This window comes from Ruegeria sp. F12, assembly GCF_056533885.1.
This window is the reverse complement of the sequence record NZ_JBQFOV010000020.1, coordinates 1-53,866: the sequence shown is the minus strand read 5'-3', so window position 1 is coordinate 53,866 and position 53,866 is coordinate 1. Positions and strand designations below refer to the sequence as shown.

The 53,866-nt window shown below is 58.9% G+C and carries 47 protein-coding genes, 1 other RNA gene, 1 pseudogene and 1 riboswitch; of the genes and pseudogenes, 34 read left to right on the top strand and 15 right to left on the bottom strand.

The window, feature by feature from the left end; all coding sequences use genetic code 11:
• Positions 1-86: 86 nt before the first annotated feature.
• Positions 87-1,838 carry a DNA polymerase III subunit gamma/tau gene (locus tag ACR0CA_RS19625; RefSeq protein WP_480900841.1) on the bottom strand — a complete coding sequence of 584 codons (1,752 nt, stop codon included), beginning with the start codon at positions 1,836-1,838 and terminating at the stop codon, positions 87-89.
• 138 nt (positions 1,839-1,976) lie between these two features.
• Here ACR0CA_RS19625 and ACR0CA_RS19620 point away from each other — a divergent pair, with 138 nt between their 5' ends.
• Positions 1,977-2,474 carry a protein-tyrosine phosphatase family protein gene (locus ACR0CA_RS19620; protein WP_480900839.1) on the top strand — a complete coding sequence of 166 codons (498 nt, stop codon included), beginning with the start codon at positions 1,977-1,979 and terminating at the stop codon, positions 2,472-2,474.
• Positions 2,475-2,476: 2 nt separating this feature from the next.
• On the opposite strand, the gene ACR0CA_RS19615 is transcribed toward ACR0CA_RS19620, so the two are convergent.
• On the bottom strand, positions 2,477-2,884 hold the full coding sequence (locus tag ACR0CA_RS19615) for a hypothetical protein (protein ID WP_170774699.1): 408 nt from the start codon (positions 2,882-2,884) through the stop codon (positions 2,477-2,479).
• 84 nt (positions 2,885-2,968) lie between these two features.
• Positions 2,969-3,187, bottom strand: a riboswitch (cobalamin riboswitch).
• A 136-nt stretch (positions 3,188-3,323) separates the two neighbouring features.
• Between ACR0CA_RS19615 and ACR0CA_RS19610 the strand changes: the two genes are divergently transcribed.
• Positions 3,324-4,202, top strand: coding sequence for an alpha/beta hydrolase family protein (locus tag ACR0CA_RS19610; protein ID WP_480900837.1), 879 nt, complete (start codon positions 3,324-3,326; stop codon positions 4,200-4,202).
• Here ACR0CA_RS19610 and ffs read toward each other — a convergent pair.
• Both ffs and ACR0CA_RS19600 read right to left on the bottom strand, forming a co-directional pair.
• Positions 4,197-4,295: signal recognition particle sRNA small type (gene ffs / locus ACR0CA_RS19605), an RNA gene on the bottom strand. The two genes, ACR0CA_RS19610 and ffs, sit on opposite strands and share 6 nt — an antisense overlap.
• A 39-nt stretch (positions 4,296-4,334) precedes the next feature.
• A complete protein-coding gene (locus ACR0CA_RS19600) occupies positions 4,335-6,176 on the bottom strand; it encodes a bifunctional 2',3'-cyclic-nucleotide 2'-phosphodiesterase/3'-nucleotidase (protein WP_480900835.1) in 1,842 nt (613 codons plus the stop codon).
• A gap of 180 nt (positions 6,177-6,356) precedes the next feature.
• Between ACR0CA_RS19600 and nudC the strand changes: the two genes are divergently transcribed.
• Genes nudC through ACR0CA_RS19585 form a run of 3 tightly spaced genes read left to right on the top strand, consistent with a single transcriptional unit; the run spans position 6,357 to position 8,317 of the window.
• The gene (nudC, locus tag ACR0CA_RS19595; protein ID WP_480505937.1) at positions 6,357-7,337 is read left to right on the top strand and encodes an NAD(+) diphosphatase; all 981 of its coding nucleotides are present in this window, start codon (positions 6,357-6,359) and stop codon (positions 7,335-7,337) included.
• Between the two features lie 40 nt (positions 7,338-7,377).
• Positions 7,378-7,845 carry an SRPBCC family protein gene (locus ACR0CA_RS19590; RefSeq protein ID WP_170791135.1) on the top strand — a complete coding sequence of 156 codons (468 nt, stop codon included), beginning with the start codon at positions 7,378-7,380 and terminating at the stop codon, positions 7,843-7,845.
• A gap of 7 nt (positions 7,846-7,852) precedes the next feature.
• The gene (locus ACR0CA_RS19585) at positions 7,853-8,317 is read left to right on the top strand and encodes an N-acetyltransferase family protein (RefSeq protein WP_480900832.1); all 465 of its coding nucleotides are present in this window, start codon (positions 7,853-7,855) and stop codon (positions 8,315-8,317) included.
• Here the strand turns inward: ACR0CA_RS19585 and ACR0CA_RS19580 are convergent.
• The gene (locus ACR0CA_RS19580) at positions 8,307-9,137 is read right to left on the bottom strand and encodes a prephenate dehydratase (protein WP_170774687.1); all 831 of its coding nucleotides are present in this window, start codon (positions 9,135-9,137) and stop codon (positions 8,307-8,309) included. The two genes, ACR0CA_RS19585 and ACR0CA_RS19580, sit on opposite strands and share 11 nt — an antisense overlap.
• Positions 9,138-9,256: 119 nt before the next feature.
• Between ACR0CA_RS19580 and ACR0CA_RS19575 the strand changes: the two genes are divergently transcribed.
• From ACR0CA_RS19575 to ACR0CA_RS19555, 5 genes are all read left to right on the top strand, one after another.
• Positions 9,257-9,766: a c-type cytochrome gene (locus tag ACR0CA_RS19575; protein ID WP_480900830.1), complete on the top strand. Its 510-nt coding sequence runs from the start codon at positions 9,257-9,259 to the stop codon at positions 9,764-9,766.
• A gap of 170 nt (positions 9,767-9,936) precedes the next feature.
• A complete protein-coding gene (locus ACR0CA_RS19570) occupies positions 9,937-11,841 on the top strand; it encodes an extracellular solute-binding protein (protein ID WP_480505933.1) in 1,905 nt (634 codons plus the stop codon).
• Between the two features lie 9 nt (positions 11,842-11,850).
• Positions 11,851-12,936 (top strand): microcin C ABC transporter permease YejB, encoded by a 1,086-nt coding sequence (locus tag ACR0CA_RS19565; protein ID WP_170774684.1) that lies wholly within the window; start codon positions 11,851-11,853, stop codon positions 12,934-12,936.
• The gene (locus ACR0CA_RS19560; protein WP_480900827.1) at positions 12,937-14,043 is read left to right on the top strand and encodes an ABC transporter permease; all 1,107 of its coding nucleotides are present in this window, start codon (positions 12,937-12,939) and stop codon (positions 14,041-14,043) included.
• Positions 14,040-15,617 carry an ABC transporter ATP-binding protein gene (locus ACR0CA_RS19555; protein WP_480900825.1) on the top strand — a complete coding sequence of 526 codons (1,578 nt, stop codon included), beginning with the start codon at positions 14,040-14,042 and terminating at the stop codon, positions 15,615-15,617. Before ACR0CA_RS19560 ends, ACR0CA_RS19555 begins: the two co-directional genes overlap by 4 nt.
• A gap of 19 nt (positions 15,618-15,636) precedes the next feature.
• On the opposite strand, the gene ACR0CA_RS19550 is transcribed toward ACR0CA_RS19555, so the two are convergent.
• Together ACR0CA_RS19550 and hemN are read right to left on the bottom strand one after the other, a co-directional pair.
• The gene (locus ACR0CA_RS19550) at positions 15,637-17,565 is read right to left on the bottom strand and encodes an elongation factor G (protein WP_480900822.1); all 1,929 of its coding nucleotides are present in this window, start codon (positions 17,563-17,565) and stop codon (positions 15,637-15,639) included.
• A 205-nt stretch (positions 17,566-17,770) separates the two neighbouring features.
• A complete protein-coding gene (gene hemN / locus ACR0CA_RS19545) occupies positions 17,771-19,126 on the bottom strand; it encodes an oxygen-independent coproporphyrinogen III oxidase (protein ID WP_480900820.1) in 1,356 nt (451 codons plus the stop codon).
• Between the two features lie 61 nt (positions 19,127-19,187).
• Here hemN and fnrL point away from each other — a divergent pair, with 61 nt between their 5' ends.
• Positions 19,188-19,931, top strand: coding sequence for a transcriptional regulator FnrL (fnrL, locus tag ACR0CA_RS19540; RefSeq protein WP_170774674.1), 744 nt, complete (start codon positions 19,188-19,190; stop codon positions 19,929-19,931).
• 6 nt (positions 19,932-19,937) lie between these two features.
• Here the strand turns inward: fnrL and ACR0CA_RS19535 are convergent, their stop codons facing one another.
• Positions 19,938-20,777, bottom strand: coding sequence for a universal stress protein (locus ACR0CA_RS19535; protein ID WP_480552801.1), 840 nt, complete (start codon positions 20,775-20,777; stop codon positions 19,938-19,940).
• A gap of 195 nt (positions 20,778-20,972) precedes the next feature.
• Here ACR0CA_RS19535 and ccoN point away from each other — a divergent pair, with 195 nt between their 5' ends.
• From ccoN to ccoP, 4 genes are read left to right on the top strand one after another with little or no spacing between them, the layout of a single operon-like run.
• Entirely contained in the window at positions 20,973-22,580 is a 1,608-nt protein-coding gene (gene ccoN, locus ACR0CA_RS19530) for a cytochrome-c oxidase, cbb3-type subunit I (protein WP_170774670.1), read from the top strand.
• 14 nt (positions 22,581-22,594) lie between these two features.
• On the top strand, positions 22,595-23,323 hold the full coding sequence (gene ccoO, locus ACR0CA_RS19525; protein ID WP_480900818.1) for a cytochrome-c oxidase, cbb3-type subunit II: 729 nt from the start codon (positions 22,595-22,597) through the stop codon (positions 23,321-23,323).
• Between the two features lie 10 nt (positions 23,324-23,333).
• Positions 23,334-23,519, top strand: a complete 186-nt coding sequence (locus tag ACR0CA_RS19520) for a cbb3-type cytochrome c oxidase subunit 3 (RefSeq protein WP_170774667.1) — start codon at positions 23,334-23,336, stop codon at positions 23,517-23,519.
• The gene (gene ccoP, locus ACR0CA_RS19515; protein ID WP_170774665.1) at positions 23,516-24,379 is read left to right on the top strand and encodes a cytochrome-c oxidase, cbb3-type subunit III; all 864 of its coding nucleotides are present in this window, start codon (positions 23,516-23,518) and stop codon (positions 24,377-24,379) included. Before ACR0CA_RS19520 ends, ccoP begins: the two co-directional genes overlap by 4 nt.
• A 145-nt stretch (positions 24,380-24,524) precedes the next feature.
• Here the strand turns inward: ccoP and ACR0CA_RS19510 are convergent, their stop codons facing one another.
• Positions 24,525-24,683 (bottom strand): hypothetical protein, encoded by a 159-nt coding sequence (locus ACR0CA_RS19510; protein WP_170791117.1) that lies wholly within the window; start codon positions 24,681-24,683, stop codon positions 24,525-24,527.
• Positions 24,684-24,782: 99 nt separating this feature from the next.
• On the opposite strand from ACR0CA_RS19510, the gene ACR0CA_RS19505 reads away from it, so the two are divergent.
• From ACR0CA_RS19505 to nusG, 7 genes are all read left to right on the top strand, one after another.
• Positions 24,783-25,658, top strand: a complete 876-nt coding sequence (locus tag ACR0CA_RS19505; RefSeq protein ID WP_170774662.1) for a LysR family transcriptional regulator — start codon at positions 24,783-24,785, stop codon at positions 25,656-25,658.
• Positions 25,659-25,757: 99 nt separating this feature from the next.
• A complete protein-coding gene (gene ccoG, locus ACR0CA_RS19500; RefSeq protein ID WP_480900816.1) occupies positions 25,758-27,185 on the top strand; it encodes a cytochrome c oxidase accessory protein CcoG in 1,428 nt (475 codons plus the stop codon).
• A gap of 2 nt (positions 27,186-27,187) precedes the next feature.
• The gene (locus tag ACR0CA_RS19495; RefSeq protein ID WP_170774659.1) at positions 27,188-27,646 is read left to right on the top strand and encodes a FixH family protein; all 459 of its coding nucleotides are present in this window, start codon (positions 27,188-27,190) and stop codon (positions 27,644-27,646) included.
• A gap of 3 nt (positions 27,647-27,649) precedes the next feature.
• Positions 27,650-29,827 (top strand): heavy metal translocating P-type ATPase, encoded by a 2,178-nt coding sequence (locus ACR0CA_RS19490; protein ID WP_480900842.1) that lies wholly within the window; start codon positions 27,650-27,652, stop codon positions 29,825-29,827.
• Between the two features lie 4 nt (positions 29,828-29,831).
• Positions 29,832-29,990, top strand: coding sequence for a cbb3-type cytochrome oxidase assembly protein CcoS (gene ccoS, locus ACR0CA_RS19485; protein WP_170355309.1), 159 nt, complete (start codon positions 29,832-29,834; stop codon positions 29,988-29,990).
• A gap of 68 nt (positions 29,991-30,058) precedes the next feature.
• Positions 30,059-30,256, top strand: coding sequence for a preprotein translocase subunit SecE (secE, locus tag ACR0CA_RS19480; protein ID WP_058272489.1), 198 nt, complete (start codon positions 30,059-30,061; stop codon positions 30,254-30,256).
• 192 nt (positions 30,257-30,448) lie between these two features.
• The gene (gene nusG, locus ACR0CA_RS19475; RefSeq protein WP_170774657.1) at positions 30,449-30,982 is read left to right on the top strand and encodes a transcription termination/antitermination protein NusG; all 534 of its coding nucleotides are present in this window, start codon (positions 30,449-30,451) and stop codon (positions 30,980-30,982) included.
• Positions 30,983-31,077: 95 nt separating this feature from the next.
• Here the strand turns inward: nusG and ACR0CA_RS19470 are convergent, their stop codons facing one another.
• On the bottom strand, positions 31,078-32,313 hold the full coding sequence (locus ACR0CA_RS19470; RefSeq protein ID WP_480900813.1) for a peptidoglycan-binding domain-containing protein: 1,236 nt from the start codon (positions 32,311-32,313) through the stop codon (positions 31,078-31,080).
• A 132-nt stretch (positions 32,314-32,445) separates the two neighbouring features.
• Here ACR0CA_RS19470 and ACR0CA_RS19465 point away from each other — a divergent pair.
• Positions 32,446-32,694, top strand: a pseudogene (locus ACR0CA_RS19465) (transcription termination/antitermination protein NusG); the annotation flags it as partial.
• An 86-nt stretch (positions 32,695-32,780) separates the two neighbouring features.
• Here the strand turns inward: ACR0CA_RS19465 and ACR0CA_RS19460 are convergent.
• Complete coding sequence (locus ACR0CA_RS19460; protein WP_480900811.1) at positions 32,781-33,515, bottom strand: hypothetical protein; 735 nt, start codon at positions 33,513-33,515, stop codon at positions 32,781-32,783.
• A 26-nt stretch (positions 33,516-33,541) separates the two neighbouring features.
• Complete coding sequence (locus ACR0CA_RS19455) at positions 33,542-34,351, bottom strand: hypothetical protein (protein ID WP_480505920.1); 810 nt, start codon at positions 34,349-34,351, stop codon at positions 33,542-33,544.
• Between the two features lie 361 nt (positions 34,352-34,712).
• On the opposite strand from ACR0CA_RS19455, the gene rplK reads away from it, so the two are divergent.
• Complete coding sequence (gene rplK, locus ACR0CA_RS19450; RefSeq protein ID WP_170774649.1) at positions 34,713-35,162, top strand: 50S ribosomal protein L11; 450 nt, start codon at positions 34,713-34,715, stop codon at positions 35,160-35,162.
• Between the two features lies 1 nt (position 35,163).
• A complete protein-coding gene (rplA, locus tag ACR0CA_RS19445) occupies positions 35,164-35,862 on the top strand; it encodes a 50S ribosomal protein L1 (protein ID WP_170774647.1) in 699 nt (232 codons plus the stop codon).
• A 61-nt stretch (positions 35,863-35,923) separates the two neighbouring features.
• On the opposite strand, the gene ACR0CA_RS19440 is transcribed toward rplA, so the two are convergent.
• Together ACR0CA_RS19440 and ACR0CA_RS19435 are read right to left on the bottom strand one after the other, a co-directional pair.
• Entirely contained in the window at positions 35,924-36,949 is a 1,026-nt protein-coding gene (locus tag ACR0CA_RS19440) for a Hint domain-containing protein (protein WP_480877076.1), read from the bottom strand.
• Between the two features lie 139 nt (positions 36,950-37,088).
• Entirely contained in the window at positions 37,089-38,054 is a 966-nt protein-coding gene (locus ACR0CA_RS19435) for a phosphotransferase (RefSeq protein ID WP_480900808.1), read from the bottom strand.
• 376 nt (positions 38,055-38,430) lie between these two features.
• Between ACR0CA_RS19435 and rplJ the strand changes: the two genes are divergently transcribed.
• The 5 genes from rplJ (at position 38,431) to ACR0CA_RS19410 (ending at position 49,532) form a co-directional block, all read left to right on the top strand.
• Entirely contained in the window at positions 38,431-38,949 is a 519-nt protein-coding gene (gene rplJ, locus ACR0CA_RS19430) for a 50S ribosomal protein L10 (RefSeq protein WP_170774641.1), read from the top strand.
• Between the two features lie 79 nt (positions 38,950-39,028).
• The gene (gene rplL / locus ACR0CA_RS19425; protein ID WP_010441182.1) at positions 39,029-39,403 is read left to right on the top strand and encodes a 50S ribosomal protein L7/L12; all 375 of its coding nucleotides are present in this window, start codon (positions 39,029-39,031) and stop codon (positions 39,401-39,403) included.
• 250 nt (positions 39,404-39,653) lie between these two features.
• Complete coding sequence (gene rpoB / locus ACR0CA_RS19420) at positions 39,654-43,790, top strand: DNA-directed RNA polymerase subunit beta (protein WP_480900805.1); 4,137 nt, start codon at positions 39,654-39,656, stop codon at positions 43,788-43,790.
• A 50-nt stretch (positions 43,791-43,840) separates the two neighbouring features.
• Entirely contained in the window at positions 43,841-48,082 is a 4,242-nt protein-coding gene (gene rpoC, locus ACR0CA_RS19415; RefSeq protein WP_480900803.1) for a DNA-directed RNA polymerase subunit beta', read from the top strand.
• 580 nt (positions 48,083-48,662) lie between these two features.
• Positions 48,663-49,532 carry a DMT family transporter gene (locus ACR0CA_RS19410; RefSeq protein WP_480900801.1) on the top strand — a complete coding sequence of 290 codons (870 nt, stop codon included), beginning with the start codon at positions 48,663-48,665 and terminating at the stop codon, positions 49,530-49,532.
• On the opposite strand, the gene ACR0CA_RS19405 is transcribed toward ACR0CA_RS19410, so the two are convergent.
• Positions 49,517-50,323: a putative rhamnosyl transferase gene (locus ACR0CA_RS19405; protein WP_480900800.1), complete on the bottom strand. Its 807-nt coding sequence runs from the start codon at positions 50,321-50,323 to the stop codon at positions 49,517-49,519. The genes ACR0CA_RS19410 and ACR0CA_RS19405 overlap by 16 nt on opposite strands.
• 398 nt (positions 50,324-50,721) lie before the next feature.
• On the opposite strand from ACR0CA_RS19405, the gene rpsL reads away from it, so the two are divergent.
• From rpsL to ACR0CA_RS19385, 4 genes are all read left to right on the top strand, one after another.
• Positions 50,722-51,093 carry a 30S ribosomal protein S12 gene (gene rpsL, locus ACR0CA_RS19400; protein ID WP_005621086.1) on the top strand — a complete coding sequence of 124 codons (372 nt, stop codon included), beginning with the start codon at positions 50,722-50,724 and terminating at the stop codon, positions 51,091-51,093.
• Positions 51,094-51,108: 15 nt separating this feature from the next.
• Positions 51,109-51,579 carry a 30S ribosomal protein S7 gene (gene rpsG / locus ACR0CA_RS19395; protein ID WP_039529242.1) on the top strand — a complete coding sequence of 157 codons (471 nt, stop codon included), beginning with the start codon at positions 51,109-51,111 and terminating at the stop codon, positions 51,577-51,579.
• Between the two features lie 18 nt (positions 51,580-51,597).
• Positions 51,598-53,715, top strand: a complete 2,118-nt coding sequence (gene fusA, locus ACR0CA_RS19390; RefSeq protein WP_170774631.1) for an elongation factor G — start codon at positions 51,598-51,600, stop codon at positions 53,713-53,715.
• Positions 53,716-53,775: 60 nt separating this feature from the next.
• Positions 53,776-53,866: GTP-binding protein (locus ACR0CA_RS19385; protein ID WP_215675807.1), on the top strand; the 91-nt coding region annotated here is incomplete at its 3' end.

The window sequence follows — 53,866 nt, the reverse complement described above, 5'->3', positions numbered from 1 at the left end:
GCGCGGGCAACGCCCGCGCTTTGCCGGGCCCAAGGTCGCTCAGGGGTATCGGCGTCAGCCGATGGCCCGTGGCGGGCGCGGGAGGGTTAGTCCTCCTCGAACGGGTCCCATTCGTCTTCGACCTCGGGCAGGGCCTCGGTTTCGACCTTGGCGGCGCGTTCTTCGGGGGTTTCGATGCGTTTGATCTTGGCTTTGGGGAATTGAGCCAGCACCGCCTGCACCAGCGGGTGCTGTTCCGCCTCGGCTTTCAACGCCAGATCGGCGGCGTCGCGGATTTCGGCGATGGTTGCTGCCTTACCGTTGGCGACAATCGTCACCGCCCACCGATTGCCGGTCCAGCGTTGCAGTGCGGTACCCATGCGAGCGGCCAGGTCGGTTGGGGCCGAGCCCGTCGGTGTGAATTCGATCCGTCCGGGTTGGTACGAAACCAGCCGGACACCGTTTTCGACCTCGACCAGCAGTTTCACATCCCGGTTGGTGCGGATCAGTTCGACCACATGTTCGAAGGTCGGGTAGCGGGCCAGAGCCGTCTGCACATCCTGCGCCAGTGCCGCCGTCGGTGCACCTGCTCCGCCGCGGACGTGTGGCGCATAGGCAGAGGCCACGGGGGCCTGCACGGCGTGCGGTGGGGCGCTCATTCCGCCGCCGGGTCCGCCATTGGGTGACGGAGGCGGGGTGTCTTGCAAACGTTTGATCAACTCTTCCGGGCTGGGCAGGTCGGCAACATGGGTCAGGCGGATCACGGCCATCTCGGCGGCCATCATGGCGTTGGGGGCGGCTGAGACCTCTTCCAGAGCCTTCAATAACATCTGCCACATACGGGTCAGGACGCGCATCGGCAGGGCCTCTGCCATTTGCTGACCGCGCGCGCGTTCGTCGGGGGACACGGTCGGGTCTTCGGCGGCATCCGGCGTGATTTTCACGACCGAGACCCAATGGGTGATCTCGGCCAGATCGCGTAGCACGGCCAGCGGGTCGGCGCCTTCGGCATATTGCGCGCCAAGCTCAGTAAGCGCCCCGGCGGCGTCGCCGCGCAGGATCATGTCCATCAGGTCCAGCACTCGGCCACGGTCGGCTAAACCCAGCATCGCACGCACCTGATCGGCGCTGGTTTCCCCGGCACCGTGTGAAATCGCCTGATCCAGCAGAGAGGTCGCATCCCGCGCCGAGCCTTCAGCCGCGCGGGTGATCAACGCCATCGCGTCCTCGGCGATTTGCGCACCTTCGGCCTCGGCAATGCGGCGCAGCAAGCCGATCATGTCTTCGGGTTCGATCCGGCGCAGGTCGAACCGCTGGCAACGCGACAGAACCGTCACGGGTACTTTGCGAATCTCGGTGGTAGCAAAGATGAATTTCACATGCTCGGGTGGTTCCTCAAGCGTCTTGAGCAGCGCGTTGAAGGCGCTGGTCGACAGCATGTGGACCTCGTCGATGATGTAGATCTTGTAGCGGGCCGAGGCCGCGCGGTAGCGGACGCTGTCGATGATCTCGCGAATATCATTGACGCCGGTGCGGCTGGCGGCGTCCATCTCCATCACGTCCACATGGCGGCCCTCCATAATGGCCACACAATGTTCGCACTGGCCGCAGGGTTCGGTGGTCGGCTTGCCCTCGCCATCGGGGCCGATGCAGTTCATACCCTTGGCGATGATACGGGCCGTGGTGGTTTTGCCGGTGCCGCGAATGCCGGTCATGATAAAGGCTTGCGCAATTCGATCCGCCTCGAACGCGTTTTTCAGCGTGCGTACCATGGCGTCCTGACCGACTAGATCGGCGAAGGTTTCCGGGCGGTATTTGCGGGCAAGAACCTGATAGGCGGGGCTGGGCGTGTCGGTCATATCTGCTCTGTCGGATTCGGAGTCCGATGCAGCGTAGTGACCCCTGCCGCCCACGTCCACAGCAGCAGCGCAGGAAATTCGATTTGCAAGCAAGGACGCAGGCGATACATCATCGGTGCAGATTGATCGGAACGTGCCATGAATAATTTCGCCATCTATTCCCTGCGACTGGGGCCGGGTCGTCTGGGGATATCTCCGCTGCCCGGCGCGGGAGGTGCTTATGCGGCCGATCTGAAGACGGTGCAGGACTGGCGACCGGATCTGGTGATTTCAATGACCACAAGCTCTGAGATGAAAAACCTGGGAGCGGCGGCGTTCGGTGGCGATCTGGAGCGGCACGGGGTCGAATGGGCTCACCTGCCGGTCCAGGATTTTGGTGCGCCGGATGCGCGGATACAGGCCATTTGGTCCAATGTCAGCCAGCGGGCCCGTGCGCTGCTGTCCGGCGGCGGAGGCGTTTTGGTCCATTGTCGGGGCGGCTGCGGGCGATCGGGTATGGTTGCTTTGCGGTTGATGACGGATAGCGGACTGCCCGCAGATACCGCTATGCAGATGCTACGGACAGTACGTCCCTGCGCCGTCGAGACCGAGGCGCAGATGGTCTGGGCCACTTCGGCGGCCCGGACGGGCAGCTGAATTCAGGCTGAAAGCTGGTGTTCGGTCGGCGCGGCTGGCTGGGGCGCCGTGGTAACCACTTCCATCATCGCGCAGGGCGGTGTCGGCAAAAGGCTGGCTGCGTGGGCGGTGAAATCTGCTCCGAACAACATATCCGCATAGCGATCCAGCCGCTCGGCCGGAGTGTCGGCGGCCACACCGCAGAACACCCGGATCTGATCGGGTTGGGCGCGAAACCGGGCCGAGCACCCTTCGGCGCAATGGGTCAAGTCGCTGCTGCCTTCGATCTCGAACGCATCGGTTGTTGCCGGACGGGCCGTGGCCATTGCATCCGTCAGGGCGCGTGCCATTCGGGCCAGTGCCGGGCAGGGGGCGCCGGTTTTTTGGCATACCGTCGCGGTGAATTCGTGGGTCTTGGTCTTCCAGATCATGATGCGCCCTCCGCGCGCTGGACGAGGGGCATGGATCAGGTTTGACAGCGTGCTGACGACCTGTCCCGGACACCCCGCCCGAGTTTCGGTTTTCGTTCGATGGCAGGTCTCCTGACTTGCGGGTCGTGGCTTTGCCGACCTTCCCAGCCTTTCGGCCAGTGGTATCTCGGCATTGCTCACCGCTTACAGTTGCGGGGGCAGTCTCGGCCTTGGTTCGTTCCGGCAATGCCGGGCAGAACCGCACCGTGTTCCCTTTTCATCCTATCCCGAAAAGGGACAAGAACCATCACGCCATCGCTAGCGGTTGAGCGGGCTTCGAGTCAAGCGCCATTGAATACCGGCGCGACGTTGGGTCAATTTCCCCACGGCTTGACTCTGATGACGGAACAGGGCCGACTGCGCGGGTGAACTAAACAGTTTAGAATATGAGGCGCGGGCGATGTTGGACAATACGCATCCTGTTTTGACCGAAGATGTCCAGTTTCCGTCTGGTTCGGCGATGCTGTCGGGGCGCCTCTATCTGCCTGCCTTGCCCCCCAAGACAGTTGTGGTAATCCATGCAGCGACCGGCGTGCCCCGCGACTATTATCAGCATTTTGCCCATTGGCTGGCGGCCGAGCAGGGCATGGCTTGCCTGACCTATGATTATCGGGATTTCGGCCATTCCCTGACCGGCCGATTGCAGGACTCGCAGGTAACCATGGCGGACTGGGCGCTGATCGACATGCCCGCTGCCCGCGCAGAAATGCGCAAACGTTTCCCGGACGCGGAACAATGGAGCATCGGCCATTCCGTTGGTGGAATGCTGGGCCCGGTTCAGCCGGATATCGCGCAGATTGACCGCATGATCTGTGTTTGCTCCGGGCTGGTCACCCTGTCTGATCACCCGTGGCCGTACAAGGCACTGGCGGGGTTGTTCTGGTATGGCCATGCGCCGTTGGTTGTCAAAGCGGCGGGGTATTTGCCGGGCAGGGCTTTGGGCTTTGGGGCTGACCTGCCCGCGCGGGTCTACTGGCAGTGGCGTAAATGGTGCACGGCACCGACGAACTATCTGCCCGATTTGGGCAAGACCCTGCCCGAGGCGCACTGGGCCGAGCAGGGAGTGCCGGTCGATCTGATCGCATTCGACGACGATCAGGTGGTGCCGCCCAAAGCGGTGTGGCGCCTGGCCGAGCTTTATGGCCCGAATGCGCGGCGTAGGTTGTTGTCACTGTCAGATTTTGGGGTGAAAGAGATCGGGCATATCGGCGTGTTCGCCCGTCGCAACGCAGCGGTTTGGCCGCAGCTTATTGCCCAGGATCATGTGGGAGAAAAGTGAGAGGTTGGACATCGACCCAAGCGGGGCTCGTTGTGGCTGCTTCCTTCCGGACCTGACCAGGTTGGCGAGGCGCTCGCCCGCGCCAACCTCTCAGCACGCGATATAGGCAAGTGCGCGGCAAATGACAACCCGTCAGAGCGTCAAATGGATCATCAGAAAACCGGCCTCGTCCTCTCCAGCGATGTTGGGTGCAAATTCGGCGATGTCGTCCAGATGATGCCAGGCCTTGTGGCCTGTACGCAGAACCGCCAACGCCCCGGCCACAGGGGACAGACGGAACGGACGCTCGAACACGGTGCCGGAATGAGGCCCGGCAGTCACGTAGTTTTTGACCAGATCTTGTAGGGGCAGAATCGGCAGCGGAACGCGCGTCGCCCGCCCGGCAAAGGGGAAGTGCCCACCGCCATTTGCGCGGTAATTATTCAACGCCACCACAAAGGTCTGCTCTGCATCCAAGGGTTGGCCTTCGAAACGAATCTCGCGGACGCGGCGGGCCGATGGGTGCAAAAGTGCCCCATCTGCGCCAAACCGAGCGGGCTGGCTAAGGTCGATCCGGTATGTCAGCCCATGCAGGACGTCAAAATTATGCCCTGCGCGGTCCGAGGCCAGCAGATCGCATCGTTGGCCGGGGATCATCCTGCTAAAGACGCCTGCGGACATTTCCAGCCAGTCTTCGATTTGCGAACCGGTGACGGCGACGGCCATCATCTCATCGGGAAAGACGTTCAAGTCCGTCACATGGCGCAGGCAGATTTCCCCGGCCGGGACGTCGGTAAAGAACCGAGGCCCGGCACGCCCGCCGAATTTCGACGGGGACACGGCAGACAGGATTGGGCAGTCCCGATAGTCCGTATCCTTTAGAAAAGGTCGCAACGCGAGGATTTGAGCGGCGGCCACGAAAGCCAAGCCCCGGTCATAGCCGCAAAAGCTGAAATAGCTGTGCATGTGCTGCTGTACCTGTCCCACAGGTTCGGCCACCCGCCGCCGCGTCTCGGCGTGGCCGGTGGCAAGTAGCTGCGTCAGTGCGGCGTCTTCATCTGACGCCTCTGTCGAAACCGAACGCACCTGCGCGTGTCCATGAAATACCTGCCATCGGTCGTCCAGTGATGTGCCGAGGGTCAGGTCGATGACGCCCAGATATGACCCCGCCGCACCGGGCATCACGACGGGGGTGCTGTGCACCAGCCCGCAATCAACGTCGATATAGCCGCTGTATTCTTGTTCAGGGCTGGGAAAAACCATATGGGAATGCCCGCCCGCAATGGCGTCGATCCCGTCGATGGCGGCCAACGGTACCAACGCGTTTTCCATGCCGGGCGTGTCTTGCGCCGGACCGAACCCCGTATGCGCCAGCGCCACAACGATATCGCAGCCCAGTTCGTGCAGTTCAGCGACTTTGCGGCGCGCACAGTCAAGGATGTCGCCGATCTGAACTGCACCTGCCAGCTTGTGCGCCTCCCATTTTGCGGTCTGGGGTGGCAGGACCGAGAATATGCCGATTGCAAGCTCGTACGCGTGCCCTTGGATTTCGACCTGACGCCTGACAATGGTGTGCTCCTGCCAGACCTGCGGGCTGGAGGATTTGTGGGCATTGCTGCACAGAACAGGGCAGGGGGCCTGCCGCATGATCCGGTCCAACACGTCCAGACCAAAGCCATAATCGTGATTGCCCAGCCCTATAGCATCGTAGCCCAGAAGGTCGAAGGCCTGCATCAGAACATGGCGCTCGGGGTGTTGAGCCACGGCCCAGTCGCCCAGCGGCGTGCCTTGGACCGAGTCGCCATTGTCTACCAGCAGAACCAACCCGTCCTGTACCTCGCTTCGGGCCTTGCGGATCAGGTCTGCGGTCCGGGTCAGGCCAATCGTCGGTTCGTGCCTGTCAGTGTAATAGTCATATGCCGTCAGATTCATATGCAGATCGGACGTGGCCAGAATTCGCAGTTGGACGGTTTGAGAGGAAGGAAAAGTCGACACTACTCTACTTTAGGCAGTTTTTTATCAATCATTTTCAACAAAAAGAGTGTTGCGTGCAATTTTCAAGGCGGACCTGCGGTCTTTCAGCGGCAGCGGGTGTTTTTTCGGAGTTCCATGAATACCCATTGCAACCCCAGAACCATCGTGGCAGCCCTATGCGCACAATCTGGGGGGCATGCAATGAAGAATGCAGAGTTTGTGACGTTCGGCGGATCAGGGCTGGACCGTGCGGCGCATATTCGGGGCGATGCCGACGCGCTGGCTGGCCTGGTGGCGGACCCGAATGCCAAATGCCTGCTGATATGGCGCGGCAAACCCCTTGTAGAGGGTGAGGCTTCGGATCGGTTGGGTCTGATCCCGGTGTCTCATGCGCTGGTCGAAAAAGGGCCGGGCGGAGTTGCGGATGGGCTGATTTTTCTGGGCCTGTCGGATGGTGTCCCGGTCTTTGCTGCCGATATCTCGAATTGGGAACCTGACGGGCAGGATTTGTCTGAAGTAGGTGGTTTCGTGGATGGCTCGGAACAGCAGCATCCTGACCTGCCAGACAGGTTCGTATTTGCCGAGCTGCGCCGGATCATGACGTGGCTGTCCCCGCGTGATGCCGAGCTTGCGGCGACCGCCAAGGCGGTGATCGGCTGGCACGAAACCCATAAATTCTGCGCCCGCTGTGGCGCGGCCAGCGCGATGACGCAGGCCGGATGGCAACGAAGCTGCCCCACGTGTAGCGGCCAGCACTTTCCGCGCACGGACCCGGTGGTGATCATGCTGATCACCCATGGGGACTCGGTACTGATGGGGCGGTCTCCGGGTTGGCCCGAGGGGATGTATTCGCTGCTGGCGGGTTTTGTCGAACCCGGCGAAACGCTCGAAGCTGCTGTGCGCCGCGAAGTGTTCGAAGAGGCGGGCGTGCCCGTCGGCGCTGTCACCTATCTGTCCAGCCAGCCCTGGCCCTTCCCGGCCTCTTTGATGTTTGGTTGCGCGGGCCAGGCGCTGTCGCGTGACATCTCGATTGATCCCGTTGAAATTGAAGATGCCATGTGGGTCAGCAAGTCCGAGATGATGCAGGCCTTTGCCGGTGAGCACCCGGTTCTGAAACCTGCCCGCAAAGGGGCCATTGCACATTTCCTGTTGCAGAACTGGCTTGCAGATACGCTGGACTGACGAAATAGAAACGCAATAGGTCAACGAACTAAAGGTCGGAATGCAGTTCACAGTACAGGAAGATATTCAGGCACCGATCAACGCCGTTTTCGAAATGGTCGCCGATTTCGAACGGTTCGAACGTATGGCCATGCGCCGCGGGATCGAGGTGCGGCGGCTGTCCGGCCACATGGGGGTGGTGCCGGGCACCAAATGGCAGGCCGACTTCACCCTGCGGGGCAAGCCACGCCATGTTGAGATAACAATGGCACACAGCGACCCGCCCGCGCAAATGCGGTTCGAGGCAATCGGCAAAGGGGTCGGCGGTGTCACTGAGGTTGATCTTCTGGCTCTGTCCCAACGCCGTACCCGGTTAAGCGTGGATGTAACGCTGACGGCCAAATCCCTGCCCGCGCGGCTGTTTCTGCAATCGCTGCGGCTGGGCAAATCGCGGTTCCGGGCCCGGTTCCAATCCCGACTGACCGAATTCGCCCGCGAGATGGAGGAACGACACCTGCACGGGTCGTAAAACCGATATGAGCGATCTGATCCTGAGACAGGCAACCTCATACGACGCGCCGGGTATTGCTGGAGTGTTGCAAGCCCTTGTTTTGGCAGACAAGCGCAGCAAACCGGCAGATGCCGGGTTCGCCGAAACGCACTATGTCTCTCATCCCGGTCAGATTCAGTGCCTTCTGGCGTTGGACGGGGACGAGGTGCTGGGGTTTCAATCGCTGAAGCAAGCGGTAGAGGGCAACCCCTATGGCGCGCCTGTCGGCTGGGGATTGATCGGCACGCATATTCGCCCTTCGGCGGCTCGGCGCGGGGTCGGTCGGGCGTTGTTTCAGGAAACCCTGAAAGCTGCCCGTGCGGCAGGCCTTGTGGCGATCGACGCGACGATCGGCGTCAACAATGCGGAAGGGCTGGCCTATTATCAGGCAAGGGGGTTTGTGGACTGCCGCCGAATTGACGGCGCGCGCCGCAAATCCTTCACCTTGTGACCGCCGCCGGGTAAACGCCTAGCACTTCGACATTTGTGGTGAAATGCTCCAGCTCTTCCATCGCCAGTTGCACATTGCGGTCGTCGGGGTGCCCCACGATATCGGCATAGAACTGCGTGGCGGTGAATGAGCCGTCGACCATATAGCTTTCCAGCTTGGTCATGTTGATCCCATTCGTGGCAAACCCGCCCATCGCTTTGTACAGCGCGGCAGGGATGTTGCGGACCTGAAAGACGAAGCTGGTGATCATTCCGTGTTCACCGCGCCGCGTGCGGTCTTCCTCGCGTGACATTACAAGGAAGCGGGTGGTGTTGTCGTCATTGTCCTCGATATGTCGGGCCAGAACGTTGAGGCCATAAATCTCTCCGGCCAGTTCGCTGGCCAGCGCGGCCGAGTGAAGTTCGCCCTGTTCGGACACTTCGCGCGCGGCGCGGGCATTATCGGGGCTGACGCGCCCGTGGATGTTGTGCTGTTTCAGAAAGCCCGCGCATTGGGGCAGCAGAACCAGATGGGAATGGGCCTCGGTAATGTCGTCCAGCGTGGCACCCGGAACGGCCAGCAGGTTGATATGGACGCGGACAAAGGCCTCATCAATGATGTGCAGCCCGCTATGAGGCAGCAGGCGGTGGATATCGGCCACGCGCCCATAGGTCGTGTTCTCAACCGGCAGCATCGCCAGATCCGCCGCGCCCGAGCGCACCGATTCGATCACATCCTCGAAAGTGCGGCAGGGCAGGGCCTCCATATCGGGGCGTGCGTTACGGCAGGCCTCGTGACTATAGGCGCCGGGCTCCCCCTGAAATGCGATACGTTTGGTCATTTGGTCGATTCCGTGCAACAAGTTCCAGAATTGGGCGTTTAGTCGCGGTGTCTATACCTTGCCTCTTGTCAGGGGAAGCCTTAGACACCCCGCAGACAGCTGAAATGGACTCGCGATCAATGTTCGACACGATGACAGTTACCAAGGCCGCCGCAGGCCTGTTTGGCACCTTCCTGGTGCTGCTTCTGGCCAAATGGGCCGCCGAAGGCCTGTACCATGCCGATGGTCATGGCGAGAAGGCCTCGTACATCATTGAAACCGAAAGCGCAGGCGAAAGCGCCGACGGTGAGGAAGTGGTGTTCGAAGACCTGCTGGCCGCAGCCGACCCGGAAAAAGGCGCACGCGTTTTCCGTAAATGCACCGCTTGCCACAAGCTGGAAGACGGCGCGAACGGCACAGGCCCTTATCTGTATGGCATCGTTGACCGTCCGGTCGCGTCGGCCAATGGCTTCACCGGCTACTCGGCCTCGATGCAGGCCCATGGCGGCAACTGGACACCCGAAGCGCTGGATGCCTTCCTTGAGCGCCCGAGCGCCTATATTTCCGGCACATCCATGAGCTTCGCGGGCCTGAAAAAGCCGCAAGAGCGTGCCGACCTGATTGCCTATTTGCAGACCATCGGCAACTGATCCTGCGAATAACCCGAAAAAACAAAGGCCGCTGCTCCGTGCAGCGGCTTTTTTTGTCTAAACAGAACTTCACAAAGCGCTCACGCATTCTAAACTTGAATTTGTAAGTGCTGGTATTTTAGCTGGCGAACGCAAGATTAAAACACGTGATGCAACAGGGGATGAGCAACATGAGGTCCAACCGGGAAATCGTTCAGGCGCGTGTATTGGATTTCAGAGGCGGGCTTTGGGCTCTGATGGCCGGTATGGTCATGGTGATGTTGATGGCACTGCCGGGGCGGGCCGAGGAAACGATCATCAAAAGTCACGGTTTCTCGGAATTTGGTGATCTAAAATATCCCGAAGGCTTTGCGCATTTCGCCTACGTCAACCCGAACGCCCCGCGCGGAGGAGAGCTTTCCTATGCCGCGCAGGGCACGTTTGACAGTTTCAATCCCTTCACCCGGCAGGGGCGAGCGGGCGCACGATCCGCAGACCAATACGAATCCCTGTTGATCGAATCTTATGACGAGCCTGCCTCTTATTACGGCTTGCTGGCGGAGAGCCTCGAATACCCGGAAAGTCAGGAATGGGTCATTTTCAATATGCGGCCCGAGGCACGGTTTTCTGATGGAACGCCAGTCACGGCAGAGGACGTCGTGTTTTCTCACAATCTGCTTTTAGATCAGGGTTTGAAATCTTACGCCGAGGCCGTTCGCAAGCGTATCCCCCGCGCCGAGGCATTGGATGAACATCGCGTCAAATTCTACTTTGCCCCTGATATCCCGCGCCGGGCGCTGATCTCTCAGGTTGGTGGCACGCCGGTGTTTTCCAAGGCTTGGTTCGAGGCGGACCCGGAAAACCGCCGATTGGACAAATCTCGCCTTGAACCGGGCATCGGGTCGGCCCCCTATCTTCTGGACAGCTACGACATCAACCGACGCATCGTTTACAAGCGCAATCCCGACTATTGGGGCGATGAGATCAATGTGAATGTGGGTCGGAATAACTATGACACCATCCGCATCGAGTATTTCAGCGACTCGATTGCCGCGATGGAGGGGTTCAAGGCGGGAACATTCACTCTTCGGCAGGAAAACAACTCGAAAAGCTGGGCGACGGCTTATGATTTTCCGGCGATTGCAAATGGCAATGTCCTGCGGGTCGAGCTTGAGGACGGCAACGTCCCGTCGGCCTCTGGTTTTATCATGAACCTTGACCGGCCTCAGTTTCAGGACCCCCGCGTGCGTGAGGCGGTTCAACTGGGCTATAACTTCGAATGGACCAATGAAAGCCTGCAATATGGCCTGTTCCAGCAGCGCGATTCGTTCTGGCAAGGCACGCATCTTGAGGCAACCGGCCTGCCCGAAGGGCGTGAGCTTGAGGTGCTGCAAAGTCTAGGCGATGCGGTGGACCCTGCTGTGCTGACCGAAGAACCGGTCTCGGCCCATGACTCGCGCCCGGCCCGTCAGAATGACCGCCGCAACCTGCGTGCTGCGATGCAACTGTTGGATGAGGCGGGCTGGAAAGTCGGAGACAACGGCATCCGCAGCAATGACAATGGCGAAGTTCTGAAGATCGAGTTTCTGTCGGACCAGCCCACTTTGGATCGGATTATCCAACCATTTGTGGACAACCTGCGCGCCATGGGGATTGATGCGACCTATAACCGGGTCGACAACGCTCAGTTCACACTGCGCCGTCGGGATCGGGATTTCGACATGATCTTTGGCGGCTATCCGACCTCGTTGCAGCCATCCACAGGGCTCTATCAGCAGTTCGGGACCGAGGCAGCCGCGTATTCGGTGTTTAACCCGTCGGGCGCGCATGGCCCCGATATCGAACCGCTGATCGACAATATCGTCGCCGCGACTGACAGCGAAGAACTGCACGCCAATGTGCGGGCGCTGGATCGTGTGCTGCGGGCCAAGCGGATCATGGTTCCCACCTGGTTTCTGGGTAAATACTGGGTCGCCTACTGGGACATGTACGAGCACCCTGCGAATCTGCCGCCCTATGCGCTGGGCGTCGAGGACCTGTGGTGGATCAACGCCGAGAAAGAAGCCGAGTTGAAATCCTCGGGCGCCTTGAGGTAATCCGCCCTCATGGGAGCATATATTCTAAGACGTCTGTTGCTGGTCATCCCCACTTTGCTTGGGATTATGATCGTCAACTTTACGCTGGTTCAGTTCGTTCCGGGCGGCCCGATTGAACAGATTATCGCCCAGATGGAAGGTGGGGGTGATGTGTTCGAAGGCATTGCCGGCGGCGGCAGCGATATCGAGCAGCAAACCGGCGGCGCGAATGACCGCTATATCGGTGCGCGTGGGTTGCCGCCCGAGTTCATTGAAGAGTTGGAAAAAGAATTCGGATTCGACAAACCTCCGGTCGAGCGGTTTCTGGACATGATGGGCAACTATCTGACGCTGGATTTCGGCGAGAGCTATTTCCGGTCGATCAGCGTGATTGATCTGGTGCTGGAGAAAATGCCGGTGTCGATCTCGTTGGGGCTGTGGTCAACGTTGATTGCTTATCTGGTGTCGATCCCGTTGGGAATTCGCAAGGCGATGAAGGATGGCTCGACCTTTGATACCTGGACCAGCGGGGCAATCATCGTGGCCTATGCCATCCCCGGTTTCCTGTTTGCGATCTTGTTGCTGGTGCTGTTTGCCGGTGGCTCCTACTGGCAGATTTTCCCGCTGCGGGGGCTGACCTCGGACAATTGGGATGACCTCAGCGCGGTGGGCAAGGTGCTGGATTATTTCTGGCATATCGCTTTGCCGATCATTGCTCTGACAATCTCTGCCTTTGCGACGCTGACTTTGCTGACCAAGAACTCGTTCCTGGACGAGATCAAAAAGCAATATGTGATGACCGCCCGCGCCAAGGGCCTGAACGAGCGCAGGGTGCTCTATGGTCACGTGTTCCGTAACGCGATGCTGATCGTGATCGCGGGTTTCCCGGCAGTGTTCATTGGCGTGTTCTTTGGTGGGTCAATCATTATCGAGACGATCTTCTCGCTGGACGGTCTGGGCCGTCTGGGATTCGAGGCCGCAGTGGCGCGCGACTATCCGGTGATCTTTGGGACACTGTTCATCTTTGGTCTGATGGGGCTGGTTGTCGGCATCATCAGCGACCTGATGTATGTGCTGGTCGACCCGCGCATCGATTTCGAAAAGCGGGAGGGGTAAATGGCACTGTCCCCACTCAACCAGCGCCGCTGGCGCAATTTCCGCCGAAACGGACGGGCCTTCTGGTCGCTGATCATCTTCTCGGTGCTGTTCGGCCTGTCGTTGTTTGCCGAATTCATTGCCAATGACAAACCCATTCTGGTGAACTACCGGGGTGAGTATTTCACGCCGATCTTCAACTTCTATCCCGAAACGGCCTTTGGCGGCGACTTCCAGACCGAGGCGATCTATCGCGACCCCGAGGTTCAGTGTCTGATCGACAGCGGCGGGATCGAAGATTGCTTTGACGATCCCGAAGGCATCATTGAACAAATTCAGGCCGGAACATACGAGGCCGAAGGGTTCGAGCGTGGCTGGGCTATCTGGCCGCTGATCCCCTATTCCTTCAACACCAGCGTGGATCGCTCCGGCGCGGCTCCGCTGCCGCCCAACGGGCAGAACCTGCTGGGCACGGATGACACCAAGCGCGATGTGCTGGCACGGGTGATTTACGGGTTCCGCCTGTCGATCCTGTTCACACTGATGGTCACCGGCGCGGCCAGCATCATAGGCATTTTTGCAGGGGCCATTCAGGGCTTCTTTGGTGGCTGGCTCGACCTGATTTTCCAACGCGTGATCGAGATCTGGTCGGCCACGCCCTCACTTTACGTGATCATCATCATGTTCGCCATTCTGGGCCGAAGTTTCTGGCTACTGGTGGCGCTGATGATTCTGTTCAGTTGGACCGGCCTTGTTGGCGTCGTTCGTGCTGAATTCCTGCGGGCGCGCAACCTTGAATATGTGCGGGCGGCGCGGGCGCTGGGTGTGGGCAACATGACCATCATGTTCCGCCATATGCTGCCCAACGCGATGGTAGCCACGCTGACCTTCATGCCCTTCATCGTCACAGGTACGATTGCCGGGTTGGCCTCGCTGGACTTTCTGGGGTTTGGCCTGCCGTCCTCGGCTCCGTCGCTGGGTGAGCTGACTTTGCAAGCGAAACAGAACCTGCAAGCGCCGTGGTTGGCTTTCACCGCGTTTTTCACCTTTGCCATCATGCTGTCGCTGCTGGTCTTCATCTTTGAAGGCGTGCGGGATGCGTTTGATCCCAGAAAGACCTTCTCATGAGCCTTTTGGATGTGAAAAACCTCAAGGTCTCGTTCAAGCAGGACGGGCAGGTCTCTGATGCGGTCAAAGGCGTGTCGTTCACCGTGGATCGCGGGGAAACGGTTGCACTGGTGGGCGAATCCGGCTCGGGGAAGTCGGTGACCGCGCTCAGCACCGTGTCGCTGTTGGGCGACAGCGCGATTGTCGAAGGCTCGGTCACCTATGACGGGGATGAGATGATCGGCGCCGCGCCAGCCAAGCTGATGGATGTGCGCGGCAACGATATCAGCTTTATCTTCCAGGAGCCGATGACCTCGCTGAACCCGTTGCACACGATCCAGAAACAGATGGCGGAATCGCTTGCGCTGCATCAGGGCGTCACAGGGGACGCCGCGCGCGAACGGATTGTCGAGCTGCTGACCAAGGTTGGCATCCGCGACCCGCGCGAGCGTTTGGACAGCTACCCGCACCAACTGTCCGGCGGACAACGTCAGCGGGTCATGATCGCCATGGCGCTGGCCAACAAACCCGACATCCTGATCGCGGATGAGCCCACAACAGCGCTAGATGTGACCATTCAGGCGCAAATCCTGGAACTGCTGGCCGAATTGCAGAAATCCGAGAATATGGGGATGCTGTTCATCACCCATGACCTTGGTATCGTGCGCCGCATCGCTGACCGGGTTTGCGTGATGAAGGATGGCGAGATCGTGGAATCCGGCCTGACATCCGAGATCTTCGATAACCCGCAGCATCCCTATACGCGCAAATTGCTGGCCGCCGAACCTTCGGGTCATCCCGATCCTGTGGCGACTGACGCCGAAGAGGTCGCGCGCACTGATCACCTGAAGGTTTGGTTCCCGATTCAGCGCGGCTTGCTGAAACGAACCGTGGGTCACGTGAAGGCCGTGAACGACGCCACGCTCAGCGTGCGGGCGGGTGAGACGCTGGGCATCGTGGGCGAAAGCGGCTCGGGCAAGACGACATTGGCACTGGCGATCATGCGGCTGATCGCGTCCGAGGGTGGGATCACCTTCCGCGATCAGGACGTGCGCCGCTGGTCCACGCGCGAGTTGCGACGGCTGCGCAAAGATATGCAGATCGTGTTTCAGGATCCGTTCGGCAGCCTAAGCCCGCGTATGACCTGCATGCAGATCATTGCCGAGGGGTTGGCGATCCACAACGTCGACCCGCACCGCGCGCCCCGTGATCTGGTGGCCGAAGTGATGACCGAGGTGGGTCTCGACCCTGCCGCGATGGACCGTTATCCGCATGAGTTTTCGGGCGGGCAACGTCAGCGCATTGCCATTGCCCGCGCGATGATCCTGCGGCCCAAGCTGCTGGTTCTGGATGAACCGACCAGCGCGCTGGACATGACAGTGCAGGTGCAGATCGTCGATCTGCTGCGCGATCTACAGCGCAAATACGGGCTGGCCTATCTGTTCATCAGCCACGACCTAAAGGTTGTGCGCGCCATGTCGCATAACGTGATCGTCATGCGCAACGGCGACGTGGTCGAGATGGGCGCGGCTGAAGACCTGTTTGAGAATGCTCAGACAGAGTATACCCGCGAACTGATTGCGGCAGCGGGCTGAAAACAGCCCGCGCCATGTGTCAGGCGTTGGCTGTTTCCCTGACCGCTGCTTTTGGAACCGGGCCGCGTAATTCTTCATAGTGATCAAAGCTCAGCTTGACCCATCCTGTGCCACGCGTGGCGCTGGCAAGGCTCCGGTGCAACTCGTCCTGCGCCACTGCGGGAAGCTGGGCGTTGAAAATCTCCCAACCCGAAGCGTTGGGATTGCCCTCGAACCCAAGAACCTGCCCCTGTAGCGAGCTGATTGTGGGCACCAGGTCGCCGACGAAATCCGATGGCAGGTGTATCTCGGCGTTCAGGATGGGTTGCAGCACTACGGGTTTAGCCTGTGGCAGCGCCTCACGCACTGCGTTCTTGCCCGCTGTACGAAACGCATAGTCAGAACTGTCCACATTATGATGTTTACCGTCGTTGAGCGTGACTTTGACATCGACAACAGGGAAGCCCTCGGGCCCCTGCACCAGCGCGTCTTTCGCACCATGCTCGACCGAGGGGATGTAGTTGCGCGGAACCGCGCCGCCTTTGACCACCTCTTCAAACTGGAACCCCGCGCCACGCGGCATCGGCGCGATTGAGATCACTACATCGGCAAACTGCCCCGCCCCGCCGGATTGCTTACGGTGGCGGTGGCGATGTTCGACGGGCGCACGGATAGTCTCGCGATAGGCGGTCTCGACTGGGTCGGCCTCAATCTCGATACCGAAATCCTCGGCCAGCTTCGCCGTCACGCGGCGCATGTGTTGTGGACCTTGCGAGCCCAGCACCGAATGTCCGCTCAGCTCGTCCTGATCCAGATGCAGGCCGGGGTCGATCTCGACCAGCCGCGCCAATGCGTTGGACAGGCGTACATCGTCCCGCTCATGCGATGGTGAGACGACCTGACGATGCGCGGCCGGATGGGACCAGGCCCATTCCGGCAGGGCGGTTGCGCCCTTGCTGTCATAGATATTACCGGGATTCAGATGGTCGGATTTCACCGCCAATCCGATTTGTCCAGCCTCCAGCGTGGCGATCTGGGTTTTGGCATCCAGCGTCGTCAGGTTGCCGACGGTTTCGCCGCCCAACGCTTCGTGGGCCTTGACGCCGTCACCAAGCCCGCGCAGCACGATGATCTTGCCGATATGCTTTTTCACATCAGCAAACCCGGCAATGGCGCGCGCGTTTTCGGCAGCCTCGTCCCGGTCGGCGGCGATGTTGAACTCGGGCGCTTCGTGCCGCAGGGCCTTCATCAGCCGGGTCAGGCCGTTGCCGTGGCTGGCGGCCCCCAAACAGGCGGGGATCAGTTGGTGGTTTTGCAAAACCTGTGCCGCCAGATCGTAAACCTCGCCACTGGGGGGCTGTTTGTCCTCGATCAGTTGCTCCAGCAAATGATCGTCAAAGTCCGACAGCGTTTCCAACAGTTCGGTCCGCGCCTCTTGTTCACGATCTTCAACGGATTGCGGCAGCTCGATCAGGGCCGAGGGTTGGCCTTCCTGATACTTCCACGCCCGCTCCGAGATCAGATCGACCGCACCGACAATCGTGTCGCCTTCGCGGATGGGTACCTGTCGCAAGGCGATGTGGTGTGTGCAATAGGTCTGCAGTGCCGAGATGATATCGCGGATGCGGCCATTGGGGCTGTCCATGCGGTTGATGAACAGAAAACAAGGAATGCCTGCCTCTTCCACCAGGCGCAGATAGGGCGCACACAGGACGGCTGCATCCGGGTCGGGTGGGACGACCACCAATGCTGCGTCCGAAATGGCCATGGCGGGGCCGACATAGCCCAGATTGTCGCCGCCTCCGTCGACGTCGATGGCGCACCATGGCTCGTCCAAGTAAGAAAAACCGTGCACATGCACGGTTCCGGATACGTCGAATGTGGTGGGCCGCCCGTCGAGGCGGCTGATGGCCTCGACCAGAGTGGTTTTGCCCGATTGGCTGGGGCCGAGGACGGTGAAAACGCGCATGAGTGCTGTCCCTCTTTAAGGTTGCAGAAATACCTGCACGAAAAGGGCTGTCCGGCGCGAATGCGTCGGCAAGAACTGTCTGCAAATTCACCTGCCTCAGGGTGCGATACGCACAGCCCAAGTGTGGAGAAAACCAGAGGCCTGCGTCAAGCCCCTGTGCGGGTATGCATGGGTAGGCCCGCGTGGGGACCCACCGGGAAAGGGGTTAGATTGCCGAACTGTGCCCGGCCTTGCTGAGGTCATAGGCATCAAAGCTGCGGGCAATCATTCGGGTCAGAGGGCGCGCTTCGGGCGGGATGAACAGCCCGTCTTCGGTAATACTGAGCAAATTGTCGAAGGCGGCATTGGCCGACTGATACATCTGGTTCAGCTCACTAACCGAGATGTCGTGGTCGCGCAGAATCTCCGCCGAATTGATCTTGAAATCGCACATCAGCGCTTCGATCAGGCGTGATCTCAGAATGTCCTGCCCCTTGAACAGGTGCCCGCGCGAGGTCGAGAACCGCCCTTCGCGGATCGCCTTGGTATGCGCCGACGTTGCCGGAGCGTTCTGGGCATAGCCCTGTGGAAAACGCGAGATCGAGCTGGCGCCGACACCGATCAGAACCTCGGCCTGATCATCGGTATAGCCCTGGAAGTTCCGCTTCAGCTTCCCGGTCTTCAGGGCGCGGGTCAGACCGTCTTCCTGAGTGGCAAAGTGATCGATGCCGATTTCGGCGTAATTGTCCCAAATGAACAGGCGGCGGGCGGTGTCGAACAGGTCCAGACGCTGTTCAGGTGTAGGCAGCGCGTCGGACGGGATCATCTGCTGCCGCTTGGCCATCCACGGCACATGGGCGTAGCCATACAGCGCAACCCGGTCGGGGTTGAGCGACAGCAGCTTCTGTACGCTTTCCGTCATCCGCGTTTTGGTCTGATGCGGCAGACCATAGAGGATATCGGCGTTCAGACTATGGATGCCCCGTTCGCGGATCATTTCGGCCGCCTTGCGTGTTGTGTCATAGCTTTGGATGCGACCGATGGTCTTTTGGATTTCATCATCGAAGTCCTGAACCCCAATCGACGCACGGTTCATGCCCGCCTCTGCCAGGGCATCCAGTCGGGCCTCGTCAATCTCGTTCGGGTCGATCTCGACCGAGAACTCGGCATTAGGGCCAAGTGGGACCACGTCGAGAATGTGGGCGGCCAGATCGCGCATCAGGTCGGGGTTCAGCAAGGTGGGCGTGCCGCCACCCCAATGCAGGCGAGACAGGGTCACGCCCTCGGGCAGGCGCGCGGCCAGCAGGTCTAGCTCGGCCTTGAGGACATCCACGTAGGCGATGACCGGATTGTCGGTCTGGGTGCCTTGCGTCCGGCAGGCGCAGAACCAGCACAGCCTGCGGCAGAATGGAACATGGATATACAGCGAGATCGAACTTCCGGGTTTGATGTCGGAAATCCAGTCGCCATAAAGGCTTGACCCTACGTCATTGCTGAAGTGCGGGGCGGTGGGATAGCTTGTATAACGCGGGACTTTCGCGTCAAATAGTCCAAGCCGTGCCAGTTGTGGTTTAACTATCATGACGGTACCGTTAGAGGACGCCACGAACAGATGCTTTGATAGAGATCAAGTGGAAGCGCGCATGACACCCACATTCAAGATCGACCATACGAACTGTGCAGACTGCCCGATCCGCCACCGGGCCGTGTGTGCGCATTGTGACGCGGATGAGCTGGAAGAGCTTGAAGGCATTAAATATTATCGCAGTTTCGAAGCCGGGCAGACGATCATATGGTCGGGTGATCAGATGAACTTTGTAGGCTCGGTCGTGTCTGGAATTGCGTCTCTGACGCAAACAATGGAAGACGGTCGTACCCAGATGGTCGGTCTTTTGTTGCCTAGCGACTTCGTCGGCCGTCCGGGGCGCGATTCGGCCCCGTATGACGTTCAGGCGACCACAGATCTGGTTATGTGCTGCTTTCGAAAGAAGCCCTTCGAAGAGTTGATGAACACGACTCCGCATATCGCGCACAGGTTGTTGCAGATGACTCTGGACGAGTTGGACGCCGCCCGTGAATGGATGCTGGTTCTCGGTCGTAAGACCGCCCGCGAAAAGATTGCGAGCCTATTGTCCATCATCGCCCGCAGGGATGCCTCGGTCGGTCAAAGAGGTAGCGATGGCCCCATCGTATTCGATCTGCCCCTCACGCGTGAGGCGATGTCGGACTATCTCGGCCTGACTCTGGAAACGGTCAGCCGCCAGATTTCGGCGCTTAAGAAGGATGAGGTTATCCTGCTGGAAGGCAAGCGCCACGTGACGATTCCCGATATGGGACGCCTGATGGAAGAGGCCGGGGACGATTCGGATGGCGGCTTCCTAGTGTAACCGGCGCTAATGCGCCAGAAACACCGGTACTGAAGATTGTTCCAACATGTTCCGCGTCGCACCGCCCAGAATGGCTTCGCGGAACCGCGAATGGCCATAGGCGCCCATTACGATCATGTTGGCTTCGGTGTCCGAAGCGTGACGGTTCAGGATATCCGAAACCCGCGTCATGGTTTTGCTGAGAACGTCAATCTCGCATCGCACTCCGTGACGGGCCAGCATCTGTGATAGCATCCCGCCGGGGTCAGAACGATCCGGCCCATGGCGGGGCGGGTCGATCACCACGATCCTCACCAGATCGGCCTGCTTCAGAAATGGCAGGGCTCGACGGATAGCGCGCATGGCCTCGACGCTTTCGTTCCAGCCGATCAGAATCGTTCCAGGGCGGCTGAAAGGCTGCGCTTTGTCGGGGACGATCAGAACCGGGGCGTGACCTTCGAACATCGCAGCCTCGACAATTGGTTCTGCTTCGGCGCCGCGGTCCTCGCCATAGGGCTGTGGCAGAATCACCAGATCGGAAAACCGGGCGCGATGCGCCACGTGGCGCCCAAGATCGGCGATCTGGGCCACACCGTTTTCGGCAGACCAGCGCGTGCCGGATTTGGATAGGAAGGCCTTTGCATAATCCAGCACTTCCTCGGCCTCGGCATTGGCCCGGCTCAGCGTTTCTTGCAGGATCAGCGCATTGGCTCCTGCATAGTAGTAACCCGTCTGGCTGCGATCCACGCCAAGGCACAATGCCTCGACATGTGCGTCCTGCGCTTCGGCCAGCGCTACCATCTGCCCCAGTGCCGCATCTGAGGGTTTGGTTTCTGTCATCACGGTGAGAAGTGATTTGTAAGCCATCTTGACCTCTTGCCTACGGGGCGGGGCAAACTGAGACGTTCCAGCCCATTCGTTTCTGAAGCATAGTCACAATATCTGCCGACTCGTCTTGACACAGATCAAAGCAGTTAGAACCGCTGTGGTAGAAAACAGCAGCCAGTCAAAAGGGTCTCGCGACACAAAAGAATCGCGCGGGGCATGGCAAAGGGACGCAATATGTCAAATTATATCAAGCTGATCGTGCTTGGTGTGATTGCGGTATTCGCCGCGATCGCAACCAATTACGCACGCGATTTGGCGTATCAGGTGCACGCAATTCTGGTGATGTTGATCGCCGGTGGTTTGTTCATCTGGACGCTTAGAAACACGGATGAGCCAGAAACGTTCGTTGATCGCTCGGGTGAATACATGGATGGCGTGATCCGCTATGGCGTGATCGCAACCGCCTTTTGGGGGGTAATCGGGTTCCTGGCGGGGACCTTTATTGCGTTCCAGCTGGCCTTTCCTGCGCTCAACTTCGAATGGGCACAGGGCTATCTGAACTTTGGCCGTTTGCGTCCGCTGCACACCTCGGCGGTGATTTTTGCTTTTGGCGGCAACGCGCTGCTGGCGACCTCGTTCTATGTGGTGCAGCGTACTAGCGCCGCGCGCTTGTGGGGCGGAAACTTGGCGTGGTTCGTGTTCTGGGGCTATCAGCTGTTCATCGTTCTGGCCGCGACCGGCTATGTTCTGGGTGGCACACAGTCCAAGGAATACGCCGAGCCCGAATGGTATGTTGACCTGTGGCTGACCATCGTTTGGGTCGCCTATCTGGCCGTTTACCTGGGCACGATCATCAAGCGGAAAGAGCCTCATATCTACGTCGCCAACTGGTTCTACCTGGCCTTCATCGTCACCGTTGCGATGCTGCATGTGGTCAATAACCTGACCATCCCTGTCAGCATCTGGGGCTCGAAATCGGTCATCGTCTGGTCGGGCGTACAAGATGCCATGATCCAGTGGTGGTACGGCCACAACGCCGTGGGCTTTTTCCTGACTGCAGGTTTCCTGGGCATGATGTATTACTTCATCCCGAAACAGGCCGAGCGTCCGGTCTTTTCATACAAGCTGTCGATCATCCACTTCTGGGCGCTGATCTTCCTGTATATCTGGGCTGGTCCGCACCACCTGCACTATACCGCGTTGCCTGACTGGGCCTCGACGCTGGGCATGGTGTTCTCGGTCGTGCTGTGGATGCCTTCGTGGGGTGGTATGATCAACGGTCTGATGACCCTTTCGGGCGCATGGGACAAGCTGCGTACGGACCCTGTGATCCGCATGATGGTCATCTCGGTCGGTTTCTACGGCATGTCCACCTTTGAAGGCCCGATGATGTCGATCCGTGCCGTGAATTCGCTGTCTCACTACACCGACTGGACCATCGGCCACGTGCACTCTGGCGCGTTGGGCTGGAACGGTATGATCACCTTTGGTGCGCTCTACTATCTGGTGCCTGTCCTGTGGAAGCGTGAGCGTCTGTACTCGCTGCAGATGGTCAGCTGGCATTTCTGGCTCGCCACGATCGGCATCGTGCTCTACGCCGCGTCGATGTGGGTCACCGGTATTATGGAAGGCCTGATGTGGCGCGAAGTGGATGCCAACGGCTTCCTGGTGAACTCGTTCGCTGACACCGTGGCAGCCAAGTTCCCGATGTATGTGGTGCGTGCGCTGGGTGGCGTGATGTTCGTCGCTGGTGCCGTAATCATGTGCTACAACCTGTGGATGACTGTGCGGAAGGCACCGGCCAAAGAGGCCAGCCTGACCGTCGCGGTCCCGGCTGAATAAGGAGGGCCGGAGCAATGGCAATTCTCGACAAACATAAGATCCTCGAGACCAACGCGACCCTCCTGCTGGTGTTCAGCTTTCTGGTCGTGACCATTGGTGGCATCGTTCAAATCGCCCCGCTGTTCTACCTTGAGAACACCATCGAAAAGGTGGAGGGCATGCGCCCTTACACCCCTCTCGAGATGGCGGGCCGTGAGGTTTATCTGCGCGAAGGCTGCTATGTCTGCCACAGCCAGATGATCCGCCCCATGCGGGATGAGGTCGAACGGTACGGTCACTACTCGCTGGCGGCTGAGTCGATGTACGACCACCCGTTCCAGTGGGGCTCCAAGCGGACCGGTCCTGATCTGGCCCGCGTGGGCGGTCGCTATTCGGACCAGTGGCATGTGGACCACCTGCGTGATCCGCAGTCGGTTGTGCCGGAATCGGTTATGCCGAAATACGGCTTCCTCGAGCATCGCAAGCTGGACGGCAAGTATATCGGTGACATCATGAAGGCGAACGCCGTTGTCGGCACGCCTTACACCGAAGAGATGCTGGCCAATGCCGAGGCCGACTTCCGTGCGCAGGCCGATCCGGACAGCGACTATGATGGGCTGCTGGAACGCTATGGCGACAAGGTCAGCGTGCGCAACTTCGACGGTCAACCGGAACTGACCGAAGCGGACGCGCTGGTGGCCTATCTTCAGATGCTGGGCACGCTGGTTAATTTCTCGACCTTCACCCCGGACGCAAGTCGTTAAGGAGGGCGTTATGGAAGAATACACACTCCTCAGACAGTTCGCGGATAGCTGGATGCTTTTGCTGCTGTTCTCGGTCTTTGTCGGCATCATCATCTGGGTTTTCCGCCCCGGTGCCAGCAAGGAATACAAGGACACCGCCAACATCCCCTTCCGGCATCAAGATAAACCCGCCGAATCCAAGGAGGCGCGGCCATGAGCAAGACACCTGATAAACAGCCAGGCGATCCGAATACCACGGGTCACAGCTGGGACGGTATCGAAGAATTCGACAATCCGATGCCCCGCTGGTGGCTGTGGACCTTCTACGCCTGTATCTTCTGGGGCGTGATCTACACGATCATGTATCCAGCATGGCCGCTGGTTCAGTCGGCAACCGCAGGCGTCACTGGCTGGTCCTCGCGCGGGGAAGTGCAGCAGGATATCGTGTCCTTCGAAGAAGCCAACGCGCCCTGGAACGCACGTCTGGTGGAAACCCCGCTGGAAGAGATTTCGGCCGATGCCGAGTTGCAGCAATACGCTGTGAACTCAGGCGGTGCCGTGTTCCGCACCTGGTGTGCGCAATGCCACGGCTCGGGAGCACAGGGTGCTCCGGGTTTCCCGAACCTGCTGGATGACGCATGGCTGTGGGGCGGTTCACTTGAGGATATCGAGTTCACAATCGCCCATGGCATCCGGAACGAAGAAAGCGACGATGCGCGCTATTCCGAGATGCCGGCCTTTGGTGAACTGCTTGAGAAAGAAGAGATTGCTCAGGTGGTTCAATACGTGATGTCGCTGACGAATGCCCAAAGCGATGATGCGGCGGCGCAGGCTGGCAAGGTTGTGTTCGAAGACAATTGCGCGGCTTGCCATGGCGAAGACGGCACTGGCGATGTCTTTCAAGGTGCGCCGAACCTGACCGACGCGATCTGGCTCTATGGCGGCAGCCAAGAGGCGCTGACCGAGACGGTGACTTACAGCCGGTTTGGCGTGATGCCCGCTTGGGAAAACCGCCTGACCGATGCGCAGATCCGCGCTGTCACGGCTTACGTCCACCAGTTGGGCGGCGGCCAGTAAGGCCAAAAGAATACCTTCGGACGGTTCGCCGCCCGAAGGTTGCAGCACCGGCTGTTCCATCTGTTCGCGCGTTTCCAGAACAGCCGGTGCTATTTCCCTACCGTAGAGTTCCGCCCATGACGGGTCCAGAACTTGGGTAAAGCGATCACAGATCGTTCAGATCGACATCGCGGAGCGGTTCTTTCCACCAATGACTGTCCGGCAACCACTCCTTCCTGGACTGGTTTGGCTTGGGCGCATCCCGGATGACCGGGGCATCGACGCGGGTTGCGGTCAGAAAAGTTCGTGCAAAAACGGTGAACATTGTCAGCCTCCTATACGCTGCGAGCATGGGTTAAAGATTGACCTTTGGGCTTTGAAATGCGACTCAAATGAAACTCTAACGTGTAAGTTTGGATTACATATGGATTGGCTATCTCTGCCCCCTTTGGCGGCCCTAAGGGCCTTTTCTGCCTTCGCCGAGCGGCGCAATGTGGTTGCAGCTGGTGCGGCGCTTAATGTCAGTCACGCTGCCATCAGTCAGCAATTGCGCGCGCTTGAGAAACATCTGGGCGTGGCCCTGCTGGACCGGACCGGTAAATCCATGACCCTGACACCGGAAGGCGAGGAGCTGGCCCGCGCCCTGCATCTGGGCTTTGGCGCGATAGGCACGGCCATTGCTGATCTGACCAAGGCCCGGCAGGGGCGGCCCGTGCATGTGTCTTTGACCTCATCCTTCGCGGCATCCTGGCTAATGCCGCGCCTGCCTACGTTTCAGGCCAAATACCCGGATATCCATCTTGCGCTAGACCCTTCGCCCAAGCTGGTCAGCCTTACACCCGGTGGGGTGGATGTGGCCATACGCTATGGCGCGGGCGACTGGCCGGGTGTCAGCGCCGAGATGCTGCAACCCAGCCCCATGGTCATCGTCGCCGCACCTTCCCTGCTGGATGGCAAGACCGACTGGACCGCGAAGGAGCTGAGCCAGTTACCTTGGCTTGAGGAATTCGGAACGACCGAGGCAACCACATGGCTGGCCCGGCAAGGTGTTGATCACGGACCGGGCGCCGGGCGCATCGCGCTGCCGGGCAACCTGCTGCTGGATGGGGTGCGCGCGGGGCAGGGCGTGACCGTGACCGCGCGGCATTTTGTCGAAGGCGACATATCATCCGGTCGTATCGTCGAACTGTTTCAGGAACCCGGCGACTTTGGTTATCATATCGTTCTGGGCGATGCGCCCCTGCGTCCTGCCGTAAAGACCTTTGTCGCGTGGCTTAGGCGTCAGGCGCGCGACCTGTGACAAAAGGTGTCTGTACGATGCGCTTTTGACCCATGTCAAAGTGCCGGGTGGTGTGATCTGGGACAAGGCGCAGAATAGAAGTGAGTCTGGAGCCAGCCCGTGAGCGATTCCGATCCCGCCCCTAGCCTTTACGCCGCACGAGAGCCGATTTTCCCCCGGCGCGTGTCCGGTCCGTTTCGCAATCTGAAATGGATCATCATGGCAGTGACGCTGGGTATTTACTACATCACTCCGTGGATCAGATGGGACCGTGGCCCCAGCCTGCCGGATCAGGCGGTGTTGCTGGATCTGGCCAACCGTCGCTTTTACTTCTTCTGGATCGAGATCTGGCCGCACGAGTTTTATTTCGTTGCCGGCCTGTTGATCATGGCTGGGCTGGGCCTGTTCCTGTTCACCTCGGCCTTGGGGCGTGTGTGGTGTGGCTATGCCTGTCCGCAGACAGTGTGGACTGATCTCTATATTCTCGTCGAACGCTGGATCGAAGGCGACCGCAACGCCCGCCTACGTCTGCACCGACAAGAAAAGCTGGATATGCGAAAGGCACGGTTGCGCCTGACGAAATGGACCGCCTGGTTCCTGATCGGTTTGGCAACCGGCGGTGCCTGGGTGTTCTATTTCGCCGACGCGCCCACATTGCTGCGTGATCTGGTGACGGGCAATGCGCATCCTGTGGCCTACACAACCATGCTGATCCTGACCGGCACCACCTTCCTGTTTGGTGGTTTCGCGCGGGAACAGATTTGCATCTATGCTTGCCCGTGGCCCCGCATTCAGGCGGCGATGATGGACGAGGATACTCTGGTCGTCGGCTACCGCGAATGGCGGGGCGAGCCGCGCGGCAAGGGCAAACGCACGGCGGATTCTGAGTTGGGCGATTGCATCGATTGCATGGCCTGCGTGAACGTCTGCCCCGTGGGCATCGACATCCGCGACGGGCAGCAGTTGGAGTGCATTACCTGTGCGCTCTGTATCGACGCTTGTGACGACATGATGGCCAAGATCGGCAAGCCTCGTGGTCTGATCGACTACATGGCGCTGAGTGACGAGACCCGCGAACGGGCGGGTGAGACCCCCAAGAATGTCTGGAGACACATTATGCGGCCCCGCACGATCATGTATACGGCCATGTGGGCGGCGGTTGGTTTTGCGCTGCTCTTTGCGCTGTTCATCCGCTCGGATATCGACCTGACCGTCGCACCTGTGCGCAATCCGACCTTCGTGACCCTCTCAGATGGCACAATCCGCAACACCTATGACGTGCGTCTGCGCAACAAACATGGTGAGGAACGCCCGTTCAAGCTGACCCTGGCAGGCGACCCGGCCTTGCAAATCCAGATCGAGGGCATCGACGGAGACACTGTCAATGTCACCGCAGATACGGCACAATTGACCCGTGTCTACGTGGTGACCGCAGGTGATACCGGCCCTGCTGCTGCGGATGTGACGCCTGTGCGCATCTGGGTCGAGGATCTGGAAAGCGGCGAACGCGCCTATAAGGACACCACGTTTAACGGACGGGGGAACTGAGCATGGCTGAACGTCAATTCACCGGAAAACACGCGCTGGCCGTGTTTGTCGCGGCCTTTGGTGTGATCATCGCCGTCAATCTGGTGCTGGCATACAGCGCGGTGAAAACCTTTCCGGGGCTAGAGGTCAAAAACTCTTACGTCGCGAGCCAAGAGTTCAACGAGCGTTTGCAGGAACAACAAGCCCTTGGATGGTTCATCCGGGCCGAGGTTTCGGGCGGATTGCTGGTTCTGCACATCACCGATCAAACCGGCGCTCCGGTCGAAGTGGCCGAGTTGCAGGCCGTGGTTGGCCGCGCCACCCATGTTAAAGAAGATTTCGCCCCTGATTTCACCTTTGACGGTACTGCCTATGCAACCCCTGCGGCGCTGGGCAAGGGCAACTGGAACATCCGTCTGGTCGCCAAGGACCACAGCGGAGCGGAATTCGCGCAGCGCGTGCCGCTTTATGTGAAAGGGTAGGGGATCGTGGCGCAGCTCAGTTCCGGCACAGCGGCCTGTCCGGGCTGTATCGCGGCCCCGGCAGAACCGGCACGGCCCATTCCGCAGGACACACAGATCGCTCTGTCGTTGCCGGGCATCCATTGCTCGGCCTGTATCGCGACGGTGGAACGCGCGCTGAACGCCACTCCCGGCGTCGAGGATGCGCGCGTCAACCTGACCCTGAAACGCGCCATGATCAAAGCCGCGCCCGATCTGCGTGCTGCCGATCTGATCCCAGTGCTGGAAAACGCGGGTTTTGAGGCACATGAGCTGGACCCCGGTGCCCTGTCCGCCACACAGGCCGACAAGGCGGGGCGCGACCTGTTGATGCGGCTGGCGGTGGCCGGGTTTGCCTCGATGAACGTGATGCTGCTGTCCGTCTCGGTCTGGTCCGGGGCGTCCGACGCCACACGGGATATGTTCCACTGGATATCGGCGGCGATTGCGCTGCCGGCGATCGCTTTCTCTGCACAGCCCTTCTTTGCGAATGCGTGGTCGGCCTTGCGTGTGCGACGTCTGAACATGGATGTGCCGATCGTGCTGGCGATCCTGTTGGCGCTGGTCACATCGCTTTGGGAAACCACGCTCAGCGGCGAACATGCCTATTTCGACGCCGCCCTAACGCTGACCTTCTTCCTGCTGGCAGGGCGCTATCTGGACTATCGCACCCGTGCTGCCGCCCGATCCGCGGCCGAGGAACTGACCGCGCTGGAAGTCCCCCGCGCCATTCGGGTCGCGGTTGGCGTCGAGGAAGAAGTCGCCGTTGCCACGCTGAACGTAGGCGACCTGATCCTTGTGCGCCCCGGCGGGCGGATGCCTGTGGATGGAGAGATTGTCTCGGGTCAGTCCGAACTCGACCGGTCCCTACTGACCGGAGAAACCCTGCCGGTGTTCGCCGAGGCGGGCTCGACTGTCAGCGCTGGAGAAGTCAACCTGACCGGCCCTCTGACCATCCGCGCGACGGCGGTGGGTGAGGACACCTCGCTGCACCGCATGGCCGATCTTGTGGCCATCGCGGAATCGGGGCGCTCGCGATACACCTCGCTGGCCGACAAGGCGGCCAAGCTCTATGCGCCCGGTGTGCATATCCTGTCGGCGCTCAGCTTTGTGGGTTGGTATATCTATTCCGGTGACGTGCGCACGGCGCTGAACATCGCCGCCGCCGTTCTGATCATTACCTGCCCCTGCGCGCTGGGCTTGGCTGTGCCAGCGGTGACCACGGCGGCCTCGGGGCGGTTGTTCCGTAAGGGGATGCTGATCAAACATTCCACCGCGCTGGAGCGTCTGGCCGAGGTCGATACGGTTGTTTTCGACAAGACCGGCACGCTTACCTCCGGTACCCCTGAACTGGCCAATCTGGGCGACCATTCCCGCGCGGATCTTGAGGTCGCGCTGGCCCTGGCCGAGGCATCCGCGCACCCGCTGTCGGTTGCTTTGACCAGAGCCGCGCGTGAGGCCGGGATCAAACCCGCCACGCTGAAACACGTCACCGAGGTTCCGGGCTACGGAACCGAGGGCACCTATCGCGGCCAACGCGTCCGTCTGGGCCGCGCGGCATGGACTGGCGCGGTAGAGGGCGACCAAACCGCCGCGTGGCTTTCCATCGCAGGTCAGGCACCGTCGGCGTTCCTGTTCTCGGACGCTCTGCGCCCCGGCGCGGCGGAGGCAGTGCAGGCACTGCGCGAAGCGGGCAAAGGGGTCATCCTGATCTCGGGTGATACGCAAGGCGCGGTTCAGGCGCTGGCGGGTAAGCTGGGCATTCAGAACTGGATTGCGCAAGCCCTGCCACAGGACAAGGCCACGCATGTCGAGGTGCTGCGCGATCAGGGCCATCATGTGCTGATGGTGGGCGACGGGCTGAATGACACGGCCGCGCTGGCGGCGGCGCATGTGTCGATCTCACCAGCGTCCGCACTGGATGCGGCGCGGGTGGCGTCAGATATCGTGCTGCTGGGCAACGACCTGTCACCTATCGCCGATGCCTGCGATACCGCTGCCAAAGCCACAAAACGGATTCGCGAGAACTTCCGCATCGCCACCGTCTATAATATCATCGCGGTGCCTTTGGCCGTGGTTGGTCTGGCTACGCCGCTGATCGCGGCGCTGGCGATGTCGACCTCATCAATCACTGTGTCTTTGAACGCGTTGCGGGTAAGGTAAAGCGATGGAAGTCTTGGCCTATCTGATACCGATTTCCCTTTTTCTGGGCGGGGTTGGGCTGGTGGCGTTTGTCTATACTGTCCGCTCGAATCAGTATGACGATCCCGAGGGGGACGCCCGTCGTATCCTCAGCGATGAATGGGACGACAAGCCCAAGCCCTGACAGCCCTTGAAATTGCCGCAATGCCCGGTTATGTCCGGCCCATCCGCTAGCAGAGAGAACACCGCCAAATGGCTACCATGAATCCGATCCAGTTCATTCAGCAAGTCCGCGCCGAAGTTGCAAAGGTCGTGTGGCCCACGCGCCGCGAGGTTCTGCTGACCACGGTCATGGTGTTCATCATGGCGGCTCTTACCGCTGTGTTTTTTGCATTGGTCGATCTGGGCATTCGCGGGGGTCTGCAACTGATCCTTGGTGCGTTCGGCTAAACCCGTTTGGGGTTGGGTGGAAACGCCGCTTCCCCCTTGCACAGCACGCGATGTCCTTGTAGGTCACGCGGGACTCTTCGGAATGGGCGTGCGGCGATTCGGACCGCGCGCCGCTTTTTATTCCGGATGACGTAACTGAATTCAAACGACGGGCGCAGTCGCGGCCCAAAGGCAAACAAGGACGACAGGTTCATGGCGAAACGGTGGTACTCGGTCAGCGTTCTTTCGAATTTCGAAAAGAAGATCGCAGAACAGATCCGCACGTCGGTGGCCGAACACGGCCTTGAGGACGATATCGACGAAGTTCTGGTGCCCACCGAAGAGGTGATCGAAGTGCGCCGGGGCAAGAAGGTCACAACCGAACGCCGTTTCATGCCCGGCTATGTGCTGGTGCACATGGAAATGTCGGATCAGGGCTATCACCTAGTGAACTCGATCAACCGCGTCACCGGTTTCCTGGGCCCGCAAGGTCGCCCGATGCCGATGCGAGATGCTGAGGTGAACCAGATTCTCAACCGCGTTCAGGAAGGCGAAGAAGCGCCCAAGCTGATGATCTCCTTCGAGGTCGGCGAGAAGGTCAAGGTCAACGACGGCCCGTTCGAGGATTTCGACGGCATGGTCGAAGGCGTGGACGACGAGAATCAGAAGCTGAAGGTTTCGGTCTCGATCTTTGGCCGCGAAACACCGGTCGAGCTGGACTTTACACAGGTGACCAAGCAGGGCTGATTTAAGCCTTTACAGCAATTTCTAACGCCGCGCTGCCATGAGCAACGCGGCGTTTTTCTTTTCAGTGCCACAAAAGTTGGTTTTTAACGCTCCGCTTATTGCGCCTGCACCATGGCCGCACGCAAAAGCTGCGGGCGGTCGGTTTGCGACGGCAGGAACACCGCTTGCGATCCGGCGTCAAGCGCCGACAGGCTTGCGTCATACCATTGCATTGCAAGGTCCTGACGTTCCTGCACGCCAAAGCCTTCGCGCAGGTGGTGGCCGACCAGTTCTCCGTAGGCAGGCTCACCCAAGGCGACCAGCATCAGTGCCGAGCCAACTGCTGTATCCATGTTGTCCTGACGGTAGCCGAGCGACAGACAGACCTTGCTTGTGGCGGACAGATCGGCTGGGCTCAGCCCGGTATCCAGAGCGAATTTGCGCATCTGGCTTTCCGCATCGGCTTTCGAGCTGAGCGAAAGCGCAACCACCTGCGGCGACAGGGTGTCACCAAAGGCGGCACATTGCGTGCTGATCTGATCGGGGGTCAGGCCCTGAATGCCCTGGATCAGTTCTTCACCACGCGCCATGGCATAGCTGCGAGCCAGGCAGAACTGCTCGCTCAGGGCGAAATCGGGGTCCGACATATTGGCCAGTGTTGTGTACCCGCCATTGGTCGAGGTTTGCAGCATCACCGCACTGCACCGGTTGGCAAGTGAGGGCCGTGCTGTGCCACCGGCAAAGAGGCTGGGCAAGCTGCCCGTCGATGCGGTTTCGGTTGGGGCTTCTGTGGGTGTGGTCTCGGGCTGGGCAGTCACAACCGGAGTGATCGGGGCCGGAGCCTGTGCCTGGGGCTGCGGGGCAGCCGCCAGCGCGGCGCCGCTGTGAACCTGCTGACGATAGGCAAACAAAAGTGGCTGACCCGACAGTTGCGTCGCCGCTTGCCCGCCGCTGGTCGCCCAATAGTAGGCCTGGTTCAGAAAGTCGCTTTGATAGGGGGGAAAGTCATAGCCATTGACCGGGTAGCCCATCGACGCCTGATATCGCTCGATCGCTGCGCGGGTACCGCCCCCGACTTGGCCATCGACTCGTCCGGCATTGTAGCCGAAATAGTTCAGGGCAGTCTGTGTTTGAGCCCCCTGTGAGGTGGACGGAATACCCGATCTGTAAGTCCGCGTTGTTGTCGATCGGCTGGATTGCTTCTTTCCTTGCTCTTTACCGATTGCGTAGCCAATGACGCCACCCACGACGGCACCGCCAAGAATTTCGCCCGCATCCGCTCGGGCCACCTGTGGAGCTGTAATGGCAAGCGAGAGCGCGATGCCCAGTGTTGTGATGAATCGAATAATCATAATAAACCTCCGCCAAATACGTATAGTTGCAGTCACTATAGCACAACTGCCCCTCGTGCAGTGTCACAATAGCCAAGACGTGATCGGTGCGCGGGGATTTGCTTTGCTGGCGGAGGTTTTTCCCGAGGCGCGATGCAGAAACAGGGTTATAACCTAGTGAACTCTATCAACCGCGTTCAGGAAGGCGAAGAAGCGCCGAAACTGATGATCAGCTGTGAAGTTGGCGAGAAGGCCAAGGTCAACGACGGCCCATTCGAGGATTTTGATGGCATGGTCGAAGGCGTGGATGACCAGATCCAGAAGCTGAAAGTTTCGGTCTCGATCTTTGGTCGGGAAACACCGGTGGAGCTGGACTTTACGCAGGTTACGAAGCAGGGCTAAACGCTCTGTGCCTGGAAATGGAACGCCCGCTCTGCCCAAAACACTGCGGCGCTTTTTTGGCAAGAAACGGTTGCAACACTCCGAGGTTAGGGCCGACCGGGAATGAGTTCCTGTTGCTGAAGCACCGTCAATACATCCAGAATTGTTGACGGGCTGACATCAACAGACCCGTCAAGCAATATACCAAGTCCACCGTCTCCGATCTCGCGCGGGCCACCGCTTTCGTAGACCGGATCAAGTGAAGCGAGTTCTGCCGGCAATTCCGGGCACAATGGGGTTTCGTTGAGCACAAGATCTACAGCTGCCAGCATCAGTTCTTTTACGGACTCGAGGGTGTCGTCTTCCAAGATTTGTTCGCGCTGCGCTTCCGGCGCCGTGAGTGTGAGATCGATTAGTTTGATGTAGGCGCAATTGTCGCGCAGTTCGACAGTCGCTTCGGTGGACATGTTCGCCAGAATGGAATTCTTTTCTTGGCCGCGTTGAAAATCGCGCTCACTGGTGCGGCTGCACTCAAAGAGTGTAACAGTAACCTCGCCGTCTAAATCAATTGCATCGTCCTTGGCCCCAAAGCTTATGTCATCTAGCCTGACTTGCAGACCGCAATTATCGACTATCGCGTTGTCAGCCAGTCTTTCGGGCACAATTTTCTGTGCGCCCCGTAAGTCGAGTAATGCTCCGACGCCTATCCGTGTAGTGTCAACGGCAGTTAGGGTCAGATTTAGCTTGTAGGGCAAATCCGTATCGCGAACTGGCAATGTCGCGTCGATGATAAAATCCACCTGTTGGGCGTATGGGGCTCGGGCACCTACAACGGCTGCCATCAAGACTGGGATAATTAACCAAAGTCTCATTCAGCAAACTCCAAAACACCAAGGTTCTTTAGACCCGCAAGAACTTTGACTATTGTCTCGGCGCTTACGTCGGCTGATCCAACAACAGCAGCGCCCATTCCCCCGGGTGCAACTTCACGTGTTCCACCAGACTCGTAAATTGGATCAAGAACCGTGAATTCTTCTGGCAGTGGTGGGCAAACCGGGTTGGCTGCCAGAAACTCTCCACCCTTTTCAAGGACCGCTTCGTTGATGCGGTCGGTCAGCCCGAAAAGATTGGTAACAGTTCCGATGAACCCACGCGGGCTGAGGTCCGCGCTTTCGATACTGAATGTAAGGCATTGGCCCTTAACTTCCGCCTTGGCGACAGCAATTGCATCTACCGTGGCCCCAAAATATTGAAAGCCCGGTTCTTCATTCCGTTTGCACCGCGTGAATTGAGCACGAGCCGAACCCTCGACCTTTACGGTTTCGCCGATGGCGGTGACGTCTCGGATGTCGAGATAGATCTGGCGCTTACAGGTTTCTTCCAACGGACCGGTCAGTATTTGCGGTGCCTTTTCCTGCAATCCGCGCAAATCCATGAACGCCCGCAATCGCAGCCGAGTTGGGCTGGATTCCTCCAGGCCGGCGTAGACTGTGAAGGGGACGGGAATATCGCGCAGCGGAACTTCTTTGGTCAGCTTGACCTGAAACTGACCCGAATAGGTGCTGGGATCAATTCCTGTCGCATCGAAAGCAGCATCGGTGTTGGACACGCTGGTTTGGGCAGTTTCGTTGGACGCACCACCCTGATCCTGAGCTTTGCTGCCGCATCCGGGCAACATAGCTAAGAGCACGCATATCAGTAGCCCCTTGTTTAGCCGAGATGACGCCATCCCTGATCACTTCTTTTGTAGCCAATTTGCTCCAAGATACCCGCCTTGTTTTCTGACGCAACTTATGTATTCAGATGAATTATTCTGTTTGACTGTTCCCAAAAGCCACTGAGGTCCGGTCAATACAAAAAGTCAAACTGGCAATAGCGCGACATCCACTTGCCAACCCCACAATTCCACTATAAATGCCGCCTCTATCGTCTTCGGGCGAGATTCTCTCGTGGGAGGTTGCTGGGATCGCGATCCCGGATCGGACCACGCAACATAGTCTGGGTGAAACGCGTTTCACCCGAGTTGAAAGGAAAACCAAATGGCCAAGAAGCTTGCTGGTACAATGAAGCTGCAGGTTCCTGCAGGTCAGGCGAACCCCTCGCCGCCAGTTGGTCCGGCGCTAGGTCAGCGCGGCATCAACATCATGGAGTTCTGCAAGGCGTTCAACGCCAAGACCGCAGACATGGAGCAAGGCGCCCCTTGCCCGACCGTGATCACCTACTATCAGGACAAGTCCTTCACTATGGACATCAAGACGCCGCCCGCGTCTTATTACCTGAAAAAAGCCGCTGGTCTGAAGCCGGTTGGCAAGCGTAACCGCCCCCGTGGCGCGGAAAACCCCGGTCGCGAGACCGTGGCAACTGTGACCTCGAAGCAGGTTCGCGAAATCGCCGAAGCCAAAATGAAAGATCTGAATGCCAACGATATCGAAGGCGCAATGCAGATCATCCTGGGCTCGGCCCGCTCCATGGGCATCGAGGTGAAGTAAGATGGCAAAACTTGGTAAACGCACCCGCGCTGCGCGCGAAGCTGTCGCCGGCAAGGAAAACCTGTCGGTTGAAGATGCAGTTGCCCTGGTCAAAGCCAATGCAACCTCGAAATTCGACGAGACCATCGAAATCGCGATGAACCTGGGCGTTGACACTCGTCACGCAGACCAGATGGTTCGCGGCGTTGTTGGTCTGCCGAACGGCACCGGTAAAGCGATGCGCGTTGCTGTGTTCGCGCGTGGTCCCAAGGCGGACGAAGCGAAAGAAGCAGGTGCGGATATCGTTGGCGCAGAAGACCTGATGGAAACCATTCAGGGCGGCACCATCGAATTCGATCGCTGCATTGCCACCCCGGACATGATGCCCATCGTTGGCCGTCTGGGTAAGGTTCTGGGCCCCCGCAACCTGATGCCGAACCCCAAGGTTGGCACCGTGACCATGGACGTGAAAGCGGCCGTGGAAGCAGCCAAAGGCGGTGAAGTTCAGTTCAAGGCGGAAAAAGGCGGCGTTGTGCACGCAGGCGTTGGCAAAGCTTCGTTCGACGAAGCCAAGCTGGCCGAAAACGTCCGCGCTTTCGTCTCGGCTGTGGCCAAGGCAAAGCCGTCGGGTGCAAAAGGCACCTACATGAAAAAGATCGCACTGAGCTCGACCATGGGCCCCGGTGTGACCCTGGATGTGGCGGCTGCGTCGGGCGAATAAGCCCTTCCGTCAATGCAGATTTGAAACCGGGTTGCCGAAATGCAGCCCGGTTTTTTTGCGTTTACAGGTAAGCGCGCAGAACCTCTGCCTCGCGGGCGCTGATGGTCGAGGCCGCGGTTTCGCCGAAAGCAGAGACTCCGAATTTCAACATGGGGAATAGGGTTAGAATCTCGGACCGTTGGGCCTCTGACAGGGCGTGTTTGGCGGTGTCGCCAAAGAAATAGCTTTCAGTCAGCGCCCCGTTTGAGCGGACGATATGATGCCGGTCGAACATGAAATGCGTGTAGGTGATACTGTCCATTTCGCAGATTTCAACGCCAGGCAGGCCGCACAGGTGTTTGGCGGCAACGAAGACTTCGGATGAGCCGAACAGCATGTCGGTGACGGGGGCCGAGACCAGTACCCGGTGCTGTGGCGACAAGATAAGCTTGCGGCTGTTTCCAATCGCATCTTTTTCGATGACGACAGGGGCAAAGGCGCCGGTGCCTTGCACTTCGGTTGTGCCGATCCACAGAATGGGTTGGAACCCGGCGTCGCGGGTCCAGACCATTTGACCTTTTTTCAGCAGGGCTACGTCGACTTCGCCATCGACGGTTTCGATCAACGTGCCGGGGCCAAAGCAAGGGATATAGTCATCATAGGAAGACGACCCGGCGTTGGAACCGGAAATCTTGATGTAGGACGTGCCGGGTGTCAGCGGTTCGGATGTTGCAAACCCCCAAACGTCCGAGGTGATGCCATTTTGCGAAAAGACATAAATCTCGATCTCGGGGCCGGTAGGTACTCCGTTTTCGTCGAGGGCGCGGACAACGATTATGGATTCGGATTCGACCTGGGTACCGTCGGCGACGATACCGCCACCATCCGTGATGACGTGCCCGGCTTCTTGGTCATCGTTGAAGACGTTAGGGCTTCCGCTGGTGTCATCCAGCGTGACAGTGGTGCCAAAGCCTCCGGAGTATTCAAAAATCGTTCCGTCGGGGGTGTCCGAGTTGTTGATGATCGGATCGCCTTCAATCGAGCTGTCGGGGCTGGACGTGACGATCAGAGCTTCACTGTCCTGGGCAAAAAAGCTGCGAAGTACCATTGAATACGAACACCTGTAGCTGATGAGGATCCGGATCACGGATCATTTTTTCGAGGCAATCTGGACCAAAATATTGGTGCAGGTCGAGAGGGTAAATATCAAAACCTTTCCATGTCGTTACAAAAAAGCGTCAGTGTAGTCAGGGCTTTTGGAACGCAAGACGCAACCGGTCGCCGAGCCTTTTCCGCCTGTCCTCATCATAGGCGCTATATGGGTGATCAGCTTGCCAAAGGGACAGCCAGTCAATCAATAGTCGGGCACGCAGACAGAAATCGAGGACGTCCATACGGAACGGATGGCGATATCGACGTAGGAACATCTGTTTGTTGGCTTGCACGATTCCACTGCGGTCAATGGCGTCGGTCGGCGCGTTGCGGAATACATCTGATTTCAAGAAGTCTACAATATCATAAACCGCCAGTTTTTCGCGGGTTTCAGTAAAATCCAGCCCGATCATCTGCCCTTGCCCGACAATCAGGTTCTGGCTGTGGAAATCACCATGGGCCAGGACCTGGGTCTCGGGCGCGCCCCTCAGGCCAGCCATCTCGGCCAACAGCACCCTGAGCATGACGTCACATTCTGCTCGAACCGAAGGTGGAACCTGTGCGTTTAACTCTGCAATCAGGTCAGTCATCCATTTGGGGCGAAATCTGTACTCCTTGGACGGACGGAAAGAATGTAGATCGTTCAGCCACGCGCCGGCGCGGCGATAGATCTGGGCGACTTGGGCGTCATCTATGCTGTTGTGGATCAGGTCTGCGGCGGTTGGTCGGTCGATGAAGGGGGTGACAAAGAACGCCTGAGACGGCGAAAGATAGACCGGGTGCACGACGTCGGAATCTTTCATAGGTAAAAAATACTCCGACAAGGCGGTAAGGTGGCCGAATTCCTGTTTCAGTCGTCCGGTGTCAGGGGAGTCGACGTCGATCTTGAGGGCGTACACCTTATGAGCAGCACGCAGTTTAATCACCATACGCGTGTCAGGAAAGTCATGAGATCGGTAGATGCAATCGAACGCACCAACCGGATTGGCCCTGATTTGCCGGGCGAACTCGTCCACATAGCGAGAAGCGCGGTGAAATTCTTCGTCCGAAAGAGGGTGCATTCTTGGAGGGAACCGTGTCCAGGCGTGTCTGACAATCTGCCCAATGGACGGGCAGTTGCAGCCCTTGTCAATGCCATAGCAAAACCGCGCCTAATCCGCAATTTACCTCTTGGAAACCCACGCCATCTGCCCTAAAGAGATTTGCGGAGTAAAGCGTGCGATTCGTCGTGCGCTTTATTTCGTTTCGTCCAAGACGGTGGGTGGTGCCATATGGCCCCTTAATCTCCTGCCTGAGACGGGTAAGACCAAAGAATTCTGAGGGTCGCGATCCTCGGGCGCATTTTGGCCAATCCCGTAACAACGGACCTGAACGCTGTGGTTTCGACCGCAGCAAATATGAGCCGGGATGTCCAACATCCCAAACTTGGAGAGAACTGTGGATAGAGCCCAGAAAGAGAAAGTGGTCGAGGAACTCGGCCAAATCTTCGAAAGCTCTGGCGTCGTAGTGGTAGCTCACTACGCCGGTCTGACAGTTGCCGAGATGCAGGACCTTCGCGCACGTGCTCGTGACGCGGGTGGTGCCGTGCGTGTTGCCAAGAACAGGCTCGCCAAAATCGCCCTCGACGGAAAGCCATGTGAGAGCATCGCTGACCTGCTGACGGGTATGACCGTTCTGACCTATTCCGAGGACCCCGTGGCAGCAGCCAAGGTGGCCGAAGACTTCGCCAAGGAGAACAAGAAGTTCGAAATCCTTGGCGGTGCAATGGGCGAGAACGCTCTGGACCGCAAAGGCGTGGAAACAGTTTCGAAAATGCCGTCTCGCGAGGAGCTTATTGCTTCGATCGTGGGCTGCATTGGCGCACCTGCTTCGAACATCGCCGGCGCGATTGGCGCACCTGCAAGCAACATCGCAAGCATCCTTTCCACCATCGAAGAGAAGGCGGAAGCTGCGTAAGCGGTTGGCACTGAATGATCTGCGTAGGGAACACTCCCTGACGTTGGAACACACACTGTAAACGGAAAGAGCTGATAAAATGGCTGATCTGAAAGCACTCGCAGAAAGCATCGTGGGTCTGACCCTGCTGGAAGCACAAGAACTGAAAACCATCCTCAAAGACGAATACGGCATCGAGCCCGCAGCTGGCGGCGCCGTAATGGTCGCAGCTGGTGGCGACGCCGGTGGCGCAGCTGAGGAAGAAAAAACCGAATTCGACGTCGTTCTGAAGAACGCCGGCGCTTCGAAAATCAACGTGATCAAAGAAGTTCGCGGCATCACCGGTCTGGGCCTGAAAGAAGCCAAGGAACTGGTCGAAGCTGGCGGCAAGATCAAAGAAGGCGTGTCGAAAGACGAAGCCGAAGAAGTCAAAGGCAAGCTGGAAGCAGCTGGCGCCGAAGTCGAGCTGGCCTAAGCCAACCGACAGGTGCATCGCTGATGCGCCGAAAATTCAGGCTGGGCCCAGAGAAATCCGGGTCCAGCCGAACCTGTCTTAGAAAGGGCCTCATGTCTTGGGGCGTTTTCTAAGACACGGTTTTCGGATCGGGAGGCCACCTTCGGGACGGTGGCCACGAATTGATCCGGACGTGTCGTCTCGATTGTGCAAGATGCCGGGGCCCGACGGTGTCTTTGCCCGCTGAGAACATCGAAAGGTGACATCTGACATGGCTCAAACGTTCCTTGGCCAGAAACGTCTTCGTAAATATTACGGCAAAATCCGCGAAGTTTTGGAAATGCCGAACCTCATTGAGGTCCAGAAATCTTCATATGATCTTTTCCTGCGCTCCGGCGATGCAGAACAGCCCACAGACGGCGAAGGCATCAAAGGCGTGTTCCAGTCGGTTTTCCCGATCAAGGATTTCAACGAAACCTCCGTGCTGGAGTTCGTGAAATACGATCTGGAAAAACCCAAATATGACGTCGAAGAGTGCATGCAGCGCGACATGACCTACAGCGCGCCGCTGAAGGTCACTCTGCGTCTGATCGTGTTTGATGTCGATGAGGACACCGGCGCCAAGTCGGTCAAAGATATCAAGGAACAGGACGTGTTCATGGGCGACATGCCCCTGATGACACCGAACGGAACGTTCATCGTGAACGGCACCGAGCGTGTAATCGTCAGCCAGATGCACCGCTCGCCCGGTGTGTTCTTTGACCACGACAAGGGCAAGACCCACTCGTCCGGTAAACTGCTGTTTGCCTGCCGCATCATCCCGTATCGCGGCAGCTGGCTGGACTTTGAGTTCGACGCCAAGGACATCGTGTTCGCCCGTATCGACCGTCGCCGCAAGCTGCCTGTGACCACCCTGCTGTACGCACTGGGTCTGGATCAGGAAGCGATCATGGACGCGTATTACAACACCGTGTCCTACAAGCTGGACAAGAAGAAAGGCTGGGTCACGCCGTTCTTCCCCGAGCGTGTGCGCGGGACCCGTCCGACATACGACCTGATCGACGCGAAATCAGGTGAAGTGATTGCCGAAGCGGGCAAGAAAGTCACACCGCGCGCCGTGAAGAAGCTGATAGACGAAGGCAACGTCACCGACCTGCTAGTTCCCTTCGACAACATCGTCGGCAAGTATGTCGCAAAGGACATCATCAACGAAGAAAACGGCGCGATCTATGTCGAAGCCGGTGATGAGCTGACTCTGGAATACGACAAGGACGGCGACCTGATCGGTGGCACCGTCAAGGACCTGATGGATGCGGGCATCACCGACATCCCGGTTCTGGACATCGACAACGTTAATGTCGGTCCCTACATGCGCAACACTATGGCTCAGGACAAGAACATGAGCCGCGAAACCGCGCTGATGGACATCTACCGCGTCATGCGTCCGGGTGAGCCGCCCACCGTCGAAGCGGCCTCGGCCCTGTTCGACACGCTGTTCTTCGACAGCGAGCGCTATGACCTGTCCGCTGTTGGCCGCGTGAAAATGAACATGCGTCTGGCACTGGACGCGCCTGACACTCTGCGTACCCTGCGCCGCGAAGACATCGTGGCCTGCATCAAGGCGCTGGTTGAGCTGCGTGACGGCAAAGGCGACGTGGACGATATCGACCACCTCGGCAACCGTCGTGTGCGCTCGGTGGGCGAACTGATGGAGAACCAGTACCGCGTCGGTCTGCTGCGCATGGAGCGCGCGATTAAAGAGCGTATGTCGTCAGTCGAGATCGACACCGTCATGCCTCAGGACCTGATCAACGCGAAACCGGCTGCGGCTGCTGTTCGTGAATTCTTCGGCTCGTCGCAGCTGTCTCAGTTCATGGACCAGACCAACCCTCTGTCTGAAGTCACCCATAAACGCCGCCTCTCGGCGCTTGGCCCCGGTGGTCTGACACGTGAGCGTGCAGGCTTTGAAGTGCGCGACGTTCACCCGACCCACTACGGCCGGATGTGCCCGATTGAAACGCCTGAAGGTCCGAACATCGGTCTGATCAACTCGCTGGCCACCTTCGCCCGCGTGAACAAGTATGGCTTCATCGAAACGCCCTACCGCGTCGTTAAAGACGCCGAGGTGACCGATGAGGTTCACTACATGTCCGCGACCGAGGAAATGCGTCACACCGTGGCGCAGGCGAACGCGACTTTGGATGCGGATGGCAAGTTCATCAACGATCTGGTGTCGACCCGTCAGGCCGGTGACTACACCCTTGCCCCGCGCGAGAATGTTGACCTGATCGACGTGTCGCCGAAACAGCTGGTGTCGGTCGCTGCATCGCTGATCCCGTTCCTTGAAAATGACGACGCCAACCGCGCTCTGATGGGCTCGAACATGCAACGTCAGGCGGTTCCGCTGCTGCGGGCCGAGGCACCGCTGGTTGGTACCGGCATTGAGGAAAAGGTTGCGATTGACTCGGGCGCTGCGATTCAGGCGAAACGCGCCGGTATCATCGACCAGGTCGATGCCCAGCGTATCGTTATCCGCGCGACTGAGGATCTGGAACTGGGCGACGCTGGCGTTGACATCTATCGTCTGCGCAAGTTCCAGCGGTCGAACCAGAACACCTGTATCAACCAGCGTCCGCTGATCAAGGTGGGTGACACCGTCCAGAAGGGCGAGGTTATTGCTGATGGTCCGTCGACCGATATGGGTGAACTGGCCCTTGGTAAGAACGTGGTCGTCGCGTTCATGCCCTGGAACGGCTACAACTACGAAGACTCGATCCTGATCAGTGAACGTATCGCGCGTGACGACGTCTTTACCTCGGTCCATATCGAGGAATTCGAAGTCGCCGCCCGTGACACCAAGCTGGGTCCGGAAGAGATCACCCGCGACATCCCGAACGTCGGTGAAGAAGCGCTGCGCAACCTCGACGAGGCGGGCATCGTTTACATCGGCGCGGATGTTGAGCCGGGCGATATTCTGGTCGGCAAGATCACTCCGAAGGGCGAAAGCCCGATGACCCCGGAAGAAAAGCTGCTGCGCGCCATCTTTGGTGAAAAAGCATCTGACGTGCGCGACACCTCGCTGCGCGTGAAACCGGGCGATTACGGTACGGTCGTTGAGGTTCGCGTCTTCAACCGTCACGGCGTCGAGAAAGACGAGCGTGCGCTGCAGATCGAGCGTGAGGAAGTCGAACGTCTGGCCCGTGACCGGGACGACGAGCTGGCGATCCTGGACCGCAACATCTATGCGCGTCTGCAGGGCCTGATCCTGGGTAAAACCGCTGTCAAAGGCCCGAAAGGCGTCAAGCCAGGCTCGGTGATCACCGAGGAACTGCTGGAAACCCTGACCCGTGGTCAGTGGTGGCAGCTGGCGCTGGAAGGCGAACAGGACGCACAAATCGTCGAGGCTCTGAACGAGCAGTACGAAGTGCAAAAGCGTGCTCTGGACGCTCGTTTCGAGGACAAGGTCGAGAAAGTCCGCCGTGGCGACGACCTGCCGCCGGGTGTGATGAAGATGGTCAAAGTCTTCATCGCCGTGAAGCGCAAGCTGCAGCCGGGCGACAAGATGGCCGGTCGTCACGGGAACAAAGGTGTGATCTCCAAGGTTGTTCCGATGGAAGACATGCCGTTCCTGGCCGATGGTACTCCGGTTGACTTCTGTCTGAACCCGCTGGGTGTGCCTTCACGTATGAACGTTGGTCAGATCCTTGAAACCCATATGGGTTGGGCCGCACGCGGTCTGGGTCTGAACATCGACGACGCTCTGGGTGAATACCGCCGGTCCGGCGATCTGACCCCAGTGCGCGAAGCGATGAAGCTGGCTTATGGCGAGAATGTCTACGAAGAAGGCATCACCGGTCTGGACGAGGATGGCCTGATCGAGGCTGCGGGCAACGTGACCCGCGGTGTTCCGATCGCAACCCCGGTCTTTGACGGTGCCAAAGAGGCTGACGTCAATGACGCGCTGGTGCGTGCGGGCTTCTCGGAAAGCGGTCAGTCGGTTCTGTTCGACGGTCGCACCGGTGAGCAATTTGCACGTCCGGTCACCGTGGGCATCAAGTACCTGCTGAAACTGCACCACCTTGTGGACGACAAAATCCACGCGCGTTCGACCGGGCCGTACAGCCTGGTTACCCAGCAGCCGCTGGGAGGTAAGGCGCAGTTCGGTGGTCAGCGCTTTGGTGAGATGGAGGTCTGGGCTCTGGAAGCTTACGGCGCCGCCTACACCCTGCAAGAGATGCTGACGGTGAAATCGGATGACGTCGCCGGCCGGACCAAGGTCTATGAGTCGATCGTCAAGGGCGAGGATAACTTTGAAGCGGGCGTACCGGAATCGTTCAACGTTCTGGTTAAAGAAGTCCGCGGCCTCGGCCTGAATATGGAACTCCTGGATGCGGAGGTTGAGGAGTAAGGGCGCTGCCCTTTCTCCCGTCCCCCCTTTCGCAAGATTTGAGGTAACAAATGAACCAGGAAATCACCAACAACCCGTTCAACCCGCTGACGCCCCCGAAGGTCTTTGACGAGATCAAGGTCTCGCTGGCGTCGCCCGAGCGGATCCTGTCTTGGTCCTATGGCGAGATCAAGAAACCCGAAACCATCAACTACCGGACGTTCAAGCCTGAACGTGACGGCCTGTTCTGCGCGCGTATCTTTGGCCCGATCAAAGATTACGAATGTCTGTGCGGCAAATATAAGCGGATGAAGTATCGCGGCGTTGTCTGCGAGAAATGCGGTGTGGAAGTCACCCTGCAAAAAGTCCGCCGCGAGCGTATGGGCCACATCGAACTGGCCGCGCCCGTCGCACACATCTGGTTCCTGAAATCGCTGCCGTCCCGTATCGGTCTGATGCTGGACATGACGCTGCGCGATCTGGAACGCGTTCTGTACTTTGAAAACTACGTCGTCATCGAGCCCGGTCTGACTGACCTTACCTACGGCCAGATGCTGACCGAAGAAGAGTACATGGACGCTCAGGATGCTTACGGCATGGACGCGTTCACCGCCAATATCGGTGCCGAAGCCATCCGTGAGATGCTGGCCCAGATCGATCTGGAAGCCGAAGCCGAGCAGCTGCGCGCTGATCTGGCCGAAGCAACCGGCGAGCTGAAGCCAAAGAAGATCATCAAGCGTCTGAAGGTTGTTGAATCCTTCCTCGAGTCGGGCAACCGCCCCGAGTGGATGGTTATGACCGTGATCCCGGTCATTCCGCCGGAACTGCGTCCGCTGGTTCCGCTGGATGGTGGCCGTTTCGCGACCTCGGATCTGAACGATCTGTATCGCCGCGTCATCAACCGGAACAACCGTCTGAAGCGTCTGATCGAACTGCGCGCGCCTGACATCATCGTCCGCAACGAAAAGCGGATGCTGCAGGAATCCGTGGATGCTCTGTTCGACAACGGCCGTCGCGGCCGCGTAATCACCGGTGCCAACAAGCGTCCGCTGAAATCTCTGTCGGACATGCTGAAGGGTAAGCAGGGGCGCTTCCGTCAGAACCTTCTGGGGAAACGCGTCGACTTCTCGGGCCGTTCGGTCATCGTGACCGGTCCGGAGCTTAAGCTGCACCAGTGTGGTCTGCCTAAGAAGATGGCGCTGGAGCTGTTCAAGCCGTTCATCTACTCGCGCCTTGAAGCCAAGGGTCTGTCTTCGACTGTCAAACAGGCGAAGAAGCTGGTCGAGAAAGAGCGTCCCGAAGTGTGGGATATCCTCGACGAGGTGATCCGCGAACACCCTGTCATGCTTAACCGTGCGCCGACGCTGCACCGTCTTGGCATTCAGGCGTTCGAACCGGTTCTGATCGAAGGTAAAGCCATCCAGCTGCACCCGCTGGTCTGTTCGGCCTTTAACGCTGACTTCGACGGTGACCAGATGGCTGTTCACGTCCCGCTGAGCCTTGAGGCCCAGCTGGAAGCCCGTGTTCTGATGATGTCGACGAACAACGTTCTGTCGCCTGCAAACGGCGCGCCGATCATCGTTCCGTCGCAGGATATGATCCTGGGTCTCTACTATGTGACCCTGGAGCGCGAAGGCATGCCAGGTGAAGGCAAGGTGTTCGGTTCGATCGACGAAGTTCAGCACGCGCTGGATTCCGGTGAAGTGCATCTGCACACCAAGATCACCGCCCGGATCACGCAGATCGACGACGAAGGCAACGAAGTTCAGAAGCGCTATGAGACCACGCCGGGCCGTCTGTGTCTGGGTGCTCTGCTGCCAATGAACAACAAAGCGCCGTTCGATCTGGTCAACCGTCTGCTGCGGAAGAAAGAAGTGCAGCAGGTGATCGACACCGTCTACCGGTATTGCGGTCAGAAAGAGTCGGTTATCTTCTGTGACCAGATCATGTCGATGGGCTTCAAAGAAGCGTTCAAGGCGGGCATCTCGTTCGGTAAAGACGACATGGTCATTCCGGACGACAAGTGGGGTATCGTTGATGACACCCGCGGTCAGGTGAAGGACTTTGAACAGCAGTACATGGACGGCCTGATCACTCAGGGCGAAAAGTACAACAAAGTTGTCGATGCCTGGTCGAAGTGTAACGACCGCGTCACTGAGGCGATGATGTCGACGATCTCGTCGTCGGATCGGGCTGAGGACGGCTCCGAGCAGGAACCGAACTCGGTCTACATGATGGCCCACTCGGGTGCGCGTGGCTCGGTCACTCAGATGAAACAGCTGGGCGGTATGCGCGGCCTGATGGCCAAGCCGAACGGTGACATCATCGAAACGCCGATCATCTCGAACTTTAAAGAAGGTCTGACCGTTCTCGAGTACTTCAACTCGACCCACGGTGCCCGTAAGGGTCTGTCGGATACCGCTCTGAAGACGGCGAACTCGGGTTATCTGACCCGTCGTCTGGTGGACGTGGCGCAGGACTGTATCGTTCGTGAGATCGACTGTGGCACAGAACGTGCAATCACAGCCGAAGCAGCCGTGAACGACGGTGAGGTTGTTGCCTCGCTGGCCGAACGTGTGCTGGGCCGTGTGGCGGCTGACGATGTTCTGCGTCCGGGCACCGATGAGGTGATCGTCGCAGCAGGTCAGCTGATCGACGAACGTATGGCCGACACCATCGACGAGGCCGGTGTTGCGTCGATGCGCATCCGTTCGCCTCTGACCTGTGAGTCCGAGGAAGGCGTCTGTGCAACCTGCTATGGTCGTGACCTTGCACGCGGCACCATGGTCAACACGGGTGAAGCTGTCGGCATCATCGCCGCGCAGTCGATCGGTGAACCCGGTACTCAGCTGACTATGCGGACCTTCCACATCGGTGGTGTTGCGCAAGGTGGTCAGCAGTCGTTCCAGGAAGCCAACCAGGAAGGTGTTGTTGCGTTCGAGAACCCGCAGATTCTGATCAATGCCGCAGGCGAAAGCCTGGTCATGGGCCGGAACATGAAGCTGGTTATCAACGACGAACACGGCGAAGAGCGTGCCAGTTTCAAGCTGGGCTATGGTTCCAAGCTGTTCGTCAAGGATGGTGCAACCGTTGCCCGTGGCGACAAGCTGTTCGAATGGGACCCGTACACCCTGCCGATCATCGCCGAGAAAGCCGGTACTGCGAAATACGTTGACCTTGTTTCGGGCCTTGCTGTCCGCGACGAGACCGACGAAGCAACCGGTATGACCCAGAAGATCGTGATCGACTGGCGCGCCGCCCCCAAAGGCAGCGACCTCAAGCCCGAGATCATTCTGGTCGGTGAAGATGGCGAGCCGGTCCGCAACGATGCGGGCAACCCGGTTCACTATCCGATGTCGGTGGATGCGATCCTGTCGGTCGAAGACGGTCAGACCGTCGAAGCCGGTGACGTTGTCGCGCGTATCCCGCGTGAAGGTGCCAAGACCAAGGACATCACCGGTGGTCTGCCGCGTGTGGCCGAACTGTTCGAAGCCCGCCGTCCAAAAGATCACGCGATCATCGCAGAAGCCGATGGTTACGTGCGCTTTGGCCGCGACTACAAGAACAAGCGCCGCATCAGCATCGAACCGGCGGACGAGTCCATGGAGACCATCGAATACATGGTGCCCAAGGGCAAGCACATCCCGGTCGCCGAAGGGGACTTCATCCAGAAGGGTGAATACCTGATGGACGGTAACCCGGCTCCGCACGACATCCTGTCCATCATGGGTGTCGAAGCGCTGGCGGATTACATGATCGACGAGGTGCAGGACGTGTATCGTCTGCAGGGCGTGAAGATCAACGATAAGCACATCGAGGTTATCGTGCGCCAGATGCTGCAGAAGTGGGAGATCCTGGATTCAGGCGACACCACCCTGCTGAAAGGCGAGCATGTCGACAAGCAAGAGTTCGACGCGGCCAACGAGAAGACCATCGCCCGCGGTGGTCGTCCGGCACAGGGTGAACCGATCCTTCTGGGGATCACCAAAGCCTCGCTGCAAACGCGTTCGTTCATCTCGGCGGCGTCGTTCCAGGAAACCACTCGTGTCCTGACCGAAGCTTCGGTTCAGGGCAAGAAAGACAAGCTGGTTGGCCTGAAAGAGAACGTCATCGTCGGTCGTCTGATTCCCGCCGGTACCGGTGGTGCCACTCAGGCCGTGCGTCAGGTCGCCCAGACCCGCGACAACGTCGTCATCGAAGCCCGCCGGGAAGAGGCCGAAGCCGCCGCTGCTCTGGCTGCGCCGCTGATCGATGATGATATGGTCGGGGATGAGCTGGACATCGTGGTCGACGCCCCCGAAAGCCGCGAATAAGCGCGGTTTCAGAACAAAGAACAGGCCCTGCGGAAACGCGGGGCCTTTTTTGTTGTTGTGGTCTTGCTGAACAGAGGGCCGTTAGTATCAAAAAAACCGCGCAGTGGGCTCAGGCAATGCGACAGACATGCGCTCAAATGCTCAGATTCAGGAACAGAACGCCAAGCGCAACCCCCACAAACGCGCCTGGGGTGTTACCGTTTTTCACAGATTCCGGTGCCAGATCAGAAATTGCTTGAAGGTTTAAAAATAGAAAAAACACAACAAACGAGCAGAGAGCGCCCCAAAACATTAGGTCAAATCTGATAGGGGTCGGGGCAGACTTAGGCTTGCGGGCGCGCGGCTGTGCCACACTTGCTTTTGGTTGCGGCTGAACACCACTGGTTTGGTAGCGACGTGGTTGCTGACCAAAACCTTGAGAATTCTTCGCAAATATAAACTCTCCAAAAAACTGACGTCAGAATGGTCAAATTTTTTAACACATTGATACGACTTGCAAATCACTTTTTCCGGCCGCGTGTATTGACTTGCAGTTCGTCATCCCCGCGAATGAGTATGAAGATATCTGAGTTCTGTTTCCATGACCCCAAACATAAAAGGCGCCCTGCTGATGATGGGCAGTATGGCGGCGTTTACCATCAATGATACGCTGATCAAGCTGGCAGGGGCCGAGGTACCTCTGTTCCAGATGGTGGCCATGCGCGGGGTTTTGGCGACGGTTCTTGTGTATCTTATGGCGCGCAACCTGGGGGCGCTGCATTTGCACTTCCCGCGACATGACAAGTGGTTGATCGGTGCGCGTAGCCTGGCCGAGCTGTCGGCCACGTTCTTTTTCCTGACCGCTCTGCTGCATATGCCGCTTGCCAATGTGACGGCGGTCTTGCAGGCACTGCCGCTGACCGTGACTTTGGGTGCGGTTCTGTTTTTTCGCGAACAGATCGGGTGGCGGCGCATTCTGGCTATCGGGATGGGGTTTGTGGGGATGCTGCTGATCGTACGACCAGGTCCGGAGGGGTTTAGCATCTATGCGATTTACGCGCTGATCGCCGTGATCTCGGTGACGGTGCGGGATCTAATCACGCGGCGCATGTCTAGTGAGGCGCCGTCGCTGGTTGTGACGCTGGCCACAAGCGTCACCATCACCGTTTCGGCCTCGATTGCGACCGTATCAACAGGTTGGGTGCCAGTTTCGCCCGGAGCGGGCGTGATGGTGGGGACGGCGGCGGTGTTTGTACTGATGGGCTATCTCTTCAGCGTCATGGTTATGCGCGAGGGCGATGTGGGGTTCATCGCGCCGTTTCGTTACTCCAGCTTGCTTTGGGCCCTGGGTTTGGGTTGGGTCGTGTTCGGAGACTGGCCAGACGCTGTAACCATGGCAGGTGCCGCGCTGGTCGTGGGTGCCGGGCTTTTCACCCTATTCCGTGAGCGGGCAGTTCACCCACCCGAGTGAACCCGACGCACGGCGTCCTGGTCGATGGCAAAGCGGGCGATGAACTCGCCCTCTTGTTCGGGGGTCAGGGGTGCAAGCTGAGTGTTGCTTTTGCGGGCATGGGGTGAATCGTTGAACGAATTCAGCGTGCGCACCCACATCGGCGCGTCTGGATAGCTGATCACCGGCATGTAGTTACCGATCCGGTGATGCCCAAAATTCATGATTGTCAGATCACTTCCACCCCGCACGTACATGGCAAACCCGATCCCCAGCAGCGGTTGAAACACCTGCGCGGCGTGAATGCCCTCGGGCCCGAACCGTGCCAGAAACCCTTGGTTATAGTCGATGGCGACCGTTTTGTGGTTGCGCATCAGCGCGCCGCCTTCGTCAGCGGCGATACGTAGCCGTTCGACGAAATCCACCGACACGGCGTCGTCATCATCATGCCGGAATTGGATGCAGGGCATGTTGGGATCGTGACGTGCGGCGTTCAGGATCTCTTTCATCACCCGGCGGTGGCGCATGGGGCGACGGGCGATGATCTGCACCTGCTTCATGCCTGTGGTCAGGTCGTGCAGCCGATCAAAGGCGGGTTTCGGTAGGCAATCCCCGATCACGATGAGCAATTGGAAATCCTCATCCGTCTGTTCGCGCAGACAGGGCAGGGTGGTGGTTTCGAACAGGCGAAACCTCTCTTCCAGCCGGGTAGGGTGGTAGAGATAGCCGCGCCGTTCCTCGATCGTGTCATGTTCGACCTGAAAGCCGCCATGGGCGGGGTAGGAAAAGCGGCACAGGCCGATGATTTGCATGGGTCATCCGTAGTGCGTGGCGTTGTGGCTGACTATGCCCCTGCGGTCGCGAACTCGCAACGGTCAGCAGTACTGGCGGCCGACAATCGGACCGGATATATCAGCGCAAAGCGGCCTGTCGTGCGGTGGGTCCGGTGTACTGTTGACACTTGCGCCGACTCCCCCTATTACGCGCCCATCTCGGTACCGGGGGCCGCCCCAAAACCGATCTCAGTAATGGACTGGTCAAGACCCGGACAATTTTGCAGTTCGCGTCCTCTGATAACCAACCGCGACGTTCACCTCGGAATGGGAACGCTCGCGGGTTTTGCGCTTGTGGACGCATGAGCGCAGCAAAGTTTAACCGCACGCAATGCGCGTGCATGTCATGTGTGTTGCAAAACGGGGAAGAAACCGGAATGCCAACTATTCAACAGCTGATCCGCAAACCGCGGCAGCCCAAAGTAAAACGCTCGAAGTCCATGCACCTGGAGCAGTGCCCGCAGAAACGCGGCGTCTGCACCCGTGTGTATACCACCACACCGAAAAAGCCGAACTCGGCTATGCGTAAGGTTGCCAAAGTGCGCCTGACCAACGGGTTCGAGGTCATCTCGTACATCCCCGGTGAAAGCCACAACCTGCAGGAGCACTCGGTTGTTCTGATCCGTGGCGGCCGTGTAAAAGACCTTCCCGGTGTGCGTTACCACATCCTGCGCGGTGTTCTGGATACTCAGGGCGTCAAAGACCGTAAGCAACGTCGTTCGAAATACGGCGCGAAGCGTCCCAAGTAAGAAGGAGAGGCTGATATGTCACGTCGTCACGCCGCCGAAAAACGCGAAGTCCTGCCTGACGCCAAATTTGGCGACAAGGTTCTGACCAAATTCATGAACAACCTGATGATCGACGGCAAGAAGTCGGTCGCAGAGCGCATCGTTTACAACGCCTTTGATCGCGTTGAAAACAAGATCAAGCGCGCACCTGTCGAAGTGTTCCACGAAGCGCTCGACAACATCAAACCGTCGGTCGAGGTTCGCTCGCGCCGGGTTGGTGGTGCAACCTATCAGGTTCCGGTCGAAGTACGCCCCGAGCGCCGCGAAGCACTGGCCATCCGCTGGCTGATCACCGCCGCGCGCGGTCGCAACGAAAACACCATGGAAGAACGCCTCGCCGGTGAGCTGCTGGACGCTGTACAGTCCCGCGGTACTGCCGTGAAGAAGCGCGAAGACACCCACAAGATGGCCGAGGCGAACAAAGCCTTCAGCCACTACCGTTGGTAATCCAGAGGCTTATCCAAAATGGCACGCGAATATCCGCTCGAACTATACCGTAACTTCGGTATCATGGCGCACATCGACGCAGGTAAGACCACCTGCTCGGAGCGTATCCTGTATTACACTGGTAAATCTCACAACATCGGTGAGGTGCACGATGGTGCAGCCACCATGGACTGGATGGAGCAGGAGCAGGAACGCGGCATCACCATCACTTCGGCTGCGACCACCACTTTCTGGGAGCGCACCGAGGACGGTAAAACCGCCGATACCCCTAAGCACCGCCTGAACATCATCGACACCCCCGGCCACGTTGACTTCACCATCGAAGTTGAGCGTTCGCTGGCGGTTCTCGACGGTGCCGTCTGCGTTTTGGACGCAAACGCCGGTGTTGAACCCCAGACCGAAACCGTGTGGCGTCAGGCTGACCGCTACAAGGTTCCGCGTATGGTTTTCGTCAACAAGATGGACAAGATCGGCGCAGACTTCTTCAACTGCGTTCGCATGATCGAAGACCGCACCGGCGCACGCGCCGTTCCGGTTGGCATTCCGATCGGCGCCGAGTCCGAGCTGGAAGGTCTGATCGACCTGGTCACCATGGAAGAATGGCTGTGGCAGGGCGAAGATCTGGGCGCAAGCTGGATCAAAGCTCCGATCCGCGACAGCCTGAAAGACATGGCTGACGAATGGCGCGGCAAGATGATCGAAGCGGCCGTCGAAATGGACGACGACGCGATGATGGAATACCTGGAAGGCAATGAGCCCGACGTTCCGACCCTGCGCGCCCTGCTGCGCAAAGGTACTCTGGACATCGCGTTTGTTCCGGTTCTGGGTGGTTCGGCGTTCAAGAACAAAGGCGTTCAGCCTCTGCTCAACGCTGTGATCGACTATCTGCCCAGCCCGCTGGACGTTGTTGATTACATGGGCTTCAAACCCGGCGACGAGGAAGAAGTTCGTGACATCGCCCGTCGTGCTGATGACGACATGGCCTTCTCGGGTCTGGCGTTCAAAATCATGAACGACCCCTTCGTTGGCTCGCTGACCTTCACCCGGATCTACTCGGGCACCATGAACAAGGGTGACTCGATCCTGAACTCGACCAAAGGTAAGAAAGAGCGCATCGGTCGTATGATGATGATGCACTCGAACAACCGGGAAGAGATCGAAGAAGCGTTTGCAGGCGACATCATCGCGCTGGCGGGTCTGAAAGACACCACCACCGGTGACACCCTGTGTGACGCGAAGGATCCGGTGGTTCTGGAAACCATGACCTTCCCCGATCCGGTGATCGAGATCGCGGTTGAGCCCAAAACCAAGGGCGACCAAGAGAAGATGTCCCAGGGTCTGGCCCGTCTGGCCGCCGAAGACCCGTCCTTCCGTGTGGAAACTGACCTGGAATCCGGTCAGACCATCATGAAGGGCATGGGCGAACTTCACCTGGACATCCTGGTTGACCGTCTGAAGCGCGAGTTCAAGGTTGAAGCGAACATTGGTGCACCGCAGGTGGCCTATCGCGAAACCATCTCGATGCCGGTTGAACACACCTACACCCACAAGAAACAGTCGGGTGGTTCGGGTCAGTTCGGTGAAGTTAAGCTGGAAATCCAGCCGACCGAGCCAGGCGAAGGTTATTCGTTCGAAAGCCGCATTGTTGGTGGTGCCGTTCCGAAGGAATACATCCCGGGTGTTGAAAAAGGCATCAACTCGGTCATGGATAGCGGCCCGCTGGCTGGCTTCCCCGTGATCGACTTCAAGGTTGCCCTGTTGGACGGTAAGTTCCACGACGTTGACTCGAGCGTTCTGGCGTTCGAAATCGCGGCCCGTATGTGTATGCGTGAAGGCATGCGCAAAGCTGGCGCGAAACTGTTGGAGCCGATCATGAAGGTCGAGGTGATCACCCCGGAAGAATATACCGGCGGTATCATCGGCGACCTGACCTCGCGTCGTGGCCAGGTGTCTGGTCAGGAACCGCGCGGCAACGCGATCGCGATCGACGCGTTCGTTCCGCTGGCGAACATGTTTGGCTACATCAACACACTGCGTTCGATGTCGTCGGGCCGTGCCCAGTTCACCATGCAGTTCGACCACTACGATCCGGTTCCGCAGAACATCTCGGACGAGATCCAGGCGAAATACGCATAACCAAAGATTTGAGGGGGTCCGGTTCACGGGCTCCCTTCATTACCGAAAAAGGAGGCCATCATGGCAAAGGAAAAGTTTGAGCGTACAAAACCGCACGTCAACATCGGCACGATTGGCCACGTTGACCATGGTAAGACCACGCTGACCGCAG

Bases quoted from the DNA above. Each gene is read 5' to 3' on its own strand.
- ACR0CA_RS19550 (WP_480900822.1), bottom strand. From the start codon at position 17,565: ATGCGCGTTTTCACCGTCCTCGGCCCCAGCCAATCGGGCAAAACCACT.
- ccoS (WP_170355309.1), top strand. From the start codon at position 29,832: ATGGAAGTCTTGGCCTATCTGATACCGATTTCCCTTTTTCTGGGCGGG.
- ACR0CA_RS19405 (WP_480900800.1), bottom strand. From the start codon at position 50,323: ATGCAAATCATCGGCCTGTGCCGCTTTTCCTACCCCGCCCATGGCGGC.
- ACR0CA_RS19470 (WP_480900813.1), bottom strand. From the start codon at position 32,313: ATGATTATTCGATTCATCACAACACTGGGCATCGCGCTCTCGCTTGCC.
- ACR0CA_RS19435 (WP_480900808.1), bottom strand. From the start codon at position 38,054: ATGCACCCTCTTTCGGACGAAGAATTTCACCGCGCTTCTCGCTATGTG.
- ccoP (WP_170774665.1), top strand. From the start codon at position 23,516: ATGAGCAAGACACCTGATAAACAGCCAGGCGATCCGAATACCACGGGT.
- ACR0CA_RS19455 (WP_480505920.1), bottom strand. From the start codon at position 34,351: ATGTTGCCCGGATGCGGCAGCAAAGCTCAGGATCAGGGTGGTGCGTCC.
- ACR0CA_RS19620 (WP_480900839.1), top strand. From the start codon at position 1,977: ATGAATAATTTCGCCATCTATTCCCTGCGACTGGGGCCGGGTCGTCTG.
- ACR0CA_RS19565 (WP_170774684.1), top strand. From the start codon at position 11,851: ATGGGAGCATATATTCTAAGACGTCTGTTGCTGGTCATCCCCACTTTG.
- rpsG (WP_039529242.1), top strand. From the start codon at position 51,109: ATGTCACGTCGTCACGCCGCCGAAAAACGCGAAGTCCTGCCTGACGCC.
- fnrL (WP_170774674.1), top strand. From the start codon at position 19,188: ATGACACCCACATTCAAGATCGACCATACGAACTGTGCAGACTGCCCG.
- ACR0CA_RS19495 (WP_170774659.1), top strand. From the start codon at position 27,188: ATGGCTGAACGTCAATTCACCGGAAAACACGCGCTGGCCGTGTTTGTC.
- ACR0CA_RS19590 (WP_170791135.1), top strand. From the start codon at position 7,378: ATGCAGTTCACAGTACAGGAAGATATTCAGGCACCGATCAACGCCGTT.
- ACR0CA_RS19615 (WP_170774699.1), bottom strand. From the start codon at position 2,884: ATGATCTGGAAGACCAAGACCCACGAATTCACCGCGACGGTATGCCAA.
- rplL (WP_010441182.1), top strand. From the start codon at position 39,029: ATGGCTGATCTGAAAGCACTCGCAGAAAGCATCGTGGGTCTGACCCTG.
- ACR0CA_RS19505 (WP_170774662.1), top strand. From the start codon at position 24,783: ATGGATTGGCTATCTCTGCCCCCTTTGGCGGCCCTAAGGGCCTTTTCT.
- rplA (WP_170774647.1), top strand. From the start codon at position 35,164: ATGGCAAAACTTGGTAAACGCACCCGCGCTGCGCGCGAAGCTGTCGCC.
- ACR0CA_RS19520 (WP_170774667.1), top strand. From the start codon at position 23,334: ATGGAAGAATACACACTCCTCAGACAGTTCGCGGATAGCTGGATGCTT.
- hemN (WP_480900820.1), bottom strand. From the start codon at position 19,126: ATGATAGTTAAACCACAACTGGCACGGCTTGGACTATTTGACGCGAAA.
- rpsL (WP_005621086.1), top strand. From the start codon at position 50,722: ATGCCAACTATTCAACAGCTGATCCGCAAACCGCGGCAGCCCAAAGTA.
- ccoO (WP_480900818.1), top strand. From the start codon at position 22,595: ATGGCAATTCTCGACAAACATAAGATCCTCGAGACCAACGCGACCCTC.
- ACR0CA_RS19460 (WP_480900811.1), bottom strand. From the start codon at position 33,515: ATGGCAGCCGTTGTAGGTGCCCGAGCCCCATACGCCCAACAGGTGGAT.
- rpoC (WP_480900803.1), top strand. From the start codon at position 43,841: ATGAACCAGGAAATCACCAACAACCCGTTCAACCCGCTGACGCCCCCG.
- ACR0CA_RS19575 (WP_480900830.1), top strand. From the start codon at position 9,257: ATGTTCGACACGATGACAGTTACCAAGGCCGCCGCAGGCCTGTTTGGC.
- ACR0CA_RS19625 (WP_480900841.1), bottom strand. From the start codon at position 1,838: ATGACCGACACGCCCAGCCCCGCCTATCAGGTTCTTGCCCGCAAATAC.
- ACR0CA_RS19510 (WP_170791117.1), bottom strand. From the start codon at position 24,683: ATGTTCACCGTTTTTGCACGAACTTTTCTGACCGCAACCCGCGTCGAT.
- ACR0CA_RS19410 (WP_480900801.1), top strand. From the start codon at position 48,663: ATGACCCCAAACATAAAAGGCGCCCTGCTGATGATGGGCAGTATGGCG.
- ccoN (WP_170774670.1), top strand. From the start codon at position 20,973: ATGTCAAATTATATCAAGCTGATCGTGCTTGGTGTGATTGCGGTATTC.
- ACR0CA_RS19440 (WP_480877076.1), bottom strand. From the start codon at position 36,949: ATGGTACTTCGCAGCTTTTTTGCCCAGGACAGTGAAGCTCTGATCGTC.
- ACR0CA_RS19535 (WP_480552801.1), bottom strand. From the start codon at position 20,777: ATGGCTTACAAATCACTTCTCACCGTGATGACAGAAACCAAACCCTCA.
- ACR0CA_RS19585 (WP_480900832.1), top strand. From the start codon at position 7,853: ATGAGCGATCTGATCCTGAGACAGGCAACCTCATACGACGCGCCGGGT.
- secE (WP_058272489.1), top strand. From the start codon at position 30,059: ATGGCTACCATGAATCCGATCCAGTTCATTCAGCAAGTCCGCGCCGAA.
- nudC (WP_480505937.1), top strand. From the start codon at position 6,357: ATGAAGAATGCAGAGTTTGTGACGTTCGGCGGATCAGGGCTGGACCGT.
- nusG (WP_170774657.1), top strand. From the start codon at position 30,449: ATGGCGAAACGGTGGTACTCGGTCAGCGTTCTTTCGAATTTCGAAAAG.
- ACR0CA_RS19580 (WP_170774687.1), bottom strand. From the start codon at position 9,137: ATGACCAAACGTATCGCATTTCAGGGGGAGCCCGGCGCCTATAGTCAC.
- ACR0CA_RS19560 (WP_480900827.1), top strand. From the start codon at position 12,937: ATGGCACTGTCCCCACTCAACCAGCGCCGCTGGCGCAATTTCCGCCGA.
- rpoB (WP_480900805.1), top strand. From the start codon at position 39,654: ATGGCTCAAACGTTCCTTGGCCAGAAACGTCTTCGTAAATATTACGGC.
- ACR0CA_RS19570 (WP_480505933.1), top strand. From the start codon at position 9,937: ATGAGGTCCAACCGGGAAATCGTTCAGGCGCGTGTATTGGATTTCAGA.
- ACR0CA_RS19610 (WP_480900837.1), top strand. From the start codon at position 3,324: ATGTTGGACAATACGCATCCTGTTTTGACCGAAGATGTCCAGTTTCCG.
- ACR0CA_RS19555 (WP_480900825.1), top strand. From the start codon at position 14,040: ATGAGCCTTTTGGATGTGAAAAACCTCAAGGTCTCGTTCAAGCAGGAC.
- fusA (WP_170774631.1), top strand. From the start codon at position 51,598: ATGGCACGCGAATATCCGCTCGAACTATACCGTAACTTCGGTATCATG.
- rplK (WP_170774649.1), top strand. From the start codon at position 34,713: ATGGCCAAGAAGCTTGCTGGTACAATGAAGCTGCAGGTTCCTGCAGGT.